The sequence below is a fragment of the Amycolatopsis sp. NPDC043885 genome (genome assembly GCF_056435685.1).
The window spans coordinates 921,645-978,336 of sequence record NZ_JBWKEA010000001.1 but is presented as its reverse complement, the minus strand read 5'-3'; the positions used below and the strand labels follow the sequence as shown (position 1 = coordinate 978,336).

At 69.0% G+C, this 56,692-nt stretch carries 50 protein-coding genes, 1 tRNA gene and 2 pseudogenes (1 of these 53 running past the window's edge); 26 read left to right on the top strand and 27 right to left on the bottom strand.

The window, feature by feature from the left end; translation table 11 throughout:
• The 4 genes from AC069I_RS04930 to AC069I_RS04915 all read left to right on the top strand — a co-directional run.
• Positions 1-605 carry the 3' portion of an ESX secretion-associated protein EspG gene (locus AC069I_RS04930; protein ID WP_340685877.1) on the top strand. It extends 160 nt beyond the left edge of the window, so only the last 605 of its 765 coding nucleotides appear in the window; its start codon lies off the left edge, out of view; its stop codon occupies positions 603-605.
• Positions 606-749: 144 nt separating this feature from the next.
• Positions 750-1,226 carry a hypothetical protein gene (locus AC069I_RS04925; RefSeq protein ID WP_340685876.1) on the top strand — a complete coding sequence of 159 codons (477 nt, stop codon included), beginning with the start codon at positions 750-752 and terminating at the stop codon, positions 1,224-1,226.
• A gap of 6 nt (positions 1,227-1,232) precedes the next feature.
• Entirely contained in the window at positions 1,233-1,784 is a 552-nt protein-coding gene (locus AC069I_RS04920; protein ID WP_478264867.1) for a DUF3558 family protein, read from the top strand.
• Positions 1,785-1,796: 12 nt separating this feature from the next.
• Entirely contained in the window at positions 1,797-3,260 is a 1,464-nt protein-coding gene (locus AC069I_RS04915; protein WP_478223724.1) for a hypothetical protein, read from the top strand.
• A 213-nt stretch (positions 3,261-3,473) separates the two neighbouring features.
• On the opposite strand, the gene AC069I_RS04910 is transcribed toward AC069I_RS04915, so the two are convergent.
• The 4 genes from AC069I_RS04910 to wzm form a co-directional block, all read right to left on the bottom strand.
• Positions 3,474-5,096 carry an arabinofuranosyltransferase AftB family protein gene (locus AC069I_RS04910; RefSeq protein ID WP_478223723.1) on the bottom strand — a complete coding sequence of 541 codons (1,623 nt, stop codon included), beginning with the start codon at positions 5,094-5,096 and terminating at the stop codon, positions 3,474-3,476.
• A 311-nt stretch (positions 5,097-5,407) separates the two neighbouring features.
• Complete coding sequence (gene glfT1 / locus AC069I_RS04905; RefSeq protein ID WP_478264866.1) at positions 5,408-6,316, bottom strand: galactofuranosyltransferase GlfT1; 909 nt, start codon at positions 6,314-6,316, stop codon at positions 5,408-5,410.
• Positions 6,313-7,137 carry a galactan export ABC transporter ATP-binding subunit Wzt/RfbE gene (gene wzt / locus AC069I_RS04900; RefSeq protein WP_340685871.1) on the bottom strand — a complete coding sequence of 275 codons (825 nt, stop codon included), beginning with the start codon at positions 7,135-7,137 and terminating at the stop codon, positions 6,313-6,315. The genes glfT1 and wzt overlap by 4 nt, the downstream gene beginning before the upstream one ends.
• Positions 7,138-7,140: 3 nt before the next feature.
• Complete coding sequence (wzm, locus tag AC069I_RS04895; RefSeq protein ID WP_478223721.1) at positions 7,141-8,094, bottom strand: galactan export ABC transporter permease subunit Wzm/RfbD; 954 nt, start codon at positions 8,092-8,094, stop codon at positions 7,141-7,143.
• A 145-nt stretch (positions 8,095-8,239) separates the two neighbouring features.
• Between wzm and AC069I_RS04890 the strand changes: the two genes are divergently transcribed.
• The 4 genes from AC069I_RS04890 to pseI are packed head-to-tail and all read left to right on the top strand — an operon-like array spanning position 8,240 to position 10,888.
• Positions 8,240-8,869, top strand: coding sequence for a hypothetical protein (locus AC069I_RS04890; protein ID WP_038507558.1), 630 nt, complete (start codon positions 8,240-8,242; stop codon positions 8,867-8,869).
• Positions 8,870-8,904: 35 nt separating this feature from the next.
• Positions 8,905-9,345, top strand: a complete 441-nt coding sequence (locus AC069I_RS04885; protein WP_478223720.1) for a hypothetical protein — start codon at positions 8,905-8,907, stop codon at positions 9,343-9,345.
• 4 nt (positions 9,346-9,349) lie between these two features.
• Complete coding sequence (locus AC069I_RS04880; protein WP_478223719.1) at positions 9,350-9,802, top strand: N-acetyltransferase family protein; 453 nt, start codon at positions 9,350-9,352, stop codon at positions 9,800-9,802.
• A 30-nt stretch (positions 9,803-9,832) separates the two neighbouring features.
• Positions 9,833-10,888 carry a pseudaminic acid synthase gene (gene pseI / locus AC069I_RS04875; RefSeq protein WP_478223718.1) on the top strand — a complete coding sequence of 352 codons (1,056 nt, stop codon included), beginning with the start codon at positions 9,833-9,835 and terminating at the stop codon, positions 10,886-10,888.
• On the opposite strand, the gene AC069I_RS04870 is transcribed toward pseI, so the two are convergent.
• Together AC069I_RS04870 and pseB are read right to left on the bottom strand one after the other, a co-directional pair.
• A complete protein-coding gene (locus AC069I_RS04870; RefSeq protein ID WP_478264865.1) occupies positions 10,885-12,018 on the bottom strand; it encodes a DegT/DnrJ/EryC1/StrS family aminotransferase in 1,134 nt (377 codons plus the stop codon). The two genes, pseI and AC069I_RS04870, sit on opposite strands and share 4 nt — an antisense overlap.
• Positions 12,011-12,994, bottom strand: coding sequence for a UDP-N-acetylglucosamine 4,6-dehydratase (inverting) (gene pseB / locus AC069I_RS04865; RefSeq protein WP_478223716.1), 984 nt, complete (start codon positions 12,992-12,994; stop codon positions 12,011-12,013). The genes AC069I_RS04870 and pseB overlap by 8 nt, the downstream gene beginning before the upstream one ends.
• Before the next feature lie 49 nt (positions 12,995-13,043).
• On the opposite strand from pseB, the gene AC069I_RS04860 reads away from it, so the two are divergent.
• The 5 genes from AC069I_RS04860 to AC069I_RS04840 all read left to right on the top strand — a co-directional run bounded on the left by AC069I_RS04860 (position 13,044) and on the right by AC069I_RS04840 (position 18,004).
• Entirely contained in the window at positions 13,044-13,790 is a 747-nt protein-coding gene (locus AC069I_RS04860; protein WP_478223715.1) for a cytidylyltransferase domain-containing protein, read from the top strand.
• Entirely contained in the window at positions 13,787-14,755 is a 969-nt protein-coding gene (locus AC069I_RS04855) for a spore coat protein (protein WP_478264864.1), read from the top strand. The genes AC069I_RS04860 and AC069I_RS04855 overlap by 4 nt, the downstream gene beginning before the upstream one ends.
• Positions 14,752-16,329, top strand: a complete 1,578-nt coding sequence (locus tag AC069I_RS04850) for a hypothetical protein (RefSeq protein WP_478223713.1) — start codon at positions 14,752-14,754, stop codon at positions 16,327-16,329. The genes AC069I_RS04855 and AC069I_RS04850 overlap by 4 nt, the downstream gene beginning before the upstream one ends.
• A 222-nt stretch (positions 16,330-16,551) precedes the next feature.
• Entirely contained in the window at positions 16,552-16,794 is a 243-nt protein-coding gene (locus AC069I_RS04845) for a hypothetical protein (protein WP_478223712.1), read from the top strand.
• Positions 16,795-16,843: 49 nt separating this feature from the next.
• A complete protein-coding gene (locus tag AC069I_RS04840; protein WP_478223711.1) occupies positions 16,844-18,004 on the top strand; it encodes an epoxide hydrolase family protein in 1,161 nt (386 codons plus the stop codon).
• A gap of 67 nt (positions 18,005-18,071) precedes the next feature.
• Here the strand turns inward: AC069I_RS04840 and AC069I_RS04835 are convergent, their stop codons facing one another.
• Entirely contained in the window at positions 18,072-18,674 is a 603-nt protein-coding gene (locus AC069I_RS04835) for a bacterial proteasome activator family protein (RefSeq protein ID WP_478223710.1), read from the bottom strand.
• Between the two features lie 134 nt (positions 18,675-18,808).
• Here AC069I_RS04835 and AC069I_RS04830 point away from each other — a divergent pair, with 134 nt between their 5' ends.
• Positions 18,809-20,008 (top strand): cysteine desulfurase-like protein, encoded by a 1,200-nt coding sequence (locus AC069I_RS04830; RefSeq protein WP_340685860.1) that lies wholly within the window; start codon positions 18,809-18,811, stop codon positions 20,006-20,008.
• On the opposite strand, the gene AC069I_RS04825 is transcribed toward AC069I_RS04830, so the two are convergent.
• A complete protein-coding gene (locus tag AC069I_RS04825) occupies positions 20,005-20,982 on the bottom strand; it encodes an NAD(P)H-quinone oxidoreductase (RefSeq protein WP_478264863.1) in 978 nt (325 codons plus the stop codon). The two genes, AC069I_RS04830 and AC069I_RS04825, sit on opposite strands and share 4 nt — an antisense overlap.
• A gap of 80 nt (positions 20,983-21,062) precedes the next feature.
• Between AC069I_RS04825 and AC069I_RS04820 the strand changes: the two genes are divergently transcribed.
• The gene (locus AC069I_RS04820) at positions 21,063-22,604 is read left to right on the top strand and encodes a M28 family peptidase (RefSeq protein ID WP_478223708.1); all 1,542 of its coding nucleotides are present in this window, start codon (positions 21,063-21,065) and stop codon (positions 22,602-22,604) included.
• A gap of 62 nt (positions 22,605-22,666) precedes the next feature.
• Here AC069I_RS04820 and ypfJ read toward each other — a convergent pair whose 3' ends face one another.
• Positions 22,667-23,584 carry a KPN_02809 family neutral zinc metallopeptidase gene (gene ypfJ, locus AC069I_RS04815; RefSeq protein WP_478223707.1) on the bottom strand — a complete coding sequence of 306 codons (918 nt, stop codon included), beginning with the start codon at positions 23,582-23,584 and terminating at the stop codon, positions 22,667-22,669.
• A 538-nt stretch (positions 23,585-24,122) separates the two neighbouring features.
• Between ypfJ and AC069I_RS04810 the strand changes: the two genes are divergently transcribed.
• Positions 24,123-24,626 carry a MarR family winged helix-turn-helix transcriptional regulator gene (locus AC069I_RS04810; protein WP_478231217.1) on the top strand — a complete coding sequence of 168 codons (504 nt, stop codon included), beginning with the start codon at positions 24,123-24,125 and terminating at the stop codon, positions 24,624-24,626.
• Here AC069I_RS04810 and AC069I_RS04805 read toward each other — a convergent pair.
• A pseudogene (locus AC069I_RS04805) lies at positions 24,616-25,635 on the bottom strand (RNA polymerase sigma factor). The gene AC069I_RS04810 and the pseudogene AC069I_RS04805 sit on opposite strands and share 11 nt — an antisense overlap.
• Before the next feature lie 7 nt (positions 25,636-25,642).
• A pseudogene (locus tag AC069I_RS04800) lies at positions 25,643-26,013 on the bottom strand (YciI family protein).
• Positions 26,014-26,115: 102 nt separating this feature from the next.
• On the opposite strand from AC069I_RS04800, the gene AC069I_RS04795 reads away from it, so the two are divergent.
• Positions 26,116-27,891 carry an RICIN domain-containing protein gene (locus tag AC069I_RS04795; RefSeq protein WP_478223705.1) on the top strand — a complete coding sequence of 592 codons (1,776 nt, stop codon included), beginning with the start codon at positions 26,116-26,118 and terminating at the stop codon, positions 27,889-27,891.
• 49 nt (positions 27,892-27,940) lie between these two features.
• On the opposite strand, the gene AC069I_RS04790 is transcribed toward AC069I_RS04795, so the two are convergent.
• The 3 genes from AC069I_RS04790 to AC069I_RS04780 all read right to left on the bottom strand — a co-directional run bounded on the left by AC069I_RS04790 (position 27,941) and on the right by AC069I_RS04780 (position 28,774).
• A tRNA-Ser gene (locus tag AC069I_RS04790) sits at positions 27,941-28,029 on the bottom strand.
• Between the two features lie 71 nt (positions 28,030-28,100).
• Positions 28,101-28,463 carry a DUF4190 domain-containing protein gene (locus AC069I_RS04785; RefSeq protein WP_340686671.1) on the bottom strand — a complete coding sequence of 121 codons (363 nt, stop codon included), beginning with the start codon at positions 28,461-28,463 and terminating at the stop codon, positions 28,101-28,103.
• A 23-nt stretch (positions 28,464-28,486) separates the two neighbouring features.
• Entirely contained in the window at positions 28,487-28,774 is a 288-nt protein-coding gene (locus AC069I_RS04780; RefSeq protein WP_478223704.1) for a DUF2277 domain-containing protein, read from the bottom strand.
• 113 nt (positions 28,775-28,887) lie between these two features.
• On the opposite strand from AC069I_RS04780, the gene AC069I_RS04775 reads away from it, so the two are divergent.
• Positions 28,888-29,832 (top strand): Ldh family oxidoreductase, encoded by a 945-nt coding sequence (locus tag AC069I_RS04775; RefSeq protein WP_478264862.1) that lies wholly within the window; start codon positions 28,888-28,890, stop codon positions 29,830-29,832.
• Between the two features lie 46 nt (positions 29,833-29,878).
• On the opposite strand, the gene AC069I_RS04770 is transcribed toward AC069I_RS04775, so the two are convergent.
• Together AC069I_RS04770 and AC069I_RS04765 are read right to left on the bottom strand one after the other, a co-directional pair.
• A complete protein-coding gene (locus tag AC069I_RS04770) occupies positions 29,879-30,097 on the bottom strand; it encodes an RNA-binding S4 domain-containing protein (RefSeq protein WP_478223703.1) in 219 nt (72 codons plus the stop codon).
• 7 nt (positions 30,098-30,104) lie between these two features.
• Positions 30,105-30,866 (bottom strand): trypsin-like serine peptidase, encoded by a 762-nt coding sequence (locus tag AC069I_RS04765; protein ID WP_478264861.1) that lies wholly within the window; start codon positions 30,864-30,866, stop codon positions 30,105-30,107.
• A 146-nt stretch (positions 30,867-31,012) separates the two neighbouring features.
• Here AC069I_RS04765 and AC069I_RS04760 point away from each other — a divergent pair, with 146 nt between their 5' ends.
• Positions 31,013-31,837: an SDR family NAD(P)-dependent oxidoreductase gene (locus tag AC069I_RS04760; RefSeq protein ID WP_340686675.1), complete on the top strand. Its 825-nt coding sequence runs from the start codon at positions 31,013-31,015 to the stop codon at positions 31,835-31,837.
• Positions 31,838-31,933: 96 nt separating this feature from the next.
• A complete protein-coding gene (locus AC069I_RS04755) occupies positions 31,934-32,593 on the top strand; it encodes a hypothetical protein (protein ID WP_478223701.1) in 660 nt (219 codons plus the stop codon).
• Here the strand turns inward: AC069I_RS04755 and AC069I_RS04750 are convergent.
• Entirely contained in the window at positions 32,581-33,429 is an 849-nt protein-coding gene (locus AC069I_RS04750; RefSeq protein WP_340686677.1) for a LysR family transcriptional regulator, read from the bottom strand. The two genes, AC069I_RS04755 and AC069I_RS04750, sit on opposite strands and share 13 nt — an antisense overlap.
• A 76-nt stretch (positions 33,430-33,505) precedes the next feature.
• Between AC069I_RS04750 and AC069I_RS04745 the strand changes: the two genes are divergently transcribed.
• The 3 genes from AC069I_RS04745 (at position 33,506) to AC069I_RS04735 (ending at position 36,987) form a co-directional block, all read left to right on the top strand.
• Positions 33,506-34,222, top strand: coding sequence for a CTP synthase C-terminal region-related (seleno)protein (locus tag AC069I_RS04745; RefSeq protein WP_478264860.1), 717 nt, complete (start codon positions 33,506-33,508; stop codon positions 34,220-34,222).
• A 72-nt stretch (positions 34,223-34,294) separates the two neighbouring features.
• Positions 34,295-35,557, top strand: coding sequence for an MFS transporter (locus AC069I_RS04740; protein WP_478223699.1), 1,263 nt, complete (start codon positions 34,295-34,297; stop codon positions 35,555-35,557).
• Between the two features lie 254 nt (positions 35,558-35,811).
• The gene (locus AC069I_RS04735; protein WP_478223698.1) at positions 35,812-36,987 is read left to right on the top strand and encodes a GGDEF domain-containing protein; all 1,176 of its coding nucleotides are present in this window, start codon (positions 35,812-35,814) and stop codon (positions 36,985-36,987) included.
• 405 nt (positions 36,988-37,392) lie between these two features.
• Here AC069I_RS04735 and AC069I_RS04730 read toward each other — a convergent pair whose 3' ends face one another.
• From AC069I_RS04730 to AC069I_RS04700, 7 genes are all read right to left on the bottom strand, one after another.
• The gene (locus AC069I_RS04730; RefSeq protein ID WP_478264859.1) at positions 37,393-42,345 is read right to left on the bottom strand and encodes an RHS repeat-associated core domain-containing protein; all 4,953 of its coding nucleotides are present in this window, start codon (positions 42,343-42,345) and stop codon (positions 37,393-37,395) included.
• 33 nt (positions 42,346-42,378) lie between these two features.
• Complete coding sequence (locus tag AC069I_RS04725; RefSeq protein WP_478223696.1) at positions 42,379-42,900, bottom strand: YbaB/EbfC family nucleoid-associated protein; 522 nt, start codon at positions 42,898-42,900, stop codon at positions 42,379-42,381.
• Complete coding sequence (locus tag AC069I_RS04720) at positions 42,897-43,226, bottom strand: type VII secretion target (RefSeq protein ID WP_034309855.1); 330 nt, start codon at positions 43,224-43,226, stop codon at positions 42,897-42,899. The genes AC069I_RS04725 and AC069I_RS04720 overlap by 4 nt, the downstream gene beginning before the upstream one ends.
• Positions 43,223-45,196, bottom strand: a complete 1,974-nt coding sequence (locus tag AC069I_RS04715; RefSeq protein WP_478223695.1) for a WXG100 family type VII secretion target — start codon at positions 45,194-45,196, stop codon at positions 43,223-43,225. The genes AC069I_RS04720 and AC069I_RS04715 overlap by 4 nt, the downstream gene beginning before the upstream one ends.
• Positions 45,197-45,207: 11 nt before the next feature.
• Positions 45,208-45,624 carry a hypothetical protein gene (locus tag AC069I_RS04710; protein WP_478223694.1) on the bottom strand — a complete coding sequence of 139 codons (417 nt, stop codon included), beginning with the start codon at positions 45,622-45,624 and terminating at the stop codon, positions 45,208-45,210.
• Between the two features lie 31 nt (positions 45,625-45,655).
• Entirely contained in the window at positions 45,656-46,507 is an 852-nt protein-coding gene (locus AC069I_RS04705; RefSeq protein WP_340686686.1) for an ESX secretion-associated protein EspG, read from the bottom strand.
• Between the two features lie 544 nt (positions 46,508-47,051).
• Positions 47,052-49,979 carry a helix-turn-helix transcriptional regulator gene (locus tag AC069I_RS04700; protein WP_478265156.1) on the bottom strand — a complete coding sequence of 976 codons (2,928 nt, stop codon included), beginning with the start codon at positions 49,977-49,979 and terminating at the stop codon, positions 47,052-47,054.
• Between the two features lie 473 nt (positions 49,980-50,452).
• Here AC069I_RS04700 and AC069I_RS04695 point away from each other — a divergent pair, with 473 nt between their 5' ends.
• Positions 50,453-51,547 (top strand): S1 family peptidase, encoded by a 1,095-nt coding sequence (locus tag AC069I_RS04695; RefSeq protein WP_478223693.1) that lies wholly within the window; start codon positions 50,453-50,455, stop codon positions 51,545-51,547.
• A 101-nt stretch (positions 51,548-51,648) separates the two neighbouring features.
• On the opposite strand, the gene AC069I_RS04690 is transcribed toward AC069I_RS04695, so the two are convergent.
• Positions 51,649-52,053: an SsgA family sporulation/cell division regulator gene (locus AC069I_RS04690; RefSeq protein ID WP_478223692.1), complete on the bottom strand. Its 405-nt coding sequence runs from the start codon at positions 52,051-52,053 to the stop codon at positions 51,649-51,651.
• Positions 52,054-52,367: 314 nt separating this feature from the next.
• Positions 52,368-52,841 (bottom strand): Lrp/AsnC family transcriptional regulator, encoded by a 474-nt coding sequence (locus AC069I_RS04685; protein ID WP_125679070.1) that lies wholly within the window; start codon positions 52,839-52,841, stop codon positions 52,368-52,370.
• 224 nt (positions 52,842-53,065) lie between these two features.
• Here AC069I_RS04685 and AC069I_RS04680 point away from each other — a divergent pair, with 224 nt between their 5' ends.
• Positions 53,066-54,064, top strand: coding sequence for a beta-ketoacyl-ACP synthase III (locus tag AC069I_RS04680; protein WP_478223691.1), 999 nt, complete (start codon positions 53,066-53,068; stop codon positions 54,062-54,064).
• Here AC069I_RS04680 and AC069I_RS04675 read toward each other — a convergent pair.
• Positions 54,051-55,535 (bottom strand): adenylate/guanylate cyclase domain-containing protein, encoded by a 1,485-nt coding sequence (locus AC069I_RS04675; RefSeq protein ID WP_478265155.1) that lies wholly within the window; start codon positions 55,533-55,535, stop codon positions 54,051-54,053. The two genes, AC069I_RS04680 and AC069I_RS04675, sit on opposite strands and share 14 nt — an antisense overlap.
• Before the next feature lie 84 nt (positions 55,536-55,619).
• Here AC069I_RS04675 and AC069I_RS04670 point away from each other — a divergent pair, with 84 nt between their 5' ends.
• The gene (locus AC069I_RS04670) at positions 55,620-56,120 is read left to right on the top strand and encodes an FBP domain-containing protein (protein WP_478223690.1); all 501 of its coding nucleotides are present in this window, start codon (positions 55,620-55,622) and stop codon (positions 56,118-56,120) included.
• Positions 56,121-56,692 lie beyond the last annotated feature (572 nt).

Below are 56,692 nucleotides of genomic sequence, written 5' to 3'. Positions count from 1 at the left end.
GCGGCATGATGCGCGGCGGCAGGCTCGACGCCGACGTCGAACTCGCGCTCGCCACGTTCGTCACCCCGCAGCTCGCGGTCTGGGCGGTCGCGCAGATGGACAAGGACAAGCAGCTGTTCGCGCGGGCGGCGACGAACGGGCAGTTCGCGGTGCTGGTGCGCCAGGACGAGAACCTGCTTGTGTTCGAGGAGACCCGGCCGACCGCGATCGTCGCGTCGATCGTCGATCTCCTGCCCCTCACCCCGGCGGGCCCCGGCCAGTCGGTCACCATCGCGAAGCCGGTGAGCGCGCCGAAGCGCCCCCGGAACGACGACGCGTACGACCCCTTCGCGCAGGTCAGCGGGCCCCGGTCCCACGGATCGAACCCGCAGCAGCGGCAGGTGGAACGGATCTTCGAGAAGCCGATGAAGCGAGTGGGCCAGTTCAGCGTGTTCATCCGCGGTGGCCAGGTCTTCCCGCCGTTGGCGTGGTTCGACACCGAAGCGGGCCGGTTCATGATGACTTCGCGCCAGGCGACCGACGGGCAAAGCTGGCTGACCTACGCTCCCGCGGACAACGCGAGGATCGCGCAGCAGCTGTACGCCCAGCTCGAAGGCCAGTTCTGAACCTTCGGGAACCGGCGTGACGCCCGTTTCGTCACAGTTCCGGCGGGATCTCCGGTGATCGGGGAATCACCGTTGCGCTGAGTGCCCGGCTAGTAGACTTCCGGGCGAACGCACGGGCGAGCAGACGATGCAGTGGGGCGGGCGATGGCTTTCGAAGCGGACGGCGGACAGGCGGCACCGGACTTCTCGATCGGCTCCGCCATGGGGGCGGCGGCCAAGTACGTGGAGGCGGGTGGCCTGAACCAGGCCGCGATCGCCAAGGTGAGCGCCGAGACCCAGAAGCTGGTTTCGGCCGCCAAGAGCGGCGGCTTCAAGATCACCGCCGAAGGCGTCAAGCCGCTGCGTGAGGCGCTCGCGAACATGTCGGAAGAGCTCAGCGCACTCGGTAACCGGACGACGCGGCTTTCCGAGGCACCCCAGCTCGGCGACCACCCGTACGGCAAGGCCGTCGCGGCCCACGACCACAAGGGCGCCGCGCAGGCGAGCAACTCCGCGAGCGCGGTGCTCGAACAGTTCAAGCAGGTCGTCCGGGACGCAGACGAAGCGCTGGCCAGGGCCGCGGGGCTGTACAAGGGTGTCGAAGACCGCGCGATCGACGCCACCAAGAAGATTCAGGCCTGAGGGACGATGAAGAAACTCTGCGTGCTGCCGCTCGCCGCGGCCGCCCTGGTGTTGGCCGCGTGCTCCAGCGAGAAGCCGGGGAGCGCGAGCCCGGCACCGTCGGCGCCGCCCGCCCAGACCGGTGGATCCAGTTCGGCGCCCGCCACCGGCGATGGTGACACCAAGTCGATCGATCCGTGCTCTCTGCTCAGCGCGGCCGACCTCTCGTCCTACGGGGCGTTCAAGGATCCGGTGACGCTGAACGAAGGCGGAGCCCGCGCCTGCCAGTTCTCCAAGGAGGCGGCGAGCGCCTCGGACAGCCTGACCGTCTCCGTCGACCTCCGGGACACGCAGAACATCGACAGCGTCAACGACGGCGGGAACGGCAAGACCACCGGGAACGTGAACGGGCGCAAAGCGGTGCTCGTGCCGAAACCGCCGTCCGGCTGCTTGATGGCACTCGAGCTCACCGCTTCGGCGCGGGCCGATGTCCTCGTGGACGCCACCGACCCGAAGCAGGCCTGTGAGGTCGCCGAGAAGGTCGCCGACACCGTCGAACCGAAGCTTCCGAAGGGCTAAGGGGGAACCAGGATGACCACCAAGACACCGAACCTGACCGAGCAGCAGGTCTCCGACCTTTCGCCGGCGGCTCGCGACGCGTACTTCCAGCAGAAGGCACAGGAGGGCGTCGACCCCAGTGACGGCTGGCTGTTCGGCGCGGTCAATCAGTTCATCGCCTCCGGCAGGGCCCACCAGCAGTCGCAGGAGGTCGGCGACAAGAATGTCGACCAGCTGACCAAGAACAAGGACGTCCAGTACGTCGAGGGCCTGGAGCCGTCGAACGCGGACTACCAGGGCTACGACCACGAGAAGCTCGAACAGTTCGTCAACAGCAATCTGAACGTCGAACAGGTCTCCGACGTCTCGACCGCCTACCACGAGATTCACAAGGCCTTCGACACCTTCGCGAAGACGATGGACCAAGCCGTCACCGCGTCGCAGGGCACCTGGGAAGGCGACGCGGCGGGCAACGCGCAGGGCTACTTCAAGAGCCTCAGCAAGTGGTCCGAGACGAACTCCCAGAACGCCAAGCTCGCGTCCGAGACGATCTACGACCAGGGCACCGCGGCGTCCACCGTGAAGAACACGATGCCCAAACCGATCCCCTTCAGCTGGAAGGAAGAGGTCGGGGGGTGGATGACGTCGAACCCGTTCAACCTCGGCGAGAACATCGACAAGTCCATCCAGAAGCAGAAGGACAGCCAGGAGGCGCACACCGAGGCGGCCTCCGCCATGCACAGCTACGACAAGGCGCTGTACGACGCCGCGTCGAAGCAGCCGGCCTTCGCCGAGCCGCCGAAGTTCGGCGAAGGCGGTGGCGAGGGGACAGGCAAGCCCGGCATCTACGAACTCCCGCCCGGGTCGAAAATGCCCTGGGACGAACAGCCTGGTGGCGGCAACACCTACATCCCGCCCGGCAGCGGCGGCGGGGGTAGCGGCGGCGGTGGAGGCGGTGGTGGCGGTTACGGCTCGCCCAACCTCCCCGGCCCCGGCAGCAGCACCGGCTCCGGCAGCATCCCGTCGGGGACGACGCCGTCCGGCTTCCAGAACGGGCCGGCGCCGATCAGCACTCCCGGCCCCAACAACAACACCGCGATGCCGGTGAGCCCCATGCCGATGGCGCCCATGATGGGTGGCGGCATGGGCGACTCGGACTACAACAGCCGCACCGGCCGTGGTGGAGGCGGAAGCGGGTTCGGTCCCGGCAGCGGTGCGGGCGGCTCCACGCCCGGCTCGGGCTCCGCGTCCGGCGCGGCCCGCCCCGGTGGTATCGGTGCCGCCGAAGCGGCGGCAGGCCGCGGTATGGGCGGTCTCGGCGGTGGCGCCGCCGGGCGCGGCGGACCGGGTATGGGTGGCGGCATGGGCGGCCGCGGTCAGCACGCGGACGGGGACGAGGACACCGAGCACCAGCGTCCGACGTATCTCGTCGAGGGTGACCCGGACGAGGTCTTCGGGACCGACATGCGCACCGCTCCGCCGGTCATCGGCGAGTAGACGTGACAGAAAGGCCCTTCCTCGCGCCACGCGCGAGGAAGGGCCTTTCTGCTGCCGACGGGTCACACGTTCGGCTGATTGTGCCGGAGTTTTCCGGCGAACGCGCCCCCCATGCGGTTTGATGGTGCGGAAATTGACCGATGGGACAAGTGGCCGGTGCGGCCGATCGGGGTTGTGACGGTGAAGTGCACCGACCGGTGGCCGGCTCGATCGTCAGCGTCCATGCTGTGCGATGTACGGATCGCGGTCGTAGCGCAGACTGGACCGGCCGACCGAGTGCACGAGGTTGTTCCAGAACCGCTCTCCGGTCAGCGGCGCTCGCACGGAAGCCAGCATTTCCTGGATCTCGGGCCTGGCGAGGGAACGCCTCGCGGACGCGATCTCCTCCGCGGGTACCACCCCCTCCGTCGCCGCGGACAGCTCTTCCGGAGTGCCCCGGCCGGCGTCCGCGATAGTCCAGGCGACCGAGAGCAGCTTGTCGTGGCCCATCGGCCAGCCCGGGACCGAGATCGAGTGCGAGGCCAGCGGACTTGCCAGCCCGAGGTCGTCGACCACCTTGTTCTCGTAGGGCAGCAGCATGCCGGGGAAGCCGAGCGCGCCGGGAGACGAGACCACGGTCCGCTCCCGTGCCGGCACGACGAACCACCGGCCGCCGACCGACACGGCGACGACAGGCCCCTGCTTGCCTTCCATGGCCTTGGCCAACTCCGGCAGGTAGCCGGGGATCTGAGCGGCGTCCTCGGCCAGGATCGGGTGGGACCTGCCCGTGGTGTCGGCCCAGAAGACGCGGGAATCGGTGATGGCGTTGGCGCCGATCTTGTGCGTGATCGCCGAGGGCGCTCTCAACCAGCCTCCGCTCACCACGGCCCAGACGCCGAGCACCAGCAGGGGCACCGCGGTCCACTTGCTGAGTGGTACCGCGAGCACGGGGAGAAGAAGCAGCAAGAGCGACGGAAGCAGCATGCGGCCGTGCATGTAGTCACCGCCGACGCGGGTGACGTAGAAGAGCAGGCCGAGCGCCGCGACGACGGGCATCAGGACGACGATGGTCGTCGCGCGTGTCAGCTTCCGGAGCACCAACGCCGCGACGACCACCAGGGTGAGCAGCGGGATCACCAGCAGGTACGGGTCGAGCAGGTCGGCGATGTAGAAGAAGCCCCGGTCCCAGCGAGCCTTCGAGGCTTCCTTCGCCAGGGCGGTGTTCGGCGTGATCAGGCCGTAGTAGCCCATCCGGAAGATCTGGTAGCCGACCGGCAGGACGCCGGCGACGAGAATCCAGAGCAGGGCGCGTTTCCAGCCCGGCTTGACGATGAGAAGCAAAGCGACGCCGCCGAGCGCCGTCACCAGAGCGAATTCGGGGCGGACCAGCGGGCCGAGGCCGAGAATGAAGACCGTCGCCCAGGGGCGTGTGTCAGGACGGGTGGCATGGCGGACCAAGAGCCACCACACGCCGGCGAGCCAGCAGGTGACGAGGCCGGTTTCGAGACCGGATGTCGCGAAGTCCCAGAACGGGGAGAGGCCGAGAAGCACGAGGGCTCCGGCCGGGAGGATCAGTTTCGAGGGATGCAGGCGCCGCGCGCCGTCGAGGCCGAGCGCCATGCCGGCGACCGCGAAGAGCAGGCCGAGGATGACGGCCGCCCATTCGAGTCGTACGCCGAAGAGGCCGACAAGTGCGAGGATGTATGTCCACAGCGTGCTGGTGTTCGACTCGACGCGTTCACCGGCGTTGAACACCGGACCGTTGCCGTCCAGAAGGTTCTGCACCGTCCGCAGCACGATGAGTCCGTCGTCGCACACCCATCTTCGGTTCCACGCGATCACCGCGAAGAGGCCCACGACCAGCCCGATGGTGACGAAATTCCAGTCGAATCGAGATCTGGGTCTGTGTCTCGATCTAGGTCTCGCTTCGGGCGTTTCCGGAGCGAGTACGGTTGCGTCCACGATCTAACCCCTTAAAAGGTCCGAGCCTTGTACAAAGTGCTGTGCTGGTGCTCTGTGTTCACGACCGGAGCCGGACACAGGTTGCCTGTCCGCCGGATGTCCGGCGAACAGCTCCGGTTCCGTACGGCTCCCTGAGCGACAGCAGCCACCCGTGCCGCCGAGTTCCCTCGCCGGCACGGGTGGCCACTGTGATGTTCCCGTGTATCTCAGTAGCGGTAGAACTTCTCCCTGCGGCCCTGGCGCACGAGCTTGAGCCACTGCAGGAAAGCCTTCGGGTCCCGCTTCACGCCGACGAAGTACAGACCGAAACGCACCACTTCGAGCGCGCCGATCTTGCGCATGCCGGGCTGGGACAGCAGGTACCCGCGGTTGCGGTAGGTGTAGTAACGCTTGACCTCGTTCTCCGGGTCCTGCGCGTGGAACCGGCCGCCCAGCATCGGCTTGAACTCGTCCGAGCCGTCCGGGTGCAGGTACGCGGTCTTGAGCGAGGTGCCGAACGGCAGTCCGGAACGCACCAGGCGCCGGTGCAGTTCGACCTCGTCGCCGCGGAAGAACAGCCGCAGATCCGGCACGCCGACGACGTCCAAAGTGGACGCGCGGAACAACGCACCGTTCATCAGCGAGGCGATCCCGGGGAGGAAGTCGACGCCCAGCTCCGACGACGAACGCTTCCAGGTCAGCCCGCGCCGCAACGGGAACGCGAGCTTGTCCGGCGCGTCGATGTTGGTGACCACCGGGGAGATCTCGGCCAGATCCCGCTTCTCGGCCTCGTCCAGCAGGATCGCGAGGACGTTCTCGTCGGCGGGACGGCCGTCGTCGTCGGCCAGCCAGACCCAGTCCGCGCCCATCGAGAGCGCGTGCAGCATGCCGAGCGCGAACCCGCCCGCGCCGCCGAGGTTCCGGTGCGAGGGCAGGTACGTGACCGGAAGCGGGTAGTCCTCGACGATGTCCCGCGCCGACTTGTCCGGCCCGTTGTCGACCACGACGAGGTGGTCGACCGGGCGCGTCTGCGCGGCGATCACCTTGAGCGAGTCCGCGAGCAGTTCCCGCCGATGGCGCGTGACGACGACGCCGACGACGGCGCCTTCGGGCAACTGCCGGGTCTCGCTGGTCATCCTTGGCCACCGTTCGTCGTCGCCACCGGCTCGGTCTCGAGGCCGAACCGCTCCAGCGTTTCCTTGCTCATGTTCTCGAACGGGTCGCGCCCCTTGTAGCCGGTGAGCACGTCGCGCAGCGAACCGCGCTGCTTGACGTGGCCCTCGTCCATCCAGATGGCGGAGTCGCAGAGTTCGAAGAGGAACTCGTCCGAGTGGCTGGCGAACACCAGGATGCCCGAGCGCTTCACCAGGGCCTTCAACCGGTCCTTCGCCTTGTTGAGGAACGCCGCGTCGACCGCGCCGATGCCCTCGTCGAGGATCAGGATCTCCGGATCGATCGAGGTGACCACGCCCAGCGCCAGGCGCACCCGCATACCTGTCGAGTACGTCCGCAGTGGCATCTGCAGGTAGTCGCCGAGTTCGGTGAACTCCGCGATGTCGTCGACGCGGGCTTCCATCTGCTTCGCGGTCATCCCGAGGAACAGGCCGCGGATGATGATGTTCTCGAGCCCGGAGATCTCCGGGTCCATGCCGATGCCGAGGTCGAAGACCGGCGCGATCTTGCCGGAGATCTTCGCCGAACCGCGAGTGGGCTCGTAGATGCCGGACAGCAGCCGCAGCAGCGTCGACTTCCCGGCGCCGTTGTGGCCCACGAGGCCGACCCGGTCGCCTTCGCGGAGCTGGAGCGTCACGTCGTGGAGGGCCTCGATGATCGGCACCTTGGTCTCGGTGCCGATCTTGCCGCCGACCTTGCCCAGCACCTTCTTCTTCATGGAGCGGGTCTTCGCGTCGAAAATGGGGAAGTCGACGTAGGCGTTGTGCACATCAATGCTGACCATCTGTCACACCCAATAAGAGACGCGGGAACGGTAATTGCGCATCGCGACCAGCGCGAGGACCCAGCCGACGACGGTGATGCCGAGCACCACGTACCAGCTGTTGATGCTGACTTCCTGCCCGATCAGTGGTGCGCGCACGATCTGGATGAAGTGGAACAACGGGTTGCCGTGGACGAACGGCAGGGCCCACGAGGTCGCGGCCCGCGCGCCGCCCGCCAGCAGCTGGTCGATCGGCCACACGATCGGCGTCATGTAGAAGAGCAGCTGGATGAGCGAGTTGATCACCTGCGGGATGTCGCGGTAGCGGGTCGAGATGATGCCCAGCAGCAGGGTGACCCAGCCGGCGTTCAAGGCGAGCATGAAGAAACCGGGGATCGCGGTGAGCGAGTACCAGCCGATACCGGGGTGGCAGATACCGGAGAAGCCCTCGTTGCAGTTGCCGGTGTTCAGCGAGTACTGGTGGTTGAGCGAAGTGAAGAAGATCGAGACCACGATGACGTAGACGATCAGGTTGTGCATCAGCATCAGGGTCTGGCGCCACACCGTGCGCAGCACGTAGACAGAGAGTGGCGCAGGGAGCTGTTTGATCAGCCCCTCGTTGGAGATGAAGGTCTCCATGCCCTCGGACAGACAGCCGCTGATGAAGCCCCAGATGATGAAGCCCGTGCTGATGTAGGGCAGGAACGTCGACGTCGGCATGCCGAACAACTGTGAGTACAGGAGCCCGAGGCCCAGCGCGATGACACCCTGGCTGATCGTGATCCAGAACGGGCCGATCACCGAGCGGCGATAGCGCTGCTTGATGTCCTGCCAGCCGAGGTGTCCCCACAGCTCTTTGGCGGCGAAACCGGTCTTGATATCGGCGAACGCGCGCGAAAAGGTCTTGCTGTCCGAAATCGGCGGAACCGAGGTCGGCGCAGCACCGTCGGCGGCGTGAACCGTGCTGGTGGCATGCACGGGAACGAGGGTACCGATGGAGCCGTCGATGCCTGGGCCGCCCCGCCCCGACCACGGAAAGCTACCGTCGGATTCGAACCCGAACGCGGTGCGTGTGCTGGTACTTTCTGCCCTCATGACTGCTGCACTCGGCGACGCGAGCCTGATGGTCAATCTGCTCGCCGCATACGCCGACCGGCCGGAGCCCCGTTCGGTGGCCGTGGTCGGGAATCAGCCGCTTCCGCCGGATCCTCGGCGAGCGAAGGCCATCGACGCCTGTGACCTCGTGATCCGCGTCAACGGCTTCGTCGTGGACGAGCCGGGCGGCCCCGAAACGGTCGGCAGCCGGGTGCACGTCGTGGTGTTCAACCGCGCCGTCCGCGCCACCAAGCACGTCTTCCGTGACTACCGCAAGCGGCTCTACCTGCTGGTCGAGCCGGGCCGGATGCACTGGGAACCCGAAGACATCCCGGGCTGGTGGCCCGGTGACCTCGGCTACGTGCCGGTGCCGAACCGCGAGGTCGTCTTGCCGCTGTCCGACGCGCTCGGGCTGCCGAGCCGCGAGGAGGGCCTGTGGTCGACCACCGGGACGCTGGCCGCCTGGATAGCGCGCACGTCGTTCCCGCACGCCACGCTGGTCCTGTCCGGGTTCTCGTTCATCGACGACCCGGCTCAGACCCACTGGGAGCACGCCGCGGGCGACTCCTGCATCGTCGGACCCGAGCACCGCATCGCCGCCGAGGGCAGGCTGCTGGACTCGTGGACGAAGACCGGCGAAACCGAACTCCTGCGCTGAACTCCCAGCCAGCCCACCCCGAGAAGGAACACCCCATGGCAGTGCAGAAACTCCGCAGCGGCGTGATCGGCCGGATCGCCCGGCTCATCGACTTCCGGATCGACGAGCGGCTCCGCGACCTCAACGGGCGCGTCAACGACCTCGAACACGCCACCGCGGACCACCGCCGCCGGCTCGACGGCGCCGAGAGCGGCCTTGAGCACGCGCGGGGCGACCTGCGCTGGACCCGTGCCGAGCTGGATCGCCTGATCCCGAGCGTCGCGGCCCAGGAGGCCCAGCTGGAGGATCTGCGCGAGTCGCTGTCGCTGCCGGTGCACGCCGACAAGCCCGAGTTGGCCGAGGCGCGCAGCCTGATCCAGGAGATCCAGCGCCAGCACGCCCAGATCCGCGTGCGGCTCGCCGGTATCGCCCGGTACGAGGACCGGCTGCGCCGGATCGAAGACCGCCAGCGCGAAACCATCGAGCAGGCCCAGTAAGCCCGTGCTGGCTCGCGAGGCCACGGAGGCCGACGCCGGGTTGCTGCTGGACTGGCGGAACGACCCTCGAACCCGCCAGGCGTCCCGTTCGACCGGCTTGATCACGCTCGACGAGCATTCCGCCTGGCTGCGCGGGGTGCTGGCGTCGCCGGACAGGGTGCTGTACGTCGTCGAACTCGGCGGCGTGCCGGTCGGCACCGTCCGGTTCGATCGCGAGGACGACGGTGTCTGGGAGGTCAGCATCACTCTCGCGCCGGAAAGCCGGGGACGCGGCCTGTCGGGCGCGGTGCTGGCGGAAGGCGAGCGGGCCTTCACCGCCGGTAACCGGGTCCGGGTGGTGATGGCGGCCGTCCATCAGGACAACGCGGCATCGGCCGCGCTTTTCGACCGGGCCGGGTACACCGAGACCGCGCCTGCCGTCGACGGTTTCCGGAAGTTGCGTAAGACTGTGTCCTGACCAGATCGTCGTCAGGGAGGCGTTTCGTCCATGCCAGCACAGGAAGTCCGGATCGGCGCGCACCGCATCGGGGCCGGGCATCCGCCGTTCGTCATCGCCGAAATGTCCGGTAACCACAACGGTGAGCTCGGCCGGGCGCTGGAAATCGTCGACGCGATCGCTGAAACCGGCGCGCAGGCGGTCAAACTGCAGACCTATCGGCCGGACACGATCACCATCGACGTCGACACCCCCGCTTTCCGGGTCAGCGACTCACATTCGCTGTGGGGTGGAGAGAACCTCTACAAGCTCTACGAGCGCGCCCACACGCCGTGGGAATGGCACGAGCCGCTGTTCGAGCGCGCCCGCGCCCACGGTCTCGAGATCTTCTCCAGCCCGTTCGACCCCACCGCGGTCGACCTGCTGGAGTCGCTGGACGCGCCCGCGTACAAGATCGCGTCGTCGGAGATCGTCGACCTGCCGCTGATCGAACTGTGCGCGAAGACCGGCAAACCGCTGATCATCTCGACCGGGATGGCCAGCGTCGCCGAGATCGACGCGGCGGTCCGGACCGCGCGCGAGGCGGGCAACGACCAGCTGATCGTGCTCGGGTGCACCGCCAGCTACCCGGCGTCGCCCGCCGAGAGCAACCTGCGTGGTCTGCCCGTCCTGGCGGGTGTGACCGGGACGCTCGTCGGCCTGTCCGACCACACGCCCGGCATCGGTGCCCCGCTCGCGGCCGTCGCGCTCGGCGCCGTCGCCATCGAAAAGCACGTGACGCTGGCCAGGAGCGACGGCGGTGTCGACTCGGAGTTCTCCCTTGAACCCGCCGAACTGGCCGCGCTGGTCACCGAATCGCATCGCGCGTGGGAGGCGCTGGGCGCGGCGGTGATCGGGCCGCGCGAGAGCGAGAAGGAAGGCCTGCGGCTGCGGCGTTCCCTGTACGTCGTCGAAGACGTGCGCGCCGGGGACACGGTGACGCGGGAGAACGTCCGCTCGATCCGGCCCGCCGGTGGGCTGGCCCCCGCCGAGATCGTGAACGTGCTCGGCCGCACCTTCTCCTCCGATGTCCCGAAGGGCACCGCGCTCACCTGGGGCCTGATCTAGCGGAAGAAGCCGTGGACCTCGTCGATGACGCGGTCCACGTCGGCGTCGGTCAGCGCCGGGAACAGCGGCAGCGAGAGCTCCTGGCTGTAGTACAGCTCCGCGTTCGGGCACATCCCGCGCCGGTACCCGAGGTCCTCGAAAACCGGGTGCCAGTATGCGGGGATGTAGTTGACCTGTACGCCGATTCCTTTGGCGCGCAAGTGATCGAACAGTGCGCGGCGTCGTCCTTCGAGGACTCGCAGCGGGTACAGGTGCCACACCGGATCCGCGCCTTCACGCACGGCAGGCGTCAGCACTCCGTCCAATGAGGACAGTGCGGCGGTGTATCGCGCGTGGATCTCCGCGCGCCGCTTCTTGAACTCCGCGAGCCTGCGCAGCTGGCTGCTTCCCAAGGCGCACAACACATCCGGCAACCGATAATTCAGGCCGAACTCGTGCACCTCCTGATGCCAAGCGCCTTCGTCCGGATACCGCTGCGCCGCCTTGTCCCGCACCAGCCCGTGATTGCGGAAACCCCTCGCACGGGCCAGCAGCTCGTCCGAACCGGCGACCACCGCGCCGCCTTCGGCCGTGGTGAGGTTCTTGGTGGGGAAGAAGGAGAACGTCGTGAGATCGGCGAGCGAGCCGACCGGCCTGCCCTGCCAGTTTCCGCCCACCGAATGTGCGGCGTCCTCCAGCAGCAGTGCGCCGTTGTCGTGCGCGATCCGGCCGAGCTCGTCCAGCTCGGCAGGGTGGCCGGCGTAGTCCACGGCCGCGACGACCTTGGTGCGCGCGGTGACGGCCGCCGAAGCCGCCGCCGGATCGAGGTTCCCGGTGTCCGCCTCGACATCGGCGAACACGACCTTGCCGCCGAGCAGTGCGGCTGTCGCCGCGGTGGCGACGAAGGTCATCGGCGATGTGACGACCTCGTCACCGGGGCCGATCCCGGCCGCCGCGTACGCGACGTGCAACGCGGCCGTGCCCGAGGTGACGGCCACCGCCGGCGTGCCACCGGTGTGCTCGGCGAGGTCGGATTCGAAGCGCGTGACGGCGGGGCCGGTGGTCAGCCAGTCGCCGCGCAGCACCTCGGTGACGGCGGCGATGTCCTCGTCCGAAACGGACTGGCGGCCGTAGGGCAGGAAGTCAGCCATACTGCTCGACCAGGTCGCGCAGCTCGTCCGCGTCGAGCCACAGGTCGTTGGTGTCCGAGCGGTAGGCGAAGTTCTCCGGCACGGCCTCGCCGCCGGTCGGCGGTTCGTAACCCCAGCCCGCGATATGCGGCTGGACGACGTACCGGTCGCTCAGCCGCACGGTGCGGCGGGCGTCGTCGGGGGCGATCATCTCTTCGTGCAGCTTCTCGCCGGGACGGATGCCGACCTCGTGCATCGGCGAACCGGGCGCGATCGCCTGCGCGAGATCGACCAGCCGCATGCTCGGGATGCGCGGCACGTACAGCTCGCCGCCGTTCATCTGGTCGAAGGAATCGATCACGAACCGCACGGCCTGCGGGAGCGTGATCCAGAACCGGGTCATCTCCTTGTGCGTGATCGGCAGCGACTCGCCCTTGGCCGCGAGCGCGCGGAAGAACGGGATCACACTGCCGCGCGAGCCCATCACGTTGCCGTAGCGGACCACGGAGAACCTGGTCGGATGCGTCGCGGCGTAGTGGTTCGCGCTGATGAACATCCGGTCGGCGCACAGCTTCGTGGCGCCGTAGAGGTTGATCGGGCTGGACGCCTTGTCCGTCGACAGCGCGACGACCTTCTTCACCCCGGTGTCGATCGCGGCCTCGATGACGTGCTGCGAGCCGACGACGTTGGTCTGCACGAATTCGAACGGGTTGTACTCACCCGTGTCGACCTGCTTGAGCGCGGCGGCGTGCACCACGTAGTCGACGCCGTGCATGGCGCGCTCGAGTCGGCGGCGGTCCCGGATGTCACCGATGAACCAGCGCAGCCGCGGGTCGTTGTCGAACTGCTGGCGCGCTTCGTACTGCTTGAGCTCGTCGCGGGAGAGCACGACCAGCCGTCGCGGGTTCAGCTCGGCCAGGGCGTAGGTGATGAACGCCTTGCCGAACGAACCGGTCCCGCCGGTGAGCAGGATGCTGGAGCCATCCAGCTCGGACATCGTTGACCTCCGCGTTTCGGTGCTACTGCCGCAGGACATCATGTCACCCATGGATCCAGACCCCGGGGCCCACGTGGTCAACGCCGTCATCCAGGCACGCGCGTCGTCCACCCGGCTACCTGGCAAGGTGCTCCGCCCCCTGGCGGGCCGGAGCGTCCTCGGCTGGGTGGTCCGTGCCGCCGCCGCTTCGCCGGGGATCGACAACGTCGTGGTCGCGACCTCGACGGAGGCCGACGACGACGCGGTGGCAGAGGAGGCCGCCCGGCACGGCGCCCTGGTCGCCAGAGGTCCGCTCGACGACGTCCTCGCGCGGTTCGCGGTCGCTATCGAGTTCTACCCGGCCGACGCGGTGATACGGCTCACGGCGGACTGTCCGCTGCTGGATCCCCACCTCATCGGCCAGCTCGTGGCGCAGTGGCGCGCGCAGCCGTCGCTGGACTATCTGAGCACCGTGCTGGTGCGCACCCTGCCGCGCGGGTTCGACGCCGAGCTCGTGCGCACCGGGGTGCTCGCCGAACAGATCGAGACGGCCCGCGGCGCCGACCGCGAGCACGTCACCTCCGGTGTCTACGCGAACCCGGAGCGGTACTCGTGCGCCGGGATCGTCGTCAGCCCGCCCGCCGACGACCTGCGCGTGACGTTGGACACCCTCGAGGACTGGTCGGTCATCGAAGGAATCGTCGCCGAACTGGGCGACCGCGTCGGAGACTGGCGCGAGGTCGTCGCGGTGCTGCGGTCCCGGCCCGACCTGGTGAAGCTCAACGCGCACGTCGAACAGAAGAAGGTGGCCAGGTGACCCGGCTGCTGCTTCGAGCCGATGCCTCGCCGTCGATCGGCGCCGGCCACGTCGCGCGCATGGTCGCCTATGCCGAACGCGCCGTCGCGCGCGGCTGGGAGGTCGTGTTCGCGGGCCGGGTGGACAACGCCGAATGGCTGGCCGCCCGGTTCGGCGAGCTTTCGGTCCCGGTGGTGCCGTCCGCGCCCTTCGAGGGTTTCGACGCGGTGGTCGTCGATCACTACGGCCTCGGCGAACTACGTGACGAGGTCAACGCCGCGGGCGCGCTGCTGGTGTCCATCGAGGACGACGTTTTCGGCAGGCGTGCGGCGGATCTCGTCGTCGACTGCGCCTTCGAGCCGAGGCCGCGTCCTGAGGACGGCTCGGGGGAGTTGCTGCGCGGCGTGCGCTACGCGCCGCTGAGGGAAGCCGTCGTGCGGGCGCGGGAAAAGCGGTCCCAGGGCCCGGCTGGGGAACGGCCGCGGATCACCGTCGTGCTGGGAGGAGGCGCGGAATGGGCCGAAACGGTCAGCGCGCTCCTACGCGCCCTTCGCGACACTTGCGCGCCCTTCGAAGCCGACGTGCTCGTACGCGGTGAGCCGACCGTGCCCGAACCGCTGTCCGGCCAGGAGTTCCGCATCGCGTCGCCGGGGCCGGGCCTGCTCGACCTGCTGGTGGAAACGGACGTGGCGATCAGCGCGGCGGGGGTGACGTTCCTCGAACTGTGCTGCCTCGGTGTGCCCACCGCCGTCGTCCGGCTCGTGGAGAACCAGGACGCGGGATATCGCGCGGCACTCGATCTCGGGCTGGCGGCCGGGCTGGGGAGCGCGGACGCGCTCGACGACCGGGCGACCGAGACGCTCAAGGTCCTGTTGTCGGACCCACTGGCGCGTAACGGTCTCTCCGGGACTTCGATGGCTCTTGTGGACGGCCGGGGAGTGGACCGTGTGCTGGACCGACTGGAGAAGACGAGGATGGCGGAATGACGACCACGGCGGAGCGACGTGAGGCTGACGCCGTTCCGGAACCGAAGCCACGTCGAGGATTTCTCGTCGTCCTGCTCGGGTTCGGAGTACTGTTCCTCGCCGGATGCTGGGCGGCTTGGTTCTTCACCATCGACGACGCCTTCATCACCTTCCGGTACTCCGGGAACATGGCGGACGGTCACGGTCCGGTGTGGAACGTGGGCGAAGACCCGATCGAGGGCTTCACGAACTTCCTCTGGATGCTCTGGCACGTCCCGTTCGCCCTCGCGGGCCTGCCGTTGGAGACCGTCGCCAAGGTGACGTCCGTCGTACTGGGCGGCTTGATCCTGGTGATGCTCGTCCGCGCCGGGCATCGCGCGGCGGGCGTCCTCGGCGCGCTCGTGGCGGGCGGCGCGCTGCTGCTGTTCGTGCCGACCTACTTCCACGTCACGGCCGGCCTGGAGACCATCGCGTTCGCCGCCGTGGTGCTGCGCGCCGCCATCGTCGGTGTGGACCTCGTCCAAGGCCGCGCGGTGCGCGACTGGGAACCGCCGCTCCTGCTGCTGCTCGCCGGGATGATCCGGCCCGAAGGTGTCCTCGCGACCTTCCCGGCCTTCCTGATCTGGCTGTGGCTCGGGCACGGACGACGGCGGACCTGGGCGCTGGCGGCCGCGGTCCTCGTCCTCGGCGGTGGATACTTCGCCTGGCGGTGGACCTACTTCGGGCATCTGTTCCCGAACACCTTCTACGTCAAGTTCGGCAACCTCGACGCCGGATCGGTCTGGCTGGAGACCACCGCCTGGCTCGTCCTCCCGCTGCTGGCACTGACCGCGTTCCTGCTGGTCCGCAAGGCGAGCAGGGGAGCGGGCCTGGTGCTGTCCTCGGTCGTCCTGCTGACCGGCATGACCTACGCGGTTTCCGGGCCGACCATGGACTACATCCACCGCTTCGCCTTCCACGCCTTCCCCGTGCTGTGCCTCGGCGCGGGGCTGGCCATGGCGCACCTCGGCCGCCGGTGGATCGCCGCGGTGTCCGGCGCGGTCGCGGTCGGCTGGGTCGCCGTCACCGGTGCCCAGTCGACGGATCTGCCGGTGATCGCCAACTACGGTCCCGATCTGCAGCGCGCCCACGTCGCCATCGGCAAGGGCCTCGCGAACGCCCAGGTGCCGGAGGCGGCACGGAGCCTGGCGGTCTCCGACGCGGGGGCGATCCCGTACTACAGCGGCTGGAAGTCGATCGACTACATCGGACTGAACGACGAGGCCATCGCGCACGGCGCCCCGCCGACGGACGTCGTCAAGGCCGTCCGCCCGACGGTCATCGTCGTCACCGCTCGCGATCGCGGCGCCACCCCCGGCTGGGCGTACGGCCTCGTCGTCCCCGACGCGGCGCGCGACTACGAGCTGGTCGCGGACGTCCAGATGCGCGAGGGCTACTTCCAGGAGGTCTTCGCGCTGCCCGAGCACGCCGCGCGGATCCGTGCGGCGCTCGACGAGTCCGTCGGCGAGGCACAGCGCCGGAACGACCCCGGCCGGTACGAGGACACCATCGACCGCTGGCTCGACCGGCTGCGTGCCCAACTGCCGGGAGGATGAGGGCATGGGGGCGAGTGCGGATTTCCGGACCCGCCTTCTGGAGCTCGTCGCCGCGGGTCTGACCATCTTCGAGATCCGGCCCCTGTTCGCCGCGGAGGTCGAGCGGGGTGTCTCGCGGGAGCGAGGATGTCGCCGACCTGATCTCGGACTGGGTTCGGCGGGAATTTCGTTTGTAGTGACGGAGACACTGGAGCCTGGTATTCGGATTCCAGGGGGCGACGGATGGCTGTGAGCGGCGATTTCCGCGAACGACTGCTCGACATCGTCACGAACAAGCTTTATGGCCAGGCCCGGCCGCTGCTCATCGAGGAACTCGAGTGCGGCACCTCTCGGGAGGACCTGTTCGAAGAGCTCATGGACCTCATGTTGTTCCTCCGCGCGGAGGGCCGAGAGGCCGACGAGGACGAAGTCGCCGAAATCGCGGAGCTGATGACCAATTGGGCTCTGCCGGAGTACCGGGTTTGACCAGAGTCGAGGACCGTAGCTGTCCTCGATCCTCCCTACCGTCGGCCGCATGACCGATGAGATCACGCCGTTCACGATCGCCGTCCCCCAGCGCGACCTCGACGACCTCGCCGCCCGCCTGGCGAACACCCGCTGGCCGGACGAGATCGACGGCGTCGGCTGGGGGCTCGGGACGCCGCTCGGGTACCTCCAGGAGCTCGCCGAGTACTGGCGGCTCCGCTACGACTGGCGCGCCCACGAGGAGCGGCTCAACGGGTTCCCGGGTTACCTGACGAACATCGACGGCGCGAACGTCCACTTCCTGCACGCGCGGTCACCGGAGCCGGACGCGATCCCGCTGGTGCTGACGCATGGCTGGCCGGGGTCCATTGTGGAATTCCTCGACGTCGTCGGCCCGCTCTCCGACCCGCGCGCGTACGGCGGCGACCCGGGGGAAGCGTTCCACGTCGTCGTGCCGTCGCTGCCGGGGTTCGGCTTCTCCGGGCCGACGACCGAGGTCGACTGGGGCACCGGCCGGATCGCGGACGCCTGGGCGGTGCTGATGTCGCGGCTCGGGTACGAGCGGTTCGGGCTGCACGGCGGCGACTGGGGCGCGATCGTTTCGCGCGACGTGGGCGTCCGGTGCCCGGAGCGGGTGATCGGCGCGCATCTGACGATGTTGCCGCACGCGGTGCCGGAATCCGAGGCCGATCTCGCGGGGCTCACCGGTGACGAACTCGCGCGGGGAGAGGCGGCGCTGGCGCGTGGGCGGGAGTTCCAGACCGGGGAGCTGGGCTACGCGATGATCCAGGCGACCAAACCGCAAACGCTTGCCTACGGGCTCACCGACTCACCGGCCGGGCAGCTCGGCTGGCTGGTGGAGAAGTTCAAGTCCTATTCGGACTCGCGGGACGTCCCGGAAGACGCGATCGATCGCGACGATCTGCTCACCAATGTGATGCTCTACTGGCTCACCGGCACGGCGAACTCGTCTTCGCGGATTTACGCCGCGCTGGGTCCGGCTTGGGGCGAGGGGCCTGCGAAGTCCACAGTGCCCACCGGGGTGGCCGTGTTCCCGAAGGACACCGGCCTGCCGATCCGGCACCTCGCCGAGCGCACCGACGACATCGTGCACTGGTCCACTCCGGACCGCGGGGGTCACTTCCCCGGGCTGGAGGTGCCGGACCTGCTCATCGACGACCTGCGGACGTTCTTCCGGCCGCTGCGCTGACTCCCGGCTGCCATGAAAGGTCCTTTCCTTGCAAATTTCGCAAGGAAAGGACCTTTCATGGCGCGTGTCAGAGGTACTGGCCCGGCCCGTGCGACTCGCCGCCTGCCCCGTGCCCGCCGAGGGCGCCGCCCGCGGACGGCCCGGCCGGGAGCCCGCGCCGCATCTGCTCCAGCTGCACCCGCGCGGCCATCTGCTGCGCGAACAGCGCGGTCTGGATGCCGCTGAACAGCCCTTCCAGCCAGCCGACCAGCTGCGCCTGCGCGATCCGCAGTTCGGCATCGGACGGCGTCGAGTCCTCGGTGAACGGCCGCACCAGCCGCTCCAGCTCGTCCTGCAGCTCCGGCGCCAGCGCCTGCTCCAGTTCGCGGATGGAGGTCTGGTGGATCTCGCGCACGCGCGTGCGGCTGGCGTCGTCCAGCGGCGCGGCGCGGACCTCCTCCAGCAGCTGTTTGATCATCGTGCCGATGCGCATCACCTTGGCGGGCTCTTCGACGAGGTCGCCGAGCGACTCCTCCTGTGACGTCTCGTCGTCGGAGCCGGGGGAGGCGATGCGTGCGGTGCCGACCGGGGTGCCGTCGGGACCGACGACCACCACATGGTGTGGGGAGTCTCCGCCGCCGTCACCGGGGGTGGTCGATTCGCGGGAAACTGGGTCGGTCATGTGCTCCATCCTGGCCTACGTCGGGCACGAAGCGCAGTGTGGTTTTCGGCGCCGTCTCCGAGCGTAGCGGGAATCGTCGCACCCCGTGGTCAGGCAGCCAACCCCGGGTAAAGCGCCAAACCGCACGTCCGTACGGTGTCCCCATGGCGTTCGACGTCGCTCGTATCCGTGGGTTGTTTCCCGCGCTGGGTGACGGCTGGATTCACTTCGACGGCGCCGCCGGAATGCTCGTACCTGAACAGGTCGCTTCGGCCGTATCCACGGCCATGCGCGCTCCGGTGTCCGGGCCGGGTGGAGCGTTTCCGGCCTCCCAGCGTGCGGAAAGCATTGTCACGGCCGCTCGCCGGGCGGTCGCCGACCTGGTCGGCGCCGATCCGGCCGGGGTCGTGCTCGGCCCCAACGCGCCCGATCTCATCCGCCGTCTCGTCGACGCGATGGCCGATCGCTGGACGATCGGCGACGAGGTCGTCGTCTCCCGGCTCGACGAGGAGGCCAACCTCGCGCCGTGGCGCCGCGCGGCGAAACGCGTCGGCGCGGTCGTGCGCTGGGGCGAGATCGACATCGAGACCTGCGAGCTGCCCGCCTGGCAGTACGAGAACCTCGTTTCCGCGCGCACCAAGGCCGTCGCGGTGACGCTGGCCTCCGGTTCGGTCGGCACCCGGCCCGATGTCCCGACGGTGATCGAGTTCGCCAAACGGGTCGGCGCGCTGGTGGTCGTCGACGCGACGTACGCGGCGCCGTTCGTGCCGCTCGATCTCAACGAGCTCGGCGCCGACGTGATGGTGGTTTCGGCGCAGGCCTGGGGCGGGCCGTCGGTGGGGGCGCTGGTCTTCCGCGATCCCGAGCTGCTCGAACGCCTGCCGTCGGTGTCGCTCGATCCGGCCGCGCGCGGTCCGGCCCGGATGGAGCTGGGGCCGCACGCGTACCCGTTGCTGGCCGGTCTGATCGCGTCGATCGACTATCTGGCCGGTTTGGACGACGCCGCGATGGGCTCGCGGCGCGAGAAGCTGGTGACGTCGCTGGGTTCGGCGAAGTCGTACCACGCGGGACTTCTGGCGCAGCTGTCCACGGAACTGCGTTCGCTGCGGCACGTCATGGTCATCGGTGACGCCATGCGCAGGATCCCCGCGCTCGCGTTCGCCGTCGCGGGGAAGAAGGCGCCCGAGGTCGCCGAATACCTGGCGTCCCAGGGACTCTGCGCCTTCGCCGACGACGGTACGAGCGGTGTCTTCGGGTCGCTCGGCGCCGCCGAAGTCGGCGGCGCCGTCCGCATCGGACTCGCGCACTACTCGAACGTCTTCGAGGTCAATCAGCTCGTCCGGGTGCTGGAAGAGATCCGTTAGGACTTCGCCGCCAGCAAGACCTTGCCGAAAACCGTGCCTTCTTCGAGCGCGCGGTGCGCGGCGGCGGCTTCGGCCATCGGGACGACCTGTCCGACGATCGGCTTCACCGACCCCTGCGCCACCAACGGCCACAGCCGCTCGCGGACGTCGGCGACGATCGCCGCCTTCTGCTCCAGCGGCCGCGACCGCAGGCCCGCGCCATAGAGGCTCGCGCGTTTGCCCATCACCTTGCCGATGTTGAGCTCGCCCTTGACCCCGCCCTGCATGCCGATGATCACGAGCCTGCCGTCCATGGCCAGCGCGTCGATGTTGCGGCCGAGGTACTTGGCGCCCATGTTGTCGAGGATGACGTTCGCGCCGCCGGTCTCGGCGCGCAGGACCTCGACGAAGTCCTGCTCCTTGTAGTTGATCGCGATGTCGGCGCCGAGCTGGCGGCAGCTCTCCAGCCGGTCTTCGGAGCCCGCTGTCACCGCGACCGTCGCGCCGAGTGCCTTGGCGACCTGGATCGCGTGCGTGCCGATGCCACCCGCGCCGCCGTGGACGAGCAGGACCTCACCCTCGGACAGGCCGGCGTGCATCACCACATTCGCCCAAACCGTGCACGCGACTTCGGGCAGTCCGGCGGCCGCGAGCAATTCGACTTCGGCGGGCAGCGGAAGCAGTTGTCCGGCCGGGACGGCGACCTTTTCCCCATAGCCACCACCGGCGAGCAAAGCACAAACTTCATCGCCGATTCGCCATCCTTCGACGCCTTCGCCGATTTCGGTGATCGTGCCCGAACATTCGAGTCCGATGATTTCGCTCGCCCCCGGCGGAGGCGGATAGTTCCCCTGGCGCTGCAGCAGGTCAGCCCGGTTGACGGCGCTCGCGGCGACCTCGATGACGACTTCGCCTTCAGCGGCCACGGGATCGGGGACCTCGGTCCATTCGAGAACATCGGGATCGCCAGGCTCACGGATGGTGATCGCGTACATACGAACGACCCTATCCCGGTGTCATAAAGTCCGCCGAACGTCGGTTGACCTGTGGCGCAAACCACACAAAGGTGACGCCCATGTCATATTCGCGAAGAAGCATTGTTCCCTCGATCGTGGTGGCGGCCACCGCCGCGCTCACGGTCGGAATGGCTCCCGCTGCGACAGCCGCCACGGGGATCGACGGTCCCGCACTGGCGAAGCAGCTCGTCAACAAGGTGAACGTGAACAACGTCAATCGGCACCTGGTCGCGTTCCAGCGGATCTCGGACGCCACCGGTGGCCGTCGCGCCGCCAGCACCGAGGGCCACAAGAGGTCCGCGGAGTACATCGCCACCAAGCTGGAGCAGGCGGGCTTCGCGGTCACCCGGCAGGAGTTCCCCTTCACCTACGCGGAGACCCTCGCGGAGGAACTGACGGTCGCGGGCGCCGACGTCCCGGTCATCATCATGGCCTACAGCCCGTCGACGCCCGCGGGCGGAATCACCGCGCCGCTCGCGGTGGTCCCGGTCGACGACACCAGCGGCTGCGAGGCGGCCGACTACGCCGGCGGGGTCGCCGGCAAGATCGCGCTGATCCAGCGCGGTGGCTGCTCCTTCGCGCAGAAGCAGGCGACGGCCGCCGAGTCGGGCGCCCTCGGCGCGATCGTCTACAACAACGTCCCTGGCCCGGTCAACGGCACCCTGGGCGACCCGGCCGCGGGCAAGATCCCGACCGGTGGCATCACCCAGGCCGACGGCCAGGCGCTCGCCACCAAGGCCGGCTCCTCGGTCACCCTCGACCTGCGTGCCTTCCAGGAGGAGCGGACCAGCTACAACGTCCTCGCCGAGACCAAGAGCGGCCGCAAGGACAACGTCGTGATGCTCGGCGCCCACCTCGACAGCGTCACCGAGGGCCCCGGCATCAACGACAACGGCACCGGTTCCGCCGCGCTGCTGGAGACCGCGCTGCAGCTGGGCAGCAAACCCAAGGCCAACAACGCCGTCCGCTTCGGCTGGTGGAGCGCCGAGGAGTTCGGGCTCGTCGGCTCGACGCACTACGTCAACTCGCTGACCTTCGAGCAGCAGCTCGACATCGCGCTCTACTACAACTACGACATGATCGGTTCGCCGAACGCGGCGTACTTCGCGTACGACGGTGACAACTCCGACGGTGTCGGCGAGGGCGCGGGCCCGTACGGCTCGGGTCAGCTCGAAAAGACCTTGGTCGACTACCTGCAGCTCGGCAAGGGCGTCCCGGTCGAGGGCACGGACTTCACCGGCCGCTCGGATTACCAGGGCTTCATCCGCGCCGGTATCCCGGCCGGTGGCCTGTTCACCGGTGCCGAAGGCGTGAAGACCGCCGCACAGGCCGCCAAGTGGGGCGGTAGCGCCAACGTTCCTTACGACAAGTGCTACCACCAGGCGTGCGACAACCTCGGCAACGTCGACCGCGTCGCGCTCGAGCGCAACTCGGACGCCGTCGCCTGGGCGCTGGGCGTGTACGCGATCAGCACGGAGAACATCAACGGTGTCTCGGGTGCCAAGGCCACGAAGGTGCAGGCACTGCGCGCGGCCGAGCGGTCGCAGCAGCGAAGCCTGACGGCTTCGGTCCACGCTGACGACCACCACGTCGCCGCCTGATCCACAAGATGCCTCGTGAGTGGTAAGGACGGTTCTAACCGTCCTTACCACTCACGAGGCTTTCAGCCCAGGCTGTTGGTCGCGAAGGTGTCGCACCGTGCCGGCTCGCCGGTCTGGAAGCCGGTGGTGAACCACTTCTTCCGCTGCGCCGAAGTGCCGTGGCTGAACTTCGACTCGTCGACCCGGCCGCCGCCGAGCTTCGACTGGATGTAGTCGTCACCGATCCGCGAAGCGGTGTCCAGCGCGGAGTCGATGTCCCCCTGGCTGACCTCGGTGATCAGCGGCCGCCCGGATTCGGTCGGGGTGGTGGTGGCGTGGTTCGCCCAGACGCCGGCGTAGCAGTCGGCCTGCAGTTCGAGCCGCACCGAGCCGGACGTCGGCCCGCTCCCGGTGCCCTTTTTGGACACTCCGGTGAGGTTCTGTACGTGGTGTCCGTATTCGTGGGCCAGCACGTACGCCTCCGCGAACGGCCCGCCCTGTGCGCCGAACCGGGTGCGGAGTTCGTTGAAGAAGCCGAGGTCGATGTAGACCTCGGAGTCGCCAGGGCAGTAGAACGGCCCGACGTCCGAAGTCGCGTTGCCGCAGGCGGTGTTCACGCCGCCGTTGAAGAAGTTGGTGACGGCCTTGCGGTAGGTCGACCCGGACCGCTGGAACTCCTGCGCCCAGTAGTCCTGGATCGAGTTGATGACGGCGACGATCGCGCAGTCGTGGTTCCGGTTCGCGTCCGCGCCGGTCTTGCACTCCTGCGACAGCGACGTGTTGTCCATCTGCTGCCCGGAGCCCACGCCGCCGAGACTGCCCGAAGACGGGTTCAGGCTCACGCCGCCGAACTGGGAGATGAGGAAGTAGATGACGAGGCCGACCACGCTGAGCCCGCCGCCGCCGAGGGCCACCCGGCCGCCGATACCACCGCCACCACCACCTCCGCGCAGGTCCTCGACCTCGGAGGTGTCCAGTCCCGCGCCTTCGTCGAATCGCACCGGGAAAGCGTAGCCGGAAGACCCCGGATATGCCTGGGTGCGGCCACCGGAGTGGCCGCACCCAGGACTACCGAGGTTGTCTTGTTCCGATCGCCGGTTGGCCGCGATCACCGGGCCGGCGCCGGGCACTGCCGAGGCGGTCGAAGAGGCCGCGAACCCGAAACAGGCCAGAGTGACGCCGAATGCGCGAGAATTGTCGAGCGCATCTTGGGATGCCCGCGCTCATCGCTGTTCTCAGTCGCGACCGACCCGGTCCTTTCCGTTCCGGTCGCGGGGACACAGCAGGCGGTCAACCGCGAGAATCACCCGCCATACCACCACCTGACCCTTCCCGGCTGGGGAGCAGGTCCGGCGATCCTTCGAGGAGATCGCCCGTTACTTGCCCGACCATCCGCTGACAAGCAGAATGCGCCTTTTCGCGCCGAGTCTCAACCTTTTCGTAACCCTCCTTCGGGCGAATGTCCCACCGGGTTTTTCACGGGCCAAAAAGTGACCGGTGGGTATGCGCCTTATGCGATCAACGCTCTACTCTGCGTGGATGGCGGTGAAGCAGAAGGAAGTGCGCTGGCTGTCCGAGTCCGAGATGGTCGCTTGGCGCTCGTACATCGTCGCCACCATGCGGCTGCGGCAGCGCCTGCATCGCGAGCTCTCCGAGCGCCATGGCGTCACCCTCGCCGACTACGAGGTCCTGGTCTGTCTTTCGCTCCAGCCCGACCGGCGGATGCGGATGACGGAGCTGGCGAGCATGCTCGGCTCGACCAAGAGCAGGCTTTCGCACCAGATGGTCCGGCTGGAGGCCGACGGGCTCATCCGCCGCACGCGTGACCCGGCGGACAAACGCGGTGTCGTCGCGGAGATGACGGAACGCGGCGCGGAACTGCTGGAGGGTGCCGCGCCGACGCACGTCGAGGGGGTCCGGGAGCATCTGATCGACCTGCTGAGCCCCGAAGAGCAGCGGGTGCTGGGGCAGGCTTTCGGGCGGGTGCTGGATCACCTGTCGGAGATCGACGGCCTTCCGCGCCTGCCGCCGATCACTTCTTGAGGGCGTTGAGCCGCGCGGCCTGACGGGTCAGGTGCGCGCGCTCGGCCAGGTTGGCCGCCTTGTCGGCCGCCTCGCCGTACCGCCGTCGCCAGGTCGCCGTCGCGCTCGTGCAGGTACGCCGCCACCGCCGCGTACCGGGGCAGCGTGTCGTCCAGTTCCGCGAGCGCGGCCAGGCCCGCGCGCGGTCCGTCCGCCTCGCCGACGGCCACCGCGCGGTTGAGCCGGACGACCGGGCTGCCGGTCAGTCGTGCGAGCTCGTCGTACCACTCGACGATCTGCACCCAGTCGGTCTCCCCGGCGGTGGGCGCGTCGGCGTGGAGCGCCGCGATGGCGGCCTGTTCCTGGAACTCGCCCAGCCGGTCGTGGGCCAGCGCGGCCCGCAGGATCTCGACGCCCTCGGCGATCAGGCGCGTGTCCCATTTGCCGCGGTCCTGTTCGGCGAGCGGCACCAGCTCGCCGCCGGGAGCCGTCCGCGCGGCGCGCCGGGCGTGGTGGAGCAGCATGAGGGCGGGCAGGCCCGCGACCTCGGGATGGTCGATCGAGGCCGAGAGACGGCGGGTGAGCCGGATGGCTTCGGCGGCGAGGTCGACGTCGCCGGAGTAGCCCTCGTTGAACACCAGGTAGAGCACGCGGAGCACGGTGGCGACGTCGCCGGCCTGGTCGAAACGCACTCCGGAGACGGTGCGTTTGGCCCGGCTGATGCGCTGCGCAGGGTGAGGGCGACCGCCGAAGACGGCGTCAGCGACGGGTGGGCGCACAGGAAGTAGAGCTGCAGCGTGTCGTCCACCTCGGGCACAGGACCGGGGGCGGGCTCCTCGTCGACGAGACCCTCGCGCCGGCGACGGGCGGCGTCCGACCGGGCCATGTGGAGGAACTTGCGCCACGCGACGGTGACGAGTCAGCCTTTCGGGTCCTTCGGCCGGTCGCCGGGCCACACGCGGACGGCTTCGATCAGCGCTTCCCTGCCGAGGACGTTCGGTGTGAGGCTTCGGAGCAGGGCCTCGTCCAGCTCGTCATCACTCCGTGATGACGAGCTGCTCGCTCAGGATCGGACGCAGTTCGAGCCACTCGTGGATCGGCTTCCCGCCTGCTCCCGGCCGTAGCTGTCGACGTCGATCACCATGAAGCCGGCGATGAGGTCCTTGGTCTCGGCGAAAGGGCCGTCGGTGACCGGCGGCTCGCCCTCGCCGTCGTACCGGACGAAGGTGCCTTCGGGGGCGAGAGCCTGCTCCTGGACGAACTCGCCGGTCTCCACGAGCCGGGCGGCGAAGTCCTTCATGTAGTTCATATGCGCCGTGATCTCGTCCGGGGCCCAGTGGTCCATCGGCACGTCGTTGACCGCCGCCGGAGCGCCGCGGTAGGGCTTGAGCAGCAGGTACTCGGGCATGCCGGAAGGGTAGTGGCAGTCTGCCGGTTTTTCTTCCTGGTGGTCTATACCTCCGACCTCTAGCGTCCTTGTCGCGTTCCTCCCTCGCGAAAGGAAGAGCCCTTGTCGAAGGCGAAACGGCTGCTGGTCCTGGTCGGTCTCCTCGGTGGTTTGCTCGTCGGTGAGGCCGCGGCCTCCGATAAATTCGCTGCATTCGCGGTTTCCGTGGCCAAGGACCACAGCCATCCGCTGCCACCCGGCGCGGCCCCCGTGGCCCCGCTCGCTCCCGCCGTCGCTCAGGCGCAGGTCGCCGCCAATCCGGTGGTCTGCGAGGGCGACGGGGTTTCCGGCAAACGCGTCGAGCTGGTCTACGTCCGCGAGGCCGGTCAGCCCGACCGGTACGCGACCGTCGTGCCGTCTCTGCGCGCCTACGCGTCCGGGGTCGACGACGCGTTCAACGACAGCGCCGCCGCGACAGGCGGCAGCAGGCACCTCCGGTACGTGACGACCGCGGGCGCGGGCTGCCAGGTCGCCGTCGCGAACCTCGTGGTGCCCGACGGCACGTACCTGTCCGGCGCCATCCGCGACCGCGCCATCCAGGCCGGTTTCTTCAACGCGGACCGCGATTACATGCTGTTCTCCGACAACCCGCACACCTGCGCGGGAACCTGGGGCGACAGCGACGACCAGCCCGGTCCCGCCAACGCCTTCAACAACGGCAGGCACTACACGGAGATCGCCGTCCCCTGCTGGGGTGTCAACGCCGCCGCCCACGAACTGGGCCACATGCTCGGCGCCGTCCTGCCGGGCGCCCCGCACTACCAGGGCGGCGGGCACTGCTCCCAGGAATGGGATCTGATGTGTTACGGCGACACGCAGTCCTTCGACTGCACGGAACGCGATTTCGATCGGCTGCTGGACTGCGGCAACGACGACTACTTCAGCACGAACCCCACGCCGGGCAGCTGGCTCGCGACGCACTGGAACGTCGCGAACAGCGCCTTCCTGATCAAGAAGGACGCCCCCGACAACGACGACGGGCACGCTCGGGGCGGGAAGACCTACGTCATCACCGGTGCGAACGGCGACGCCATCGACGTCGTGGGTTCTTCGACCGGCGGCCTCGCCGACCTCAGTCACCGGCCGCGCAACGACTCCATGAGCCAGAAGTGGATCCTCGGGTACAACACCGGATTGCAGCTGGTCAACGCCAACAGCCAGCTGTGCGCCGACAGTGCGCAGAGCGGGACGGCGCCCGGCACGCCGATCCTCCAGTACAACTGCAACGGCCAGAACGGCATGCGGTGGGCGTTCCAGCCGCTCGGCAACGGCAAGGTGGCGATCTTCAACTACCTGACCGGCTACGCGATCACCGACGGCGGCGCGTACCCGGCGCCGTTGGTCCAGCGGCCCTACACCGGGGCGGCCGACCAGCAGTGGACGCTGAACCCCGTCACCGACCCCGGCCCGAAGGCGGGCAAGAAGTACTACCTGACGGTCGCCACCAACGGCAACAGCGCGGCGGTCGTCGACGGTTCGTCGTCGGCGGGCGCGAAGATCACCAACGTCGCGCGGCAGAACGACAACGGCCAGAAGTGGCGGCTCACCGACGCGGGCGGCGGGTACTGGAAGATCTCCAACGAGCGCAGCGGTCAGTGCCTGCGGCCGGTCTCCGGCAGCACCGCGGAGGGCGCGCTCCTGGAACAGACGCACTGCGGCTCGGCCACCGACCAGCAGTGGAAGCTGCTCCGCAGCGCCGACATGCGCTACGGACTGGTGAACCGGGCGAGCAAGCTGGCGGTGCGGCAGGTCAACAACGGGACGGCTTCGCTGCTGGAGCAGCGGCCCTTCCACGGCGGCCGCGGCGACGAGACCATCTGGGCTCTCGTACCCGCGTAAACGCGACGCTCCCCAGGTCTGTGGACCTGGGGAGCGTCGGTTTCAAGACTGGCGGTAGCGGTGGGATTCGAACCCACGGAGGACAGAGCCCTCGCATGTTTTCAAGACATGTTCCTTCGGCCGCTCGGACACGCTACCGCTGTCGAGGGTATCCGACGGCTTGTACTCGGAATGCTTCGGATCCAGTCGAAGCGCGGCTTTCCGTTGGACTAGTCGAAGTCCCAGTCGGTCAGGATCCCCACGAAGATGAAGCCCGCCAAGAGCAGGACGACGATGGCGACGCCGATGTAGCCGATGATGATCGCCGCGAGCGCCATTCCCTGGCCGCCGGCTTCCCCGCGTTTGGCCTTGGAATGCGCGATATGCCCCATGATGACGCCCGCGATCGACGGCAGCCCGCTGCAGGCGACCAGGCTGGCGATCGACACGACGAGTGCCGCGATGGCCAGGCCCTGTTCCTGCGGCGGTTGCGGCGGGCCGTACCCATAGCCCGGTTGCTGGTACGGCTGCCCGTACGGGGGTTGCTGGCCGTAGGGCTGCTGGTGACCGTAGGGGTCTTGCGGGTATGTCACCCGCTCACCGTAACCGCCGGAGTTCAGGAAGCTTGGCTCTTCGCGGCCTTCGCCGCGATTCGCGCCTGGACTTCGGGGCGGCGCAACGGTGGCACCGTCGTCGGCGGCTGACGGCGTGCGGGCAGTTCGGCCAGCAGCCGCCGGGTGATCTCGGTGACCTCGGCGACGGCGGCCTCGAAGGGCTCGCGGGTGGCGTCGGACAGGCTCTGCACCCCGGACACCTTGCGGACGTACTGGCGGGCGGCGGCCTCGATCTCGTCCGGCGTCGCCGCCGGCTCAAGCCCTCGAAGCGTCGTGATGTTCCGGCACATGGCCCGATGGTACGTCCGCCCACCGACGTTTCCGAGTGCTTCGATCACACAGTCGGTTAGAAGCTGCCCTGGTTCGTTGACGCCGAAAAACGCGGTTGGGCACCCTCGGCGGAGTGCCCCTCAGACCCCGCTCTCTTCGCCGTGCGCCCGTCGAGCCGATCCCCGAACCGGCCGAACCCTCCCCGATTCCGGAACAGGTCTGGCAGCGTGTCCCGATCGACGCCCTGATCGACCTGGTCACCGAGGTCTTCACCGCGCACGATCTGCCGTGGTCGCGCGCCAGGATGGCCGCCGAGGCGTTGTGCCATGGCGATCTCACCGGAACGCCGGAGTCCGGCGTCGCCGAGCTGACCCGGCTGCACCTGCCGATGCTGGTCGACGGCACGGTGCGGCCGAGGGCCGAACCGCTGATGATCGCCGACCGCGGCGCCGCGGCCCTGATCGACTACCGCCGCGCGCCCGGGCTGTGGGCCGTCGGCGACGCGATGGACCGGGCGGTGTCCCGGGCGGGCCGATACGGCGTCGGGCTCATGTCGGTCCGCGGCGTCGGTCCGTTCGGCCGTGCCGGGCACCATGCGGCGAGGGCGTTGCCGCACACCATGATCGGGCTCGTCATGGCGGCGGGCGGTGAGCTCGGGAAGGCCGCGAACCCGCTCGGGATGGCCGCCCCCGCGGGCGCGTACCCGGAGTTCGTCCTCGACCTCGACACCCTGGCGGATGTCGACAGCGCCGCCGTCGCCGGCTTCGCCCTGCTGGTGGAGATCTTCGCCGGGGTGCTTTCGGGCGTCGGCGACCACGATCACGACACCGGCCTGATGGTGATGGCCATCGCGCCGACGACGCTCCGCAGCGCCGACGGGTTCTACAGAGCCGCCAGCGCGCTGTTCGGCAGCCTGCTCGGCTGGGAGGGCGGCACGCCGGTCCGCTACCCGGGCTGGCGCGAGGCGCAGTACCTCGAACAGTGCCAGGCGCTGGGTGTCCCGCTGAACGAGCCGGTGCACCGCGAGCTCGAAGAACTCGCGAGGGCGTTGCGCCTGGCTCCGCTGCAGGGCCGCTAGTTTCGCGTGATCAGACGGACGACACGGCGATCGAGGGCACGCGCAGCTAGCCCAGGACGACGCGGCCGCCTTCGCCGCCGACCTTCACGACGTCGCCGTTCGTCAGCTGACGGCCGCGCCGGACCTCCACCTCGCCGTTGACCGTGACCTCTTCGGCGTCGAGGAGGTCTTTGGCGTGCGAGCCGTCTTCGGCCAGGTTGGCCAGTTTGAGGAACTGACCGAGGCGGATCGGCTCGCCGGTGATCGGGACGTCGTGGATGCTCATGGGGAGATCATCCCCGTGCGTCCATTTTCCGGTACAAGGTGGCGACGTCGGTGTCGAAGTAGCTGCTGTAGGACGTGTCCGGATCGTCCCCGCCGTACAGGTAGCCGCCGATCACGCCGACGACGGTGCCGAGTTCGGTCGCCGGGTCGGCGCCGACCACCCACGGGCCGCCGCTGGTACCGGTCGTGAAGCCGGGGCACGCGACGCGCATCTGGTAGGTGTCGGCCTGTGCGCTGGAGCCGTGGCAGACGACCGGCGCCTCTCGTTCGTCGGGATAACCGGTCAGGGTGATCGCATGGGCGAAGCCGCCGCCGGTCAGCAGCGTGTTGGCGCCTGTGATGCTTTCGAGGGGCTTCGTGGTGCCCGCCTGGTGGGCGGTCGCGAAGCCGACGTCGAGGTCCGGATCGGAGGACTCGGCCCAGCCGTCGGGAACCTGCGGATCCGAGACGTCCCAATAGCCGTAGGGCGCGACACCGTCGTGATAGCCGGGCGCGAACGAGATCCCCGTCGCGTACTGGCCGCCTTCGCCGTCGTGGAGGCAATGCGCCGCCGTGAGCAGGAGGTCGCCGGGGGCGCTGTGGACGACGCTGGCCGTGCAGAAATGCGTTCCGTCGACGAAGAGCGCGCCGATCGCCGGATTGGTCCGCGGCGCGGCGGGCGTGGCCGCCACCGTCGCGCCGGCGCCGTCGCCTTCGGTCGCGGCAGGATCCGGCACGGCGGAGCAACCGGACAGAACGACACAGAGCACGAGCAACAGGGCGCGGCGCATCGCCTTCCTTTCGCTCGTCCACGGCCGTCCGGGTTCCAGATCACCATAAGTGGTATGCGAACACAGCCCGAATCGATCAACGCACAGCAAGCTCACAGCCGTAGTATGTGTTACCTCCGGTAACAGTCGAGCGGGTTGGAGCGGGTATGAAGTCGTTCACGGACAAGGTCGTGGTGATCACGGGCGCGGGCTCGGGGATCGGCAAGGCGCTCGCGATCGAACTGGCGGGGCGGGGCGCCAGGCTGGCGCTCTCCGATGTCGACGCCGTCCGTGCGGCGGGCACCGTGGCGGAGTGCGAGAAGGCCGGCGCGACCGCGAAGGCGTACGCACTCGACGTCGCCGATCGTGACGCCGTCCTCGCGCACGCCGAGGAGGTCGCCGTCGATTTCGGGGGCGCCAACGTCGTGGTGAACAACGCCGGGGTCGCGCTCGGGGCCACGGTCGAGGAAATGACCTGGGACGACTACGACTGGCTGATGGGGATCAATCTCGGCGGCGTGGTCAACGGCACGAAAGCCTTTCTGCCGCAGGTGATCGCTTCGGGTGACGGGCATATCGTCAACCTTTCGAGCGTGTTCGGCTTCATCGGCGTGCCCACGCAGAGCGCTTACAACGCGGCGAAATTCGGGGTGCGGGGGTTCACCGAGGCGCTGCGGCAGGAAATGTTGATCGCCCGGCATCCGGTCAAGGTCAGCTGCGTGCATCCCGGTGGCATCAAGACGAATATCGCCCGTGACGCGCGGGGCGGCGTCGAGCGGGACATCGACAAAGCCGCCGAAGGATTCGAAAAGATCGCGAGGACGACGCCGGAGAAGGCCGCGCAGACCATCGTGCGCGGTATCGAACGGGGGACGGCGCGCATCCTGATCGGTCCGGACGCGTACGCCATCGACGTGATTCCCCGCGTGCTCGGCTCCTTTTACCAGCGGCCGCTCGCCCTGTTGGGGCGCTTGGGAATGAAACGGCTCTGAATGGAGTAACCCTCCGTGGTCCGGACGGCTCGGGATAACTCGATCGGGGTGCGTTACTTACGGCGGCGTCGGAAATGCACCACAATGCTCAAGTTCGTGATTCCGCTTCCGGAGGTCCCCATGCCGCGCGCCGCCCAGCGCCGTCCGTCGACCGACGCTTTCTCGGCGCCTGTCGAAACCGTCGAACTCCTGGACCGGACGGGGATCATCGCGGCGAGCCTGCCGAAGCGGCGGCGCAGCCCGGAGAACGAACCCGAGCCAGAGCCGATGCCGGTGCGTCCCCCGGTCTGCGAACCGGTCGTGGACAAGGATCTGCGGCCCAAGGCCGTCGTCATCCACCGTCGCGCCCGCTCGTGGCTGGTCGGCGGGGCGGGGGTGGCGCTGCTCGCGATCGGCTGGTTCGCCGGCACCTTCACCGTCGAGCCGGTCGACGACACCGCCTTGCCCGAGCAGCCGCTGCCCGCCGTGGCGACGCAGCAGGCGCCGCCGCCCGCGCAGCCCGCGCCGCAGGCCGCCCCGGTGACCGTCTACGTCCCGGTCACCGTGAAACAGCAAGCGCCCGTGACGAAGAAGAAGCCCGCCAAGGAGCAGGTCGTCGCCCTGCCGCCCGCCGAGACCAAACCGCCGGAGCAGCCGCGTTCCGACATCGGATCGCGGGACAAGGCGGCGGACGGTCTCCGGAGCATGATGGATCCCGTCGTGGCGAGTTCTCTGGCGATGGAGATGGCGCAGGGGATGATGAGTTACGGCCGCTGACCCGTCAGCGCGGCGGCCAGCGCGGAGCCCTCGCGGGGGTCGCCGTGCACGAGTTCGGTGCGGTGCACCACGCGCGGCGAGGACAAGGAAAGTGTGCTCACGCCGGTGAGCACGTCCGCCGGGAGCAGCGCCAGTCCCTGACCGGCGGCGACCAGGCCGAGCAGCCCGCGGACGTCGGTCCCGGTGTACCGCAGCCGACCGCGGAACCCGTCGGTCGAGGCGGCCTTCCTCAAGCGCTCCAAGGGAATCGCGGTGTCCGGTGCGTCGATCCAGCCCGCGTCGGCGAGTTCGGCCAGCCGGACGGTCCGTCCCGTCATCGGATGGTCGGCGGGTACCGCGACCGCGAGCGGGCGTTCGCCGACGACGGTGGTGCTGAGCGGGCCGACGTCCGGCAGCGGCAGCGGATCGCTCGGCGCGGTCATCCCGTCGACGAGACCGAGGTCCAGTGCGCCCGCCGCGACCTCAGTCAGCACGTCTTCGCGGCCCAGGACGCGCACGTCGGTGCCGCGCGGCACGGCGGCGGCGACTTCGGCGGTGAGCGACAGCGGGGTCAGCCCGAGGACGACCCGGCCGGTGGGCGCCGCGGTGAGCCTGGCGAGATCCGCGCGGGCGGCGTCGAGCCGCGTCAGCAACGGGCCGGCGTGTTCGAGGAGACGTTCCCCGGCACGGGTCGGCGCGACGGGCCGCCGGGTCAGCAGTGTGGTGCCGAGATCCTGTTCGAGCGTGGCGATGTGCTGGGAAATCGCGGACTGCGTGTAGCCGAGGTCGCGGGCGGCGCGCGAGAACGAGCCGCCGCGCGCCACCGCCACGAAGGTGCGGAGCAAGTGGGTCTCCATGGTCATCAGTATCGCTTATCGATCCAGCATGGATCATCGTTGGCGCTGAACTCGGTTCGCGGGTCAGGATGGTCGCATGACAGAGAAAGCCCGGGTCGCCCTGGTCGGTGACCGTTCGGACGGCGTCCGCTCCCACGTCCGGATCCCGATGCTCTTCGCCCGTCTCGCCGAGCGTGACGGCATCGAACTCGACGCCTACTGGCTCCCGACGGACGCCGTCGGCGACCTCGCCGGTTTCGACGGCGTCTGGCTGGTGCCCGGCAGCCCCTACCGGTCCGAAGCCGGCGCGGTGGACGCCGTGCGCGCCGCCCGCGAGAACGGCATCCCGTTCCTCGGCACCTGCGCCGGCTTCCAGCACGCGCTGCTGGAATTCGCGCGGAACGTCTGCGGTCTCGGCGGGATCGGGCACGCGGAGAACGCGCCGGAGCCGGCCGAGCGGCTGATCGTCCCGCTGGCGTGTTCGCTCGTCGGGCACGAGGGTGCCGTCCACGTCACGCCGGACACCCTGGCGGCGCGGATCCTCAGGGCGGAACGTTCCGTTGAGCGGTACCACTGTTCGTACGGCCTCGACGCCCGGCATCTGGACACCTTGGCGGCGAACGGGGTTGTCTTCAGTGGATTCGACGGCGAGGGCGACGCGCGGATCGCGGAAATTCCGGAGCATCCGTTCTTCCTGGCGACGCTGTTCCAGCCGGAACTCGCCGGTGACGGAACCCGGCCGCATCCGCTCGTCCAGGCCTTCGCCCGCGCCGCCGTGGAACACGCGAAACTGTCTGTCCATAGTGGACACTGACGGACGTCGTGGTCCGGATGGCCGCTGACACTGCGGAAGTGATCGACTACCGTGAGCCAAGGGGAGGGGCTCATGGAGAAGGGGGATTCCGCTCGGAGCACCGCGTTCAAGGCCGCTTTCGCGGTCGGCGAGTTCCGTGCGTTGTGGGCGGCCGAGGGGCTTTCGCAGGCCGGTGACCAGCTGGCAAGGGTCGCGTTGTCGGTGCTGGTCTGGGAAAGAACGGCGTCGGCGGGGCTGACCGGGCTCACCTACGGCCTGACGTACCTGCCGACGCTGATCGGGGGCACCCTGTTCGCCGGTTTGGCGGACCGGTATCCGCGGCGGACGGTGATGATCGTCTGCGACCTGCTGCGCGCGGTGATCGCGGCGCTGATGGCCGTACCGGGAATGCCGCTCTCGGTGCTGGCCGGACTGCTCGTGATCCTGACGATGGCGGGCGGTCCCTTCCGGGCGGCGCAGCTCGCGTTGCTTCCGGACGTCCTCGAAGGCGACCGGTACGTCGCCGGGCTCGCGGTCCGCACGATCACCATCCAAACGGCACAGCTCGCCGGATTCGGTGGTGGCGGGCTGGTGATCGGGTTCGTGACGCCCTACTGGGGCCTGGTGATCGACGCGGTGACCTTTGTGGTCTCTGCGCTGCTGGTGTCCACAGGGGTTCGCCGCCGGAAGCCCGTCGCCACGGAATCTTCGGTGAAAAGCCGGGTGGCACGGGCTTTCAGTGGTGAAGGTGCCCGAGAACTGTGGCAGGGCAAGGGAATCCGGGTGCTCTTCGGGCTGAAGATGCTCGCCGGGTTCGCCATCGCGCCGGAAGGGCTCGCGGCGCCGCTCGCAGTCGGTCTCGGGGCGGGGACTTTCGCGGTCGGGCTTATTCTCGCGGCTGATCCGGTGGGTTCGGTAATCGGGTCGTGGATCTTCACGAAATGGGTTCCGGCGCGACGGAAAACGCGAATTGTCGGCATTCTCGCCATCGCATCTGTCGTTCCTTTGGTCTTTCTCTTCTTTCGCCCGTCGCTGCCGGTGTGCCTGGGGTTGATCGGGCTCAGCGGCGCCTTCGCGGCGCCGTACCACCTGCAGGCCGTCGCGTTGATGGCCCGCGCGGTGCCCGACGGTGTCCGGGCACAGGTGATGGGCCTGACCTCGACGAGTTTGGTTACCGTGCAAGGAATCGGGATCATGCTCGCGGGCGGTCTCGCCCAGTTGACCGGTCCGTTCGTGGCCGTCGGGGTGGCCGCGACGGTGGCCGTGGCCTCGGCGGGGCCGATGGCGATGGCCTGGAAACGCGCCATCGCCACCGGACCCGATGTGTGGCTCCCTGCCGGGAGCCGGACCGGCTGAATTGGTGGGATCAGTCCTCGCGACCGTTCATGATGGTCCTCCCTCCCACTGCTCCATCTGTGTGTTCCGGAATTGACTCGAGCCACCCTCAGTACTACCTCGGATACATTGAATTATGTACGGAAGGGGGACCGGTGACGATGATTATGGGGGATACGGAACTCGCCGGAGAAGGGGCCGGTACACGTCTGAGAGCCTGGGTCCGGCACTGGGACTTGTGGTCCGGACCACGCGGTGTTCCCGCGGTTTTTCTTGTGGTGGAAGGACTCGCGGCGGCAGTCGCCGTAATCGCCCTGCTCCGATCGAACTACGAGACTACGGAATTCGTCCGATTTGGATCACTGCTCGGCCTCGCCATCCTGCAGGCCGAGCTTTCGCGTTCGGTGGAACGGTTACGGCGCACGCTTTGTGACCGGCCGCATATCAACATGACTTCGGTGTGGACGTTCGCGGGGGTGCTCGTCCTGCCGCAGGGGCTCGCGCTGGCCCTCGGACTGCTCATCTACCTGCATCTTTGGCTCCGGGTGTGGCGGGGGATGAGCCACCGCCCGGCGTACCGCGTGGTGTACTGCGCGGCGGCCATCGTGATCTCCTGCCTGGCGTCGGGCGCCATCGTCTCCGGGTGGAACGGCCTGCCCGTCGGGTTCGCCGGCTCGCTGAAGATCGTCGAGGCGGCGGCCGTGTTCACCGTGGTCAACGCCTTCATCGTGGCGCTCTCGGTGTACCTGCACACCGGGGCAAGGGCCCCGCGTGCGCTGTTCGGCACGGGCGACGACAACCTGCTGGAGATCACCACCCTGGTGCTCGGCACCTCGACCGCGCTGGGCATCGTGCACGCGCCGGCGCTCGTCCCGTTCGTTCTGCTGCCGGTGCTGGTGCTGCACCGCAGTGTGCTGGTGCGGCAGCTGGAGATCGCGGCGAACATCGACGGCAAGACCGGCGTCCTGAACGCGCACGCGTGGCACGCGCTGAGCGAGCGGGAACTCACGTCGGCGGCCAGGGCGAAGAGCAAACTCGGCGTGCTGATGCTCGATCTCGACCATTTCAAGCAGGTCAACGACGTCTACGGGCATCTCGCCGGCGACGTCGTGCTCAAGGCCGTCGCGAAGACGATCTCCGAGCACGTACGCGACTACGACTCCGTCGGCCGCTTCGGTGGCGAGGAGTTCGTCGTGCTGCTTCCCGGCGCGACGGAGACCGACGTGCTCCCCGTGGCCGAGCGCGTGCGGCGGGCGGTGATGGCGCTCGAGGTCGAGGTCGCGACCGCTTCGGGGCCGCGCGTCGTGCGGGGGCTTTCGGTGTCGATCGGCGCCGCGGTCTACCCGTCCGGCGGGACCGTGCTGGAACGGCTGCTGCACGTCGCCGACTCCGCGCTCTACCAGGCGAAGAACAGCGGGCGGAACCGCGTCGTCGCGCTCGCCGCCGCCTGACGACCCGCATTCAGTCCTCTGGATGCGGTCCTTGCGCGTGCAACTACCTTCTTCGTCGGCTTCGAGGGCTGACACGAGGAAATCGACAACGCCCTAAATGTCTGTCTGATGCCTATATGCGCGATTTGCCGGGTAAGGCACTGTCCATAAAGGACGCTAGTGGAGATCAAGATGTCCGATTTAGGTGCTTTGCGCGGCTTTGGGGTCGGGTCGTGAGTGATAAAGAGGGTTCTAACCCTCCTTGCCACTCACGACCCCTGGAAAATCGTACGTAAGGGCATCAATCGGGCATCAAGTCGCCAGGAAGTGTCCTCTGTGGACACATCGGGTACGAAGAAGGCCATCCGGCAGTCGCTCCACCACGACACCCTTGCCTCGCCATCCAGTCACGCGAAAACCGGGACGTCAGTCCACGTCCATCGCGTTCGGGTCCTTCTTGCCGGTGTCGAGCGGTCCGAAGCCGCCGGCGTCGAGCTTTTCCCAGTCTTCCTTGGTCGGCTTCTTGTACGTCTCTTCGTGGATCCGATCGACTTCCTGCTCGTAGGTCTCGCGGTTCTGCCGCTTCATCTCCTCGGGCCAGTCCCCGTCCCGGATGGTGTCCCGGGTCATGTGCAGTTCCTTGACGTCGTGGCTGGACAGCGGCGGGGTGGTCGCGGTCGTACCGGGGCCGGTCGAGTAGGTGAGGCCCTTGCCGCTGGCGTGCGCGTCGTCGATCATCTTGTGGTACGAGTCGTCCGCGATCTTGCCGTCGAGGGTGCCGTCGGTGTTCTTGAACCCGTCCCGGAAGGCGTAGTCGAGCTGGTTGAGCTGGATCGCGGTGTTCGGGTCGCCGCCTTCCAGCGCGTTGCGCTCGGAGTCGCGGTAGTCCTGGCTGTTCTTGAAGCCGCTCGGCTTCGCCGAACCTTCGGTCAGGTCCTGGTCGCCCTTGTTACCGGTACCGATATGCGACGCGTGCGCGGGTTTGGCCTCCTGATACGCCCAAGCGTGGTTCTCCAGGTCCTTTTGGTCGTGACTCGAACCCCGTGCGCCGCCACTGCCACGGCCGATCGCCTCGTAGGGGACCGGGTGCTCGGACTCGTGGGAATCTCCGGAGACCTTCTCCCGGCCGTCGGCCTTGAGATCGTTGTCGTACTTCGCCGTGAGCCGGTTCTGCTCACGCTTCTTCGCGCCGTGCGTGCCGTCGAGGTAGCTCTGCGGCGGACGCCGCGGCTTCTTCGGGCCCGGCGTCGGCTTCGGCTTGGTGACCCGGTTGCCCGAAGATTTCGTCTTGCCGCCGCCTCCGCGGGTCCCCTTGCCGCAGGTGCCCGTTTTCGGTTTCGTCGGTGCCAGGCCGAGCGGGTCGATCATGTCCGTCGGGTTGCCGACGTAGGCCAGCGAATCCGACGCCGGTTCGAGGCCGAGCGGGTCGTGCGAGAGGTACCGCCCGGTGGCCGGGTCGTAGTAGCGCTTGAAGTTGTAGTGCAGCCCGGTTTCCGGGTCGTGGTACTGGCCGGGGAACCGCAACGGCGTGTACGCCTGCCCCGGCGGCGAGAGCACCTTGCCCCACAGCGAGGTGTGCAGATGCCAGGCGACATCGCCGGATTCGTCGAGCAGTTCGCTCGGTGATCCGACGAGGTCGGTGACGACGGCGTGGAACCGGGCGTCCTGTCCGGGGATCCGTTCGAGCTGCGTGATCGGCCGGTCCGTGCCCGGCTCCAGGTCCCAGACGACGGCGGTGCCGCCACGGATCTCTTCGGCGAGCTTCGAGCCGTCCCAGGTGAAGTCGATCTGTTCGAGGATCCGGCCGTGGACGTCGAGGTGCTGCTTGGCGATCCGCCGTCCGAGCGCGTCGTAGTGGTAGAGCCAGCGCTCGCCGTCCGGGGTGACCACGCCGGTCAGCCGGTCGTCGGAATTCCACTGATACGTCCAGGCGCGGCCGGGCTCGCGGCGCGCGATCGTGCGGCCTTCGGTGTCGTGCAGGTACGACGTCGCCCCGGCGCCGGTCATCAGGGTGCCCTGATAGCGCCGCGGTCCGACGGCCGGATCCGCACCCGGCCAGCCCGCCTGCGTGATCGCGCCCGCGAGGTTGTAGCCGTAGCTCTCCCGCCAGCCCTGACCCTGGACGTCGACCACGCGGCCCGCCCGGTCGACCCGCAGCGACCGCGGCCCGGACAGCGAATCCGAGATCGACGAGACGAGCCCGTCCCGCAGGTACCCGTACTCGCGGTGCTGGACGACACCCCTGCCGGTGGAAACGGTCTGGGAGGTCAGCCTGTCGGCGGCGTCCCAGCCTTGGCGCAGCTCGACCGGCGTGCCCTCCAGCCGCCGCGACACTTCCCGGCCTGCCGGGTCGTACTCGAAAAGCATGGTGCGCCCGGCGGTCCGCAGCGCGACGGGGCGGCTCGCCGCGTCGTAGGCGAAGAACGACTCGGCGCCCGAAGGGGTGCGCCGCGCGACGCGACGGCCGATGGCGTCGTATTCCGAGCGGACTGCCCGGCCGTTGAGGGTTTCCGAGACGATCCGGCCCAGCGCGTCGTAGGTGATGGTGACTTCGGAATGCGCGTTGCGTGCCGAGGTCATCCGGTCGGCGCCGTCGTAGGTGAACGTGGCGACGTCGTCGCCCGCCCGGCGAGCGACGACCCGGCCGAGCGCGTCGCGTTCGATGACGACCGTCTGGCCGAGACCGTTGGTACGCGACACCATCCGCCCGGCGGCGTCGTAGCCGTAGCGGGTGGTGCGACCGTTGAAATCGGTCTCGCCGACCAGGTTCCCGGCCGGGTCGTAGTCGTAGCGCCAGACGAGACCGTGTTCGTTGGTGACCGACACCAGTCGCAGCTCGGTGTCGTACACATAGGACAGTCGATCGCCGTCCGGGCCGATTTCGGCGGTGGGCAGGTCGAACTGCGAGTACTCGGTGCGCACCGCGAGCCCGCGGGCGTCCACGGCTTCGTCGGCCGAACCCGCCGTGGTGCGGTTCCAGCGCCAGACGGAGCCGTCGGGGTCGATCTGCTCGGCGATCTCGCCGAAGCCGTCCCACTTCGTCCGGGTGACGCCGCCGAGCGGGTCGGTGACCGAGGTGGTCTGCCCGAACTCGTCGTAGGTGTACCGCGTGACCGCGCCGAGCGGGTCGGTGACGGAGACCGGCAGGCCCGCCGCGTTCGACTCGATCAGGGTGACGCCACCGAGCGCGTCGGTCACGACCGCGACGTTGCCCGCGTCGTCGTAGCCGTAGGTGGTGGTGGCGCCGGTCGGATCCGTGGCACGCACGAGCTTTCCCCGCTCGTCGTACTCGCGGCGCCAGACGGCGCCGTCCGGCCCGGTCCTGCTGGTCCAGCGGCCCGGCGCGGAGTACTCGGCGAGCGCGCGGCCGCCGTCCGGCTGCAGCACGGTGACGACGTTCCCGTCGTCGTCCATCTCCCACCGCGTGGTGCGGCCCAAGGCGTCGGTGCGGCTGAGCAGCTTGCCGAAGCGGTCGATCTCGGACCGCGTGGTGTTGCCCAGCGGATCGGTCTCCGCGACGATCCGGTGCAGTTCGTCGAGCTGATACCGGGTGACGTGCCCGAGCGAGTTCGTGACCGAGGTGACCAGGTTTTCCCGGTCGTACTCGATGTCGACGTCGAGGAAGCCGCCGGTGCCCTGTGCCCGCACGACACGGCCTTCGGAGTCGAAGCCGTATCCGTACCAGCGCCCGTTGACGTCCTCCCAGCGCACGATCCGGCCTTCGGCGTCATAGGTGAACCGCAGGGGCTGACCGGCGACGTCGGCGATCTCGACCAGGCGGCGCCGCTCGTCGTACCGGTAGCTCCGCAGCGCGGTTTCCGCGCCGGGCAGCCGAAGGGCCGTGACGAGTCCGTCCTTCGACTCGACGAGCAGGCGGTAGCCCGCGGAGTGTTCCAGCTCGCGGGGGACGCCGTTGTCGTCGTAGTGCACGGAGATCCGGTGACCGTCGCCGTCCACGATCGCGCGCAGGGGAAGGCTGTCCCCGGGGCCGGAGAAGAACAGCATTCCGTCCGGAGTGGTCACTCCGTAGCCATCGTCCACTTTGGACAAGGGGAGTCGCTGCCCGGATTCCGGGAGGACAGGGCGGTCGGAAAGCGCTACGGGGTAAGAAAGAAGTGTCCCGTCGGCGAGCGCGAGGTGCAGGCCGTCGTCCTCGATCTCGATCCGCTGGTCCACAGTGGACGCCCACGATGAGCCGAAGAACCGGCCGAGGCGGTACGACGAGAGATGCGTCCGCGACACGGTCAGCGGGAGGACGCCGGCGAACACGACGTCATCCTGCGTCAGCATCATCGAGCCGGTCGCGACGTCGATGGGGTCGCCGCAGCCGCCGCGGTCCTTGGGCGGGACGCGGTCCCCCGGGGTGGTTTCGTTGTCCTTGATCCGGTTGTTCGTCTCGGGTTTCGGGGCGCCGCGGTCCTTGGGCGGCGGAGGCGGCGAGCCGGACGGCGTGGTCGATCCGTCCGGGGTGTCGCTCTTCGGCGGAGGCGGCGGATCCGACTTCACCGGCGGCGGATCGCTCTTGGGCGGCGCGCCGGACGGTGTCGTGCCGTCGCCGTCGGGGCTGCTCTTGGGCGTCGTGCCCTCGTCCAGCTTGTTCGGCTTCGGCGCGGGCGCACCCTTGCCCGGCTGGAGCTTCCTCAGCGCCTTCGCCGCGCTGTCGAACAGGTCGTCCGCTCGCTTCAGCAGCGGCATCAGTGCCTGGAGCGCCTTGACGGTCTTCTTCGTCAGGTTCGCGATCTTGCTCGCGGTCTTCGCCACGGCGTTGACCACCTGCGGGACCACCCAGGTCAGGCCGATGCCGAGGGTGAACAGCACCTGGAGTGCCCAGCTGATCAGATGCCCGATCAGCTCGGCGATGATGTCGCGCACCAGCGCGCGGATGGCGGCGACGACCTCACCCGCCGTCTTCACCCCGCTGGAGGCGCCTTCGCACCCCGCCTTCGCCGACTCCAGCAGCGTGACCGTGTCCTTGGCCTGGGCACGGTAGGCGTCGGCCGAGACCCCGGTCCAGCTCTGCAGATCGGCGGAGACCATCCCGGCCAGATCCGCGCCGACGTCACCGAGTTCGGTCGCGATGTTCATCCAGGTCTCGGCGTTCGCGGCGATCTCGTCGGCGTTGCCGGTGAGCGCGTCGAGCGCTTCCTTGAGCGGGCCGACGTGCTCCATCAGCCAGCCGACGCCGTTCGCGAGGATCGCGCCGAAAGGGTCCATGGCCATCGACAGCGCGTCGAGCGCGGTCCCGACCGCGCCCAGCGCCACCGACGCCCAGTCGCCGCTTTCGATGGCCGATTTCAGCTCGAACGCCGACTCCAGCAGTGACGAGCCGGTGTACGCCTTCGTCGAGTCCTCTACGTCGGCGACAAGCGGGTTACCCACGGCGACCTTCCTCGTGTTTCAAGGACGAGGACCTCACCAGGGCGAGTTTTCCTCGTCGTCCGGCGCTTCGTGACGCTTCTCGCGAGGCGCTTGCGGCGGGGGCGGCGTGTCGGTGGACGACGCCGGGGGAGCGGGCGGGTCCGAAGACTCTTCCTCTTCGATCTCGGGGAAGCGGCTGCGCAGGGTGCCGATCATCAGCGCCCTGGTCTCCTGGTCCTCGTCGCCGAGCGATTCCTGCATGACCTCGGCGACCTGGCCCGCGATCCCGGACTGCGCCTTGTGCATGGTCTGGAGGATCTGCCGCGACAGTTCCTCCAGCGGATAGGTCCTGGCCTTGTTCCCGAACTCGATGTCCGTCACGCCGCCGTCGGCCCCGACGGTGATCTTGACGGCGCCGTCGGAGCTGGACGCGGTCAGCCGCAGCTGCTCCGTCCGCTCCTGCGCGGCCGCGTAACGCTGGGCCTTCTCTTCCAGCCCCGCGGCCCATCGGTCCATTTTGCGCTGGGCCTCGTCGGGGTCCAGCATGAGCTCGCCGAGCTCGTTCCCGCCGGTCACTGCTTTCCTCCGATGTCCAAGGCCTTGAAGTCCGCCTTGAACGGTTCCGCGTTGGTCTTGTCACCGTCTACATAGGACTTGGCCGCGGTGCGGACGTTGTCCGCCGTGGACTGGATGCCTTCGGCGGCCGCCTTGATCGTCTCCGCCGCGCGTTCGCCCGCCGGGTTGACGATCGGCGGCAGGAACGCGCACAGCAGGCCGTACGCGTCCGAAGACATCGCCGAACCGGTCGCGCCGTGCGCGGTGTTCAGCCGGTCGACGAGCCCTTCGAGATGGCTCGCGTGCGCGGTCAGGTCGTCCGGATCGACCTCGAACGAGGCGGTCACTTCCAGTCCTTGTTCTTCCAGTCGCCGATCACCGGCGGCGCCACGACCTCGTCGGCGGCGAAGAAGGACGGGTCGTCGGACTCGACGTAGTCGGCGACCTTGTGCTCCTTGTCCTCCTGGCCCTGTCCCTTGCCGGCACCGGGGGCCATGCCGCCCATCGGGGCCATGCCGCCGGGCGTACCCGGCTTGCCACCGGAGCCCGCCGCACGGGCCGCGGCGGCCTCGGCGTCCATCGCGCCCGCGCCGACGGCGCCGCCCATGCCGAGCGAGCCCGTCGCCCGTCCGGCCCCGCCGAGACCTCCGCCGCCCGCGCCACCGGCACCGCCCGTGCCGGCACCGCCACCGCCGAAGCTGCTGGTGCCACCGGTGCCGCCACCGCCGGGGATGTTCGGCATGCCGAGCTTGGGCGCGTTGTACGGCGTGCCCTTGTAGGAGTTGCCGTCCGGGAACGAGGGGCCGGTGAGCCGCTCGCCGATACCGCCGGGACGCGGCATCGGCGGGATGTTCGGCATGACCGGCCTCGGCCCGCCGCTGTTGGGCCCGTTCGGGACGGGGATGTTCGGCGGCGTGAACGGAAGACCGCCACCGGGCCGCGGGCCGCCGCTCTCCGGGATGGGGATGTTCGGCGGGGTGAACGACGGCGGGGTGACGGACGGCGGGGTGTAGCCCGTGGTCCGCGTGCCGTCGTCGATCTTGGGCATGTTCGGGAGGTGGGGGCTCGTCGACGCCGCGGGCTTGTAGGTCTCGCCGCCGGTCGGCCCGTTCGGGATGCCGATGTTGGGCATGGTCGGGCTGGAGCCGGGGCCGCCGCTACCGGGACCGCCGCCGGGGAAGCCACCGGGGCCGCCGCCCGGACCACCACCGGGGCCGCCGCCCGGTCCGCCGTTCGGCGAGCTGAACGGCGACACGCCGCCAGGACCACCGGCCCCGCCCTGCGGCGTGCCGTCCATCGAAGCGACGAGGCCGTCCGGGCGCGTACGGTCCGAGGCGGCGTTGAAGGGGCTGAGCTGCCCGTCGGCGCCTTCGGGCGACATCCGGTCGCGAAGCGTGCCGGCGGGCGAACCCGCGCCACCGCCGGCGGGGCTGCCTTGGAGCTGCCTGGTCGCCGTCGCCAGCTTCGGCGGGGCGGGGAACGCCGGGGTGGCGATCGCCGAGCCGACCGTGGTGTCGAACTCGGTCATCACCTTCGCGGCCTGGTCCCGCGCGTCCTGCTGCTTCTTGAAGGTGGTGAGGTCCTTCCCGAGCTGTGCCATGTACACGTACGGGTCGGTGATCTTCTGCAGGTTGGCGTTGGCCTCCTGCACGTTGAACGCCACCGGCGGGTTCGCCGCCATCTGCTTCTGCGTCTCGTTGAGCGTCTGCGAGTGGATCTGCTGCTGCCGTCCGGCCAGCGTCGCGCCGTTCGCGGTCGAGCCGAGCCATTTGCCGACACCGGCGAGGTGCTCGCGGGCCGCGTCGCCGCCCTCGCCCTCCCAGTTGGCCGTGCTCGCGCTGATCGCCTTCGCCAGGTTGCGCTGATGCGAGGCCAGGTCGTTGCCCGCCCGGATCCACTCCTCGGAGGTCTCGGCCACCGCGGCCGGATCCGCGTTGTCCGCGATCGCGGTCTGCATCTGTTCGTGGGTGGCGTTCGCCCAGATCGTGGACGGCGGCTCGCCGGGTTTGCGGATGTCCAGGTTCTTGTCGAGACCCTCGCGCGCCTTCTCCAGCTGCCCCTCGTACATCTTCTGCGTGAACATGTCCTTGAAGCCGTTGAGCGCCTTGTCACCCCAGCCGAGGATGTTGAAGAGAAGGTCCGTCCCGGCCGAGGCCCCGGCCCGGATCTCGTCGCCGGAGGCGGCCTTGTCCGCCAGCGGCCCGACGTAGTAGTCGGACGACGAGTCGGCGGTCGGGTCGTAGTGCGAGTCGAGCTTGTTGTAGTCGGGCGAGTTCGGGTCGGAGACCTTCGCCGTCTTCTCCTCGGATTCGGTCACGGGTCTCTCCTTCAGATCTCGGTGTCGATCTGCTTCAGGTCGCGCTGGTTCTGGGTGTCGCGTTCCCGGTAGTTCCGCTGGGCGAGTTCGATCGCCTCGATGTAGGTCGGGAACTCGGCGCGAGCGGACTGGAGCTGGGTGAGCAGACCTTGAGCGTCGGTCGCGGTGCCGTGCATGTGCTCGGACACCCAGCGGGCGGTCGCGGTGGAGCTCATCGGCGGCGACTTCTGAAGTTTGGTCAGCGCGCTCCAGCGCTCTTCGAGGCTGTCGATCACGCCCTGGAGTGAACGGATCATCTCCTGGCCGGTGGTCTCGTCGACGGCGAAGCCACCTTGCACCGCCATGCGCTTCAGCTGCGTGCCCGAGAGCGCGACCTGCGCGGGGGCAAACGCCGCCGCCGGCTTCAGTTCTTGTGCTTCCTCGGTCAACGGAGGGTCCTCTCGCCGGGTTCAGGAGGGGTCAGTAGATGTCCGCGATGGCGTCCCGGATCGCGTTCGCCACACCCGACTGACTGGCCGGGTCGTAGTGACCGATCACGGCGCCGGAGGCTTCGTCGGTCTCGGTCCAGACCAGGTACCGGCCGTCTTCGGTGTCGAGCCAGCTCAACGGTGTCGACCGGAGCCGTTCGCCGCGGCGGCCGATACCGCTCACGATGATGTACCCGCCGCCGAGGCGGGTCCCTGACAGCACCTTCTCCAAGACCTCGACGTCGCTCTCGTCGCTGCGCGGTGCCGGGGCCTCCGGCCGGGCGCGGACGACGCCGGTGAACTGGAGGTTGCCGAACGCGTCGGTCTCTTCCTCGTCGAACTCGGCTTCGGCCTGGCGGCGCGCGGCCATCGCGGAGACGGCGCGCTCCTCCTTCTGCACGATCGTGCGGCGGCCGGTCGACGCGGGGCGCATCCGCGGCAGCACCCCGGAGAGGACCTCGACCAGCTCTTCGTCGGAGAAGAGCGCGAACTGCAGGAGGTCTTCGCCGTGGGCCTGCGTGATGCCGAGCGCCTGCCTGCCATCGGTGAGCGCGAGGACGGCGATGTCCTGGCCGATACCGTCGATACCGTTGATCGAAACGGTGATCCGGTGGTTCCCGAGCAGCGCGAACGCGGTGCGGACGGCCTGGTTCAGCTCGCCGTCGATCGACAGGCGGCGCCGTTCGAGATCGGTGTAGACCTTCCGGACGATCGCGGCGTACCGCTCCGGGTCGATCGAAGTGTTCTGGACGCGCAAGGGAAACAAGCGGGCATCGACGCCAAGCGCCCGCCCGACCACTGTCGCCTCGACCGTCCCCAGCGCGAAATCGGCTCGCTCAGCCATGCTTCTGCGCTACTCCCTCACGGGGTCGGGCCCCGACTTTGTTAATGGCCAAAACAAACTAGCACAGCGCATGAACCTACGGAACCATACGCACACCGCTGAACCCGATGGAATGGATCACCGTGCCCGATCGGGCACTTTTCTTGCCCCTAAAGGAATAAGCCCGGATAGGCGATTGCACGAGGGGGTCGTGAGTGGCGTTTCGGGTTAGAACCCGAAACGCCACTCACGACCAACCCGACCCACGACCAGAGCCGAAGCCCCTTCGTCGCATCAGACGCAGCGAAGTGAGCCTTCACCCCACCTGCCAACCTCGCCCAAGATCAACTTAAGCTACGTGACATTGGGTTGGAACCACCCTCGCCACTCACGACCCCCTCGCGAACCTGCACATATGGGCCATCCAGCCGCCAGAAAGTGTCCCTTGTGGACACCCGCGACCCGGTCGGCTGCCTCTGCCGGCAGCCGACGATGTCCCGTTCGAGTGGCCAGGAGCGCCGCCGACCAGCGGTTATGTGACTTTGCCGTGCCACGGGGGCCGAATTCAGCGGTCGGCCCCCGCCGGGGCGTAGGTCGTCATCCGGCGGGCCACGTCCGTCCGCGAACGAGCCCCGAGTTTCCTCAGGACTTTGGCGACGTGCTGTTCGACCGTACGCGGCGAAAGGAACAACCCGTCCGCTATCTCCCGGTTCGTCCGTCCGTCGGAAAGCATTCGCGCGACCTCGAGTTCGCGGGGTGAGAGCTCCTGGCCGTAGCCGCGCCGTCCGCGCTGTGAGGGGGCCCACGCGCCGTGTTCCCGCAGCTGGTGGCGGCAGCGGCCGGCGTCCCTGGTCGCGCCGAGCCGCTCGTAGGCCTCCGCGGCCGCCGCGAGCTCCTCGATCGCCTTGCGGTCGCCCGCGGTGTGACGACCCGCGTTGAGCCGGGACAGGGCCGCCCGCTCCCGGGCGCCGATCGCCTGATACGGCATCGGCAGCGCCTCGTAGCCCGCTGCCGCCTCGTCGAAAACCGTTGCCGCGGCGGGATGTTTGCCGCGCGCGTCGAGCAGGATCGCCTGGCCGGCGAGCAGCGCGACCCGGGAGACCGGCGAGTCCTTGCCGTCGATCCCGCGGGCGAATTCCTCGACCACGGCGTCCGCCTCCGACCAGCGCCCCGCCCGCGTGTAGGCCTCGGTCGCGGCGGGGACCAGCGCCGCCGCCCACACCCAGACACCCTTGCGCCGGGCCGCCGCGACGGCGTTGTCGGCCGCCGCGCACGCGCCGTCGACGTCGTCCGTCGCGAGGAGCACCCTGATCAGGACCCCCGCGGCCGAGAGGACGACGGGGATGGGCCCGTGTTCCGGGGCGTGGACGCCCGCCGCGGCCAGATGTCGTTGCGCGGCGGCGAATTCCCCGCGAACGGCGGACAACCCGCCGAGGACGAGCGAGCACTCCATGACGATCGGGCCGAGGTCGGGATAGGCGTCGCGCAGCTGTTCGGTGGCCTCCGCGAGGCCGGACCAGTCGCCGCGCACCCAGTCGAGCCGGACGCGGGTGCCCTGCGCGAGCCCGGCGGCGTAGAGCGCGCCGGCGTCGGTCGCGCGGCGGATCCCTTCCGAGACCAGTTTTTCCGCTCTGGCCAGATGGCCTGCCCAGGACTGCGCGTCGGCGAGGTTGCACCACAGCCGCGCCAGCTGGACCCGCTCGGCGACCCCGCTGCCCTGGTCCGGCAGCTCGGTGAACTCGGTCCAGGCCGACCCGTCGCCGATATGCGCCTGGGTGGAGATCCGGTCGCCGAGGAGTGCGAGCCGCAGTTCCGGGTCTTCGATCCGGCCGAAGACCTCGCGTGCCCGCTCCATCCAGACCTCGTGCCAGGACAACGGGGTCAGCCCGTCGATCGGCTGGGCGAGCAGGTTGATCCCGCGGGCGGCCAGCTCCGGCTCGTCGACCAGTTCGGTGATCGCCTTCTCCACCTCGACCCGGCCGCGGCCGAGGCGCCCGATCGTGCGGACCAGCAGCATCCCGAGGCTGAGCCGGATCGTCCCGCGCACGCTCGGGCGCAGGCCGGTGAGGTCTTCGAGGATTCGCTCCAGTGTCTCGATGACGTCCGGGCGGAACCCGCGCAGCGCGACCTGGCTGAGCTTCGTGGCCAGCCGGGCGATGTCGTCCTCGCCGAGCCCCGCCTCGGCGAGCACGGACTGGAGCAGGTCGATGGCCCGTGACGTGTCGCCGTGGGCGATGGCCTCGTCGGCGGCGGCTTCGGCGTAGTGGCGCCACTGTTCGGCCCGCCCCGCCGCGCGCGAGTGGTTCGCCAGCAGGGTGAGCGGCGGGACCGGCTGACCGGCGAGCACCTGGATGGCGCGCGAATGCAGCAGGGTGCGCTCCGGGCCGCTCACCGTGTCGTAAACGGCCTTGCGGGCCAACGGATGCCGGAAGCCGTAGCGGTCGCCGCCGAGTTCGCCGAGGACACCGCCATCCAAAGTGGACAAAAGGGCCGCGCGGAGCGCGTCGCCGTCGAGGCAGGCGAGTTCGCCGATCACCGCGGGCTCGGACGGGACGGCGAGCACCGCCGCCGCGCGGGCCAGCCGGACGGCGGGCTCGGGCAGCGCTTCGAGCCGTTCGGTGATGGCCTCGCGCAGGGAGACCGGGACCTCGAGGCTTTCCAGCAGCCGGTCGCTCAGCACCTCCCCGATCGGCAGGCGGCCGGCCGCGTCGCGCAGCGCCCGCAGGGTCTCCTCGACCACGAACGGGATCCCGGCGGTGCTTTCGTGGAGCTTCGCGGTGAACGGCGCGGAGACCCGCGGCAGGTCCAGCAGTTCCTCGGCCAGCTTCCCGACGGCTTCGACGTCGAGCGGGCCCAGCGTCACGCGGGCGGTCTGGACGTTCGGCGGGGTGCGGAACGGGATCCCCGCGCCTCCGTGTCCCGACGGCGAGCCGGTCCGGTACGCCGCGACGACGGCCAGTTCGGAGGGCATGGCCGCGGCGAGGAACCGCATGAGGTCACGGGTGCCTTCGTCGGCCCACTGGAGGTCGTCGATCAGGACGAGCGCGGGCCCGCAGGCGATCAGGAGCTCGCGGACGGCGCGGAACTGGCGGTGCCGTTCGGCGCACGGGTCGGCGAGTGGTTCCGGTTGGGGCGGAAGGCTTTCCGCCAGTTCGGGCAACAAGGGTCTCAGCACCCCGGCCACCGGGCTGAGTGGACCGAGCGGCCGGTCGCCCGCCGAACGCAGCGCTTCGAGCACCGGTCCGAACGGGAACGGCTCGCGCATCGGCTGGCAGGCTCCCGAGAGCACCCGGCCCGCCGCGAACTCACGGCGTCCGGCCAGCTCTGCGAGCAGCCTGCTGCGGCCCATCCCGGGTTCGCCTTCGATCAGCACGGCGGCGGGACGGCGCAGCAGGATCTTCACGATCGCCGAGACCTCGACGTCGCGGCCCACGAGCGCCGTCGATCCGGCGCGGACCGAAACCGAGGTCGGGCGAGGGGTGGCAAGCCACATCATGCGCTCCTCGGTGGGGAGTTCCCGCTGAGCCCGACACGATCTCGTGCGTTGTCCTGCGGAGCCTAAGCACTGCCTACCGGGTCGTAAACCACCCAACACGGACACCCCGGGCACCCCCTGAGGCCGTTCGTGGACACAGCGTCACCGGTTGGCTGACGGATCGTCGGTTGGAAAATCACCGGACACCCGAAACGTCGGCGAAAAACCCGATTCGGCGATTCATCCCACGTTCAGGGGGTGGCCATGACTACGCAAGGTATTTGCTTCGAAACCCTACTTACGGACGTGCCCGTCCGGGTGCCTGCACTAGGTGGCCGCTCGTGGAGCAGGGGATTCGGTTCCAGAAGAATGGGTATACCTATCCCGCGCCGACCCGGATTGCGGCCTTCGTCCGAGTCCAGAATTCTCACCCGTCAGGGGAGGGCCATCGCATGGCGAACCGGAGCCGTGCGTGATGACGAGGGAGAAGCATGAAGATCACGAAGCTCCTCGGTGTGGCCGCCACGGCAGCACTGGCCACCGGCGCGCTCGTCACGGGTACCCCCGCGGCAGCGTCCTCGGACACTCTGCTCAATCAAGACATGGTTCCCGCCCTGCAACGGGACCTCGGCCTGACCGCCGGCCAGGCACTCGCCCGGATCCAGAGCGAGACGGCCGCCGGCGCTCTCGAACAGTCACTCGCCTCGGCGCTCGCCGGCAGCTTCGGCGGCGCCAGCTACAACGAGGCCACCGGCAAGCTCCGCGTCGGCGTCACGGACGCGGCGAAACTGGGCCAGGTCCTCGCCAGCGGCGCGGAAGCGGAACTCGTGCGCTTCTCGGCCGCCCAGCTGGATTCCACTGTGGACAAACTGAACGCCAGTGAGCGCGCGGCGGACGGCGCGATCACCGGCTGGGGTGTCGACACCAAGACCAACCGCGTGACGGTGAACGTCCTGCCGGGCAAGAGCGGCGTCGTCGACTCGTACCTGGAGAAGGCCAAGGTGGACAAGGCCGCCGTCGCGGTGGTCGAGACCACTTCGGTGCCGACCCTGAAGTACGACGTCCGCGGTGGCGACGCGTACTACATCAACAGCTCTTCGCGCTGTTCGATCGGCTTCTCGGTCAACGGCGGCTTCCTCACCGCCGGGCACTGCGGCCCGGGCACGGTGACCGGTTACAACCGGGTCGCGATGGGCTCGTTCGCCCGCGCCAGCTTCCCCGGGAACGACTACGGCCACGTCCGGGTCAACAGCAACTGGGTGCCGCGCGGGGTCATCAACAACGGCACCCGCGTGAGCGGTTCGACCGAGGCGGCCACCGGCGCGTCGGTCTGCAAGTCGGGGTCGACCACCGGCTGGACCTGCGGCACCGTCGGCGCCAAGAACCAGACCGTCCGCTACGCCGAGGGCACGGTCTACGGCATGACCGCCACCAACGTCCGCTCGCAGGCGGGCGACTCCGGCGGCTCGTTCATCGCGGGCAACCAGGCACAGGGCATGTTGTCCGGCGGCAACAGCTCGGTGACGTACTTCTTCCCGGTGCGGCCGGCGTTGTCCGCGACCGGGACCTCCCTGGTCCTCGGCTGACCTCAGCCCCGGTCATCGGGGGACCGTGAACAGGACGAAGGGCGGACCGAGTGCCTCCAGCGCACTCGGGCCGCCCTTCGTCTTCGTGCCGCGGGAAGGTCTCAGACGTTGCTGATCTCCTCGATCAGCGCCTCGACGTCGAAGTGCTCGCTCTCGGAGCCGAGCGGGACGAGCTCGTAGGTGGACTCGAGGAACGACTCGACGTCCTCACGCTCGAGCTCGAACGACGCGTAGCCGTCGGGTGACTCGATTTCGAGCGTCAGCAGCGCCTCGTCCTCCGAGAGGTCGGGGCGGACGCGGACGTCGCCGAGCCCGGCGGGGTCGGTGAGGCCGGTGACGAGCAGCTCACGCGCGAAGGTCCACTCGACCCACCGGCCGCGCTCCGTCCGGAACGACACGGTGACCGCGAACGGTTCGCCGGTGTGGAAGGACAGGCGGGAAAGAACGGGCGTGCTGCTGTTGTTCAGCAGAACGAACTGGCTCTGGTGAATTGCGTCGGTGTGCACGGCCACTCCTAAGTGCTCGTGGTTCGCGCGGCGCGAACTTTTCGTCTCGGGGAGGAGATGGCCGGACACGCGCCGGATGACGCGACTGCGACGACGTTCACGCTATCGGCTGCATATGTCCATAGTGGTGTAACGCCGGGCACAGACCCCTTGCGTTCGGGTGGATACCCGTGGTGACGAGGTCGTGAGCCGGCGTTGCGCAGGACGCAACTCGCGAAGTGGCTGTTCTCGCGAGGCCCGCCCGTCGCGAGGTCCACTGAGGACTGTCCTCTTTGGAAGCGGTCGAAACTGACGCCGTCGTCCCCTTCGGCCCCTCAGGGCTCCAGTGGCAGCGTCAGTCCGGTCTTGACCCGGTCCATCGCCACCGACGTCGTGAAGTGCCGCACGTTCGGGTTGTCGAAGAACATCCGCCGCGTGAACGTCTCGAAATCCGCCATGTCCCGGCAGGTCACCACGAGCACGAAGTCCGCGTTGCCGGTGACGTAGTAACACTGCTGGACGTTGTCGTCCGCGAGCACCTGACGCCGGAACCCGTCGAGGACCGCGAGGTTCTCGCGTTCCATCTCGACCATCACCACGAACGTCATCGACAGCCCGAGCGCGCGCGGCGACAGCACCGCCACCTCGCGTTCGATCACCCCGGTCTCCCGCAGCCGCTTGATCCGCCGCTGCACGGCGGCCGCCGACAGGCCCACCTTCGCGCCGATGTGCTCGGCGATCGTGCGGGCGTCGGACTGGAGGCAGGCGAGGATGGCGACGTCCATGCGGTCGAGGTCGGGTGTGTGCACCAGGTCAGGCTAACCGGGCGGCTCTCCCGGGCGCCTGTTCTTTGCTCGCGCCTCGACGCGGTGTGCGTCACCCGATCGGGTGCTCGGTCCGTTCGCCTGGTCGCTTCGGGAAGAAGATGAGAATTCTTTGAATTGTGACCCGGAACACAACTGACGGGTCTACTGAATGGTAGCGCTTACAAGTGAATGGCAGACCTCTCATTTCCCCGCGAAAGGATTCCTTGGTGCCCTCATCTCAGGCCGCCGTTCTCGCCGGTCTCGGCTCATGGCTGCCTCCGCGCGTGGTGGGCAACGAGGAGATCGCCCAGCGGCTGGACACCTCCGATGAGTGGATCCGCTCGCGGACCGGCATCGCCGAACGCCGGGTCGTCGATCCCGGAACGTCCACTGTGGACCTCGCGGTCGAGGCGGGACGCCGGGCGCTGGCGTCGGCGGGGGAGACCGCGGCGGACGCCGTCGTGCTCGCGACCTCCACGGCCGACCAGCTGTGCCCGGCCAGCGCGCCGCAGGTCGCGACCGAGCTCGGGCTGAACGGTGTCGCCGCGTTCGACGTCAACGCCGTGTGCAGCGGGTTCGTCTACGGGCTCGCCACCGGCGCCGGGCTGATCGCCGCCGGGATCGCGCGGCGGGTGCTGGTGATCGGCGCCGACGTCTTCACCTCGCTCGTCGACCCCGAAGACCGCGGCACGGTGCCGATCTTCGGTGACGGCGCGGGCGCCGTCCTGCTGCGCGCGGGCGACCCGGACGAGCTCGGCGCGCTCGGCCCGTTCGACCTGCACAGCGAAGGCGCGCTCGCGGAACTGCTCTGGGTCGAGGCGGGCGGCGCGAAGAACCGCCGCTCGGACGACCCGCGCGATCATTACCTGGTGATGCAGGGCCAGACCGTCTTCCGGCACGCCTGCGCCCGCATGGCCGAATCGGCGCGCGCGGTGCTGGACTCCGCCGGCTGGGCGGTCGGCGACATCGACCGGTTCATCGGGCACCAGGCGAACATCCGCATCCTGCAGACCTGCGCGAAACAGCTCGGGCTCGCGGAGGACGTGATGTACTCGAACATCGAGAAGGTGGGCAACACGAGCGCGGCGTCGATCCCGATCGCGCTGGCCGACGCGGCCAAGGAGGGCGCGCTCCAGCCGGGGCACCGCGTCGTGATGGGGGCCTTCGGCGCCGGGCTGACCTGGGGCTCGACGCTGCTGCGCTGGCCGGACGTCATTCCGGGCTGAGCGCGTTCGCCTCCCAGGCGTGCGTCGGCTCCTGGCGCCCGCGCAGCTCGAGTTCCGCGTACGGCTTCCAGTGCGCGCGCTCGCTCTCCAACGCGGCCTTGAGCACCGTTTCGCTCGCCAGGATCCGGCCGTCGGCGGATTTCGCGTCCTCGGTCAGGCGCGCGGCCTCGTTCACCGCGTCGCCGATGACGGTGTACTCGAACCGGCTGCTGGTCCCCAGCTGACCGGCGAAGACCCGCCCGCTCGCGACGCCGATGCCGAGGTCGAGTTCGCCGGTCTCCTGGACGGCGTCCCGGATGGCCCGCGCGGCCGAAAGCGCCGCCGTGGGCGCGTCCGCCAGCCTGGTCGGGGCGCCGAAGACGCAGAGCGCGGCATCACCCTGGAACTTGTTGACCAGCCCTCCGCGTGCCCCGACCGCGTGCACCACGCTGGTGAAGAACCGGTTGAGCGTCTTCACGAGGTCTTCTGGCGGGGTGCGGCTCGCCAAGGCCGTCGAATCGACGACGTCGACGAACAGCGCCGTCACCTCGCGCACGTCACCCGAAAGGGAGGCGCCGTACTCCAGCGCGTGCCGCGCCACCTCGTCCCCGACGTGCCTGCCGAAGAGATCCCGCATCCGATCCTGCTCGCGGAGCCCGGCGGCCAGGTCGTTGACCGAGGTCTGGAGCAGGCCGATCTCGCTGGAGTCGTCGACCTCGACCACGATCTCCTTGTTGCCGCGCGCGATCTCGTCGAGCGCCACCCGCAGCCGGTGCAGTGGTGTCGCGACGGCCTTCGCGAGCAGGCCCGTCCCGATCGCGCCGACACCGAGGCCGATCGCCGAAAGCATGATCAGGCTCGCGACGTGGTCGCCTTGGCCGAGGTCCGGCGGGGCGGCCACCAGCAGCACCCCGAGGAACGGCACGCCGCTCGCCAGCGACCAGGTGACGACCACCCTGGTTCGCACGGTGACCCTGAGCGTCCCCTTCGGCGGGGTCACCTTGAGCGCGATCGTCATCACCGGCCGCGCGACCCATTCGGCGGCGAGGTAGGTGAGGCCGACCGTGGTCAGCCCGCCGAGCCCGATCACCAGCGCCATCCCGAGCGCGTCCATCCAGGACCCGAGCGCCCGCGCGAGCGCGCCGAGCACGATCGTGCCGATCAGCCAGAGTGTCCCGCTGACGATCCCCATGTCGACCGGGAGCCGGAGCGCCCGCTCGGCCTCGGCCTTCGTCGGCGGGCGGCCGAACACGAACCAGACCGCCGTGCGCCGCTGGAGCCACGCCGTCCACAAGGTACCGACGATCAGCGACAGCGCGACGATGCCGGCGGCGGTGACGCCGAGGATCCAGCCGCGATCGCCGACCTCGCTCGGCAGGCCCTGCAGGAGCAGCAGCAACGCGACCACACCGGCACCGCACACACTGGAACCGACGCCGAGCGCGGCGAAACCGAGACTGGTCCTGAGCACCAGCCGGAACCGGCTCGACATCGTCTTCCCGCGCACCCGGTGATCGTATGACCTCCGGCGGAAAACGGTTCGCCCGTTCTCGGGTGCGCTGGTTACCGTGCGGGTATGGAACCGCTGGGCCAGGACGAGATCAGAGCGTCCTTCGTGAACTGCACCCGAGGCGAGGCCAAGGGGGTCACGCTGCCCGCCCGGCCCGAAGAGATCCCCTGGGAGAAAAGGGAATTCCTCGGCTGGCGCGATCCGAAGGCCGCCTCCCGGGCGTATCTCGTGCTGCCGTACCGCGGGGAAACCGTCGGGCTGTCCCTCCGGGCCGCTCCCCGGCCGAAGGGCCGTGTCCTGCTGAGCAACATGTGCGGCCTGTGCACAACGACACATCCGCTGTCGGACATCGCGCTGTTCTCCGGCCGCCGCGCCGGGAAATCCGGCAGGGAAGGGAACACGCTCGGCATCTACGCGTGCGCGAACCTCGCGTGCAGCCAGTACATCCGCGGCGAGTTGCAGTCGGACGTGCCGCAGCCGTTCGAGTCCCTGACGCTGGAGGAACGCGTCTTCCGGCTGGAAGACAAACTGCGCCGATTCGTCGAGCGGGTGCTGGAGTCACGCTGACGCCGCCGGGGTACCGAGCGGCCAGGCGTTGCGAAAGCCACAGCAACCTTCAACGTTGCGAAAGATGCTTTCGCAACAGACGCCCAGACCATGAGGCTCGCCAAAGCCCCGTCGGCGGCGTAGCGAAGGGCCCCCTTCGCTACCTTCAGAGTCAGGGTCCCGGCGAAGTCGTCTATCCGCTGGTCAAATGGGTGGTGGAGGGGCTCGTCACGGTGGCCTGGCATCTTCTCGACCGTCCACAGGGACCCTTTCGGGGCAGCCGTGCCCGATTCGGGCGTTTCGCGAAGGGGTCGTGAGTGGTAAAGAGGGTTATAGAGGGGTAAGGCAAACGTGGTGTTCCGGAGTTGGCGGCGGAAGCGGGACTCGCCGACCAGGCGCCTTTCCCACTGTTCATTACGGACTTTTTCCCGGTGACAGTGTCCGACTTGGGTGATTTGCACGGTTCGACGAGGGGGTCGTGGGGGGGGGTTTTGGTGGGGAACCCAAAAACCCCCCCCCCCCCCCCCCCCCCCCCCCCCCCCCCCAAGAAAACCCTTTTTCCCCCCCCCCAAAAAGAAAGAAAAGCCCACACC

Excerpts from the sequence above, each read along its gene's own strand:
- AC069I_RS04925 (WP_340685876.1), top strand. The coding sequence starts at position 750 with ATGGCTTTCGAAGCGGACGGCGGACAGGCGGCACCGGACTTCTCGATC.
- AC069I_RS04920 (WP_478264867.1), top strand. The coding sequence starts at position 1,233 with ATGAAGAAACTCTGCGTGCTGCCGCTCGCCGCGGCCGCCCTGGTGTTG.
- AC069I_RS04915 (WP_478223724.1), top strand. The coding sequence starts at position 1,797 with ATGACCACCAAGACACCGAACCTGACCGAGCAGCAGGTCTCCGACCTT.
- glfT1 (WP_478264866.1), bottom strand. The coding sequence starts at position 6,316 with ATGACCAGCGAGACCCGGCAGTTGCCCGAAGGCGCCGTCGTCGGCGTC.
- wzt (WP_340685871.1), bottom strand. The coding sequence starts at position 7,137 with ATGGTCAGCATTGATGTGCACAACGCCTACGTCGACTTCCCCATTTTC.
- AC069I_RS04890 (WP_038507558.1), top strand. The coding sequence starts at position 8,240 with ATGGTCAATCTGCTCGCCGCATACGCCGACCGGCCGGAGCCCCGTTCG.
- AC069I_RS04885 (WP_478223720.1), top strand. The coding sequence starts at position 8,905 with ATGGCAGTGCAGAAACTCCGCAGCGGCGTGATCGGCCGGATCGCCCGG.
- pseI (WP_478223718.1), top strand. The coding sequence starts at position 9,833 with ATGCCAGCACAGGAAGTCCGGATCGGCGCGCACCGCATCGGGGCCGGG.
- AC069I_RS04870 (WP_478264865.1), bottom strand. The coding sequence starts at position 12,018 with ATGGCTGACTTCCTGCCCTACGGCCGCCAGTCCGTTTCGGACGAGGAC.
- pseB (WP_478223716.1), bottom strand. The coding sequence starts at position 12,994 with ATGTCCGAGCTGGATGGCTCCAGCATCCTGCTCACCGGCGGGACCGGT.
- AC069I_RS04860 (WP_478223715.1), top strand. The coding sequence starts at position 13,044 with ATGGATCCAGACCCCGGGGCCCACGTGGTCAACGCCGTCATCCAGGCA.
- AC069I_RS04850 (WP_478223713.1), top strand. The coding sequence starts at position 14,752 with ATGACGACCACGGCGGAGCGACGTGAGGCTGACGCCGTTCCGGAACCG.
- AC069I_RS04845 (WP_478223712.1), top strand. The coding sequence starts at position 16,552 with ATGGCTGTGAGCGGCGATTTCCGCGAACGACTGCTCGACATCGTCACG.
- AC069I_RS04840 (WP_478223711.1), top strand. The coding sequence starts at position 16,844 with ATGACCGATGAGATCACGCCGTTCACGATCGCCGTCCCCCAGCGCGAC.
- AC069I_RS04835 (WP_478223710.1), bottom strand. The coding sequence starts at position 18,674 with ATGGAGCACATGACCGACCCAGTTTCCCGCGAATCGACCACCCCCGGT.
- AC069I_RS04830 (WP_340685860.1), top strand. The coding sequence starts at position 18,809 with ATGGCGTTCGACGTCGCTCGTATCCGTGGGTTGTTTCCCGCGCTGGGT.
- AC069I_RS04825 (WP_478264863.1), bottom strand. The coding sequence starts at position 20,982 with ATGTACGCGATCACCATCCGTGAGCCTGGCGATCCCGATGTTCTCGAA.
- AC069I_RS04820 (WP_478223708.1), top strand. The coding sequence starts at position 21,063 with ATGTCATATTCGCGAAGAAGCATTGTTCCCTCGATCGTGGTGGCGGCC.
- AC069I_RS04810 (WP_478231217.1), top strand. The coding sequence starts at position 24,123 with ATGGCGGTGAAGCAGAAGGAAGTGCGCTGGCTGTCCGAGTCCGAGATG.
- AC069I_RS04780 (WP_478223704.1), bottom strand. The coding sequence starts at position 28,774 with ATGTGCCGGAACATCACGACGCTTCGAGGGCTTGAGCCGGCGGCGACG.
- AC069I_RS04770 (WP_478223703.1), bottom strand. The coding sequence starts at position 30,097 with ATGAGCATCCACGACGTCCCGATCACCGGCGAGCCGATCCGCCTCGGT.
- AC069I_RS04765 (WP_478264861.1), bottom strand. The coding sequence starts at position 30,866 with ATGCGCCGCGCCCTGTTGCTCGTGCTCTGTGTCGTTCTGTCCGGTTGC.
- AC069I_RS04760 (WP_340686675.1), top strand. The coding sequence starts at position 31,013 with ATGAAGTCGTTCACGGACAAGGTCGTGGTGATCACGGGCGCGGGCTCG.
- AC069I_RS04750 (WP_340686677.1), bottom strand. The coding sequence starts at position 33,429 with ATGGAGACCCACTTGCTCCGCACCTTCGTGGCGGTGGCGCGCGGCGGC.
- AC069I_RS04745 (WP_478264860.1), top strand. The coding sequence starts at position 33,506 with ATGACAGAGAAAGCCCGGGTCGCCCTGGTCGGTGACCGTTCGGACGGC.
- AC069I_RS04740 (WP_478223699.1), top strand. The coding sequence starts at position 34,295 with ATGGAGAAGGGGGATTCCGCTCGGAGCACCGCGTTCAAGGCCGCTTTC.
- AC069I_RS04705 (WP_340686686.1), bottom strand. The coding sequence starts at position 46,507 with ATGGCTGAGCGAGCCGATTTCGCGCTGGGGACGGTCGAGGCGACAGTG.
- AC069I_RS04700 (WP_478265156.1), bottom strand. The coding sequence starts at position 49,979 with ATGTGGCTTGCCACCCCTCGCCCGACCTCGGTTTCGGTCCGCGCCGGA.
- AC069I_RS04695 (WP_478223693.1), top strand. The coding sequence starts at position 50,453 with ATGAAGATCACGAAGCTCCTCGGTGTGGCCGCCACGGCAGCACTGGCC.
- AC069I_RS04675 (WP_478265155.1), bottom strand. The coding sequence starts at position 55,535 with ATGTCGAGCCGGTTCCGGCTGGTGCTCAGGACCAGTCTCGGTTTCGCC.
- AC069I_RS04670 (WP_478223690.1), top strand. The coding sequence starts at position 55,620 with ATGGAACCGCTGGGCCAGGACGAGATCAGAGCGTCCTTCGTGAACTGC.